Source organism: Streptomyces sp. ISL-66, from assembly GCF_018614135.1.
Lineage (GTDB): Bacteria > Actinomycetota > Actinomycetes > Streptomycetales > Streptomycetaceae > Streptomyces.
On the sequence record NZ_JAGGOW010000131.1, the window covers coordinates 1 to 44312 of the forward strand.

The 44312-nt window shown below is 69.5% G+C and carries 35 protein-coding genes, 1 tRNA gene and 6 pseudogenes; 26 read left to right on the forward strand and 16 right to left on the reverse strand.

Annotated elements, in window-relative coordinates; all coding sequences use genetic code 11:
- Window positions 1-105: 105 nt before the first annotated feature.
- Window positions 106-498 carry a DUF6188 family protein gene (locus J7E97_RS24505; RefSeq protein ID WP_215031136.1) on the reverse strand — a complete coding sequence of 131 codons (393 nt, stop codon included), beginning with the start codon at window positions 496-498 and terminating at the stop codon, window positions 106-108.
- Window positions 495-2306: a polymorphic toxin-type HINT domain-containing protein gene (locus J7E97_RS24510; protein WP_215031139.1), complete on the reverse strand. Its 1812-nt coding sequence runs from the start codon at window positions 2304-2306 to the stop codon at window positions 495-497. Before J7E97_RS24510 ends, J7E97_RS24505 begins: the two co-directional genes overlap by 4 nt.
- A gap of 132 nt (window positions 2307-2438) precedes the next feature.
- Between J7E97_RS24510 and J7E97_RS24515 the strand changes: the two are divergent.
- A pseudogene (locus tag J7E97_RS24515) lies at window positions 2439-2842 on the forward strand (hypothetical protein); the annotation flags it as partial.
- 815 nt (window positions 2843-3657) lie between these two features.
- Complete coding sequence (locus tag J7E97_RS24520; protein WP_215031142.1) at window positions 3658-4659, forward strand: hypothetical protein; 1002 nt, start codon at window positions 3658-3660, stop codon at window positions 4657-4659.
- Between the two features lie 64 nt (window positions 4660-4723).
- On the opposite strand, the pseudogene J7E97_RS36205 reads toward J7E97_RS24520, so the two are convergent.
- Both J7E97_RS36205 and J7E97_RS24525 read right to left on the reverse strand, forming a co-directional pair.
- Window positions 4724-4848, reverse strand: a pseudogene (locus J7E97_RS36205) (deaminase); the annotation flags it as partial.
- 375 nt (window positions 4849-5223) lie between these two features.
- On the reverse strand, window positions 5224-5502 hold the full coding sequence (locus J7E97_RS24525; protein WP_215031145.1) for a hypothetical protein: 279 nt from the start codon (window positions 5500-5502) through the stop codon (window positions 5224-5226).
- Between the two features lie 1782 nt (window positions 5503-7284).
- On the opposite strand from J7E97_RS24525, the pseudogene J7E97_RS24530 reads away from it, so the two are divergent.
- Window positions 7285-7473: pseudogene (locus J7E97_RS24530) on the forward strand (JmjC domain-containing protein); the annotation flags it as partial.
- 30 nt (window positions 7474-7503) lie between these two features.
- Here the strand turns inward: J7E97_RS24530 and J7E97_RS24535 are convergent.
- Together J7E97_RS24535 and J7E97_RS24540 are read right to left on the reverse strand one after the other, a co-directional pair.
- Window positions 7504-9000, reverse strand: coding sequence for a hypothetical protein (locus J7E97_RS24535; RefSeq protein WP_215031148.1), 1497 nt, complete (start codon window positions 8998-9000; stop codon window positions 7504-7506).
- A 356-nt stretch (window positions 9001-9356) separates the two neighbouring features.
- Window positions 9357-9427: transfer RNA gene (locus tag J7E97_RS24540), tRNA-Gly, on the reverse strand.
- A 533-nt stretch (window positions 9428-9960) separates the two neighbouring features.
- Between J7E97_RS24540 and dcd the strand changes: the two genes are divergently transcribed.
- Together dcd and J7E97_RS24550 are read left to right on the forward strand one after the other, a co-directional pair.
- Entirely contained in the window at window positions 9961-10548 is a 588-nt protein-coding gene (dcd, locus tag J7E97_RS24545) for a dCTP deaminase (RefSeq protein ID WP_215031151.1), read from the forward strand.
- Window positions 10545-11042, forward strand: a complete 498-nt coding sequence (locus J7E97_RS24550) for a phosphoribosyltransferase (RefSeq protein ID WP_215031154.1) — start codon at window positions 10545-10547, stop codon at window positions 11040-11042. Before dcd ends, J7E97_RS24550 begins: the two co-directional genes overlap by 4 nt.
- Before the next feature lie 133 nt (window positions 11043-11175).
- Here J7E97_RS24550 and J7E97_RS24555 read toward each other — a convergent pair whose 3' ends face one another.
- Window positions 11176-12105 carry a Yip1 family protein gene (locus J7E97_RS24555; RefSeq protein ID WP_215031157.1) on the reverse strand — a complete coding sequence of 310 codons (930 nt, stop codon included), beginning with the start codon at window positions 12103-12105 and terminating at the stop codon, window positions 11176-11178.
- 245 nt (window positions 12106-12350) lie between these two features.
- On the opposite strand from J7E97_RS24555, the gene J7E97_RS24560 reads away from it, so the two are divergent.
- Window positions 12351-13436 (forward strand): hypothetical protein, encoded by a 1086-nt coding sequence (locus tag J7E97_RS24560; RefSeq protein WP_215031159.1) that lies wholly within the window; start codon window positions 12351-12353, stop codon window positions 13434-13436.
- Between the two features lie 86 nt (window positions 13437-13522).
- Here J7E97_RS24560 and J7E97_RS24565 read toward each other — a convergent pair whose 3' ends face one another.
- Both J7E97_RS24565 and J7E97_RS24570 read right to left on the reverse strand, forming a co-directional pair.
- Window positions 13523-16072 carry a 4Fe-4S dicluster domain-containing protein gene (locus J7E97_RS24565; RefSeq protein WP_251055076.1) on the reverse strand — a complete coding sequence of 850 codons (2550 nt, stop codon included), beginning with the start codon at window positions 16070-16072 and terminating at the stop codon, window positions 13523-13525.
- A gap of 131 nt (window positions 16073-16203) precedes the next feature.
- The gene (locus J7E97_RS24570) at window positions 16204-16737 is read right to left on the reverse strand and encodes a sugar transferase (RefSeq protein WP_215031161.1); all 534 of its coding nucleotides are present in this window, start codon (window positions 16735-16737) and stop codon (window positions 16204-16206) included.
- Between the two features lie 217 nt (window positions 16738-16954).
- Here J7E97_RS24570 and dnaK point away from each other — a divergent pair, with 217 nt between their 5' ends.
- The 4 genes from dnaK to J7E97_RS24590 all read left to right on the forward strand — a co-directional run bounded on the left by dnaK (window position 16955) and on the right by J7E97_RS24590 (window position 21184).
- Window positions 16955-18805, forward strand: a complete 1851-nt coding sequence (gene dnaK, locus J7E97_RS24575; protein WP_215031163.1) for a molecular chaperone DnaK — start codon at window positions 16955-16957, stop codon at window positions 18803-18805.
- Window positions 18805-19470, forward strand: coding sequence for a nucleotide exchange factor GrpE (gene grpE / locus J7E97_RS24580; RefSeq protein ID WP_215031165.1), 666 nt, complete (start codon window positions 18805-18807; stop codon window positions 19468-19470). The genes dnaK and grpE overlap by 1 nt, the downstream gene beginning before the upstream one ends.
- Window positions 19471-19542: 72 nt before the next feature.
- On the forward strand, window positions 19543-20736 hold the full coding sequence (gene dnaJ / locus J7E97_RS24585) for a molecular chaperone DnaJ (RefSeq protein WP_215031167.1): 1194 nt from the start codon (window positions 19543-19545) through the stop codon (window positions 20734-20736).
- A 1-nt stretch (window position 20737) separates the two neighbouring features.
- The gene (locus J7E97_RS24590) at window positions 20738-21184 is read left to right on the forward strand and encodes a heat shock protein transcriptional repressor HspR (RefSeq protein WP_215031169.1); all 447 of its coding nucleotides are present in this window, start codon (window positions 20738-20740) and stop codon (window positions 21182-21184) included.
- A gap of 137 nt (window positions 21185-21321) precedes the next feature.
- Here the strand turns inward: J7E97_RS24590 and J7E97_RS24595 are convergent, their stop codons facing one another.
- A complete protein-coding gene (locus J7E97_RS24595) occupies window positions 21322-22362 on the reverse strand; it encodes a helix-turn-helix transcriptional regulator (RefSeq protein ID WP_215031171.1) in 1041 nt (346 codons plus the stop codon).
- 102 nt (window positions 22363-22464) lie between these two features.
- Here J7E97_RS24595 and J7E97_RS24600 point away from each other — a divergent pair, with 102 nt between their 5' ends.
- Both J7E97_RS24600 and J7E97_RS24605 read left to right on the forward strand, forming a co-directional pair.
- On the forward strand, window positions 22465-22656 hold the full coding sequence (locus tag J7E97_RS24600) for a hypothetical protein (RefSeq protein ID WP_215031173.1): 192 nt from the start codon (window positions 22465-22467) through the stop codon (window positions 22654-22656).
- Complete coding sequence (locus J7E97_RS24605) at window positions 22656-22967, forward strand: (2Fe-2S)-binding protein (RefSeq protein ID WP_215031176.1); 312 nt, start codon at window positions 22656-22658, stop codon at window positions 22965-22967. Before J7E97_RS24600 ends, J7E97_RS24605 begins: the two co-directional genes overlap by 1 nt.
- Window positions 22968-23197: 230 nt before the next feature.
- On the opposite strand, the gene J7E97_RS24610 is transcribed toward J7E97_RS24605, so the two are convergent.
- Entirely contained in the window at window positions 23198-23626 is a 429-nt protein-coding gene (locus J7E97_RS24610; RefSeq protein ID WP_215031179.1) for a pyridoxamine 5'-phosphate oxidase family protein, read from the reverse strand.
- Window positions 23627-23759: 133 nt separating this feature from the next.
- On the opposite strand from J7E97_RS24610, the gene clpB reads away from it, so the two are divergent.
- Both clpB and J7E97_RS24620 read left to right on the forward strand, forming a co-directional pair.
- Window positions 23760-26369, forward strand: coding sequence for an ATP-dependent chaperone ClpB (gene clpB / locus J7E97_RS24615; RefSeq protein ID WP_215031223.1), 2610 nt, complete (start codon window positions 23760-23762; stop codon window positions 26367-26369).
- Between the two features lie 191 nt (window positions 26370-26560).
- Window positions 26561-27112 (forward strand): YbjN domain-containing protein, encoded by a 552-nt coding sequence (locus J7E97_RS24620; protein ID WP_215031182.1) that lies wholly within the window; start codon window positions 26561-26563, stop codon window positions 27110-27112.
- Window positions 27113-27187: 75 nt separating this feature from the next.
- On the opposite strand, the gene J7E97_RS24625 is transcribed toward J7E97_RS24620, so the two are convergent.
- A complete protein-coding gene (locus J7E97_RS24625) occupies window positions 27188-28459 on the reverse strand; it encodes a mannosyltransferase family protein (RefSeq protein WP_215031185.1) in 1272 nt (423 codons plus the stop codon).
- Window positions 28460-29011: 552 nt separating this feature from the next.
- Window positions 29012-29329, reverse strand: a complete 318-nt coding sequence (locus J7E97_RS24630; protein ID WP_215031188.1) for a hypothetical protein — start codon at window positions 29327-29329, stop codon at window positions 29012-29014.
- Between the two features lie 105 nt (window positions 29330-29434).
- Between J7E97_RS24630 and J7E97_RS37105 the strand changes: the two are divergent.
- Window positions 29435-29874: pseudogene (locus J7E97_RS37105) on the forward strand (DUF4158 domain-containing protein); the annotation flags it as partial.
- A gap of 1130 nt (window positions 29875-31004) precedes the next feature.
- Window positions 31005-31145 (forward strand): hypothetical protein, encoded by a 141-nt coding sequence (locus tag J7E97_RS24640; protein WP_215031191.1) that lies wholly within the window; start codon window positions 31005-31007, stop codon window positions 31143-31145.
- Window positions 31146-31412: 267 nt separating this feature from the next.
- On the opposite strand, the gene J7E97_RS24645 is transcribed toward J7E97_RS24640, so the two are convergent.
- Window positions 31413-32300 carry a hypothetical protein gene (locus J7E97_RS24645; RefSeq protein WP_215031194.1) on the reverse strand — a complete coding sequence of 296 codons (888 nt, stop codon included), beginning with the start codon at window positions 32298-32300 and terminating at the stop codon, window positions 31413-31415.
- A 126-nt stretch (window positions 32301-32426) separates the two neighbouring features.
- On the opposite strand from J7E97_RS24645, the gene J7E97_RS24650 reads away from it, so the two are divergent.
- Window positions 32427-32912 carry a prevent-host-death family protein gene (locus J7E97_RS24650; RefSeq protein WP_251055078.1) on the forward strand — a complete coding sequence of 162 codons (486 nt, stop codon included), beginning with the start codon at window positions 32427-32429 and terminating at the stop codon, window positions 32910-32912.
- Window positions 32913-32949: 37 nt separating this feature from the next.
- On the opposite strand, the pseudogene J7E97_RS37110 reads toward J7E97_RS24650, so the two are convergent.
- Window positions 32950-33065: pseudogene (locus J7E97_RS37110) on the reverse strand (aminotransferase); the annotation flags it as partial.
- A gap of 255 nt (window positions 33066-33320) precedes the next feature.
- Between J7E97_RS37110 and J7E97_RS24655 the strand changes: the two are divergent.
- Entirely contained in the window at window positions 33321-33863 is a 543-nt protein-coding gene (locus tag J7E97_RS24655) for a Uma2 family endonuclease (protein WP_215031197.1), read from the forward strand.
- A 195-nt stretch (window positions 33864-34058) separates the two neighbouring features.
- Window positions 34059-36143: a hypothetical protein gene (locus J7E97_RS24660; protein WP_215031200.1), complete on the forward strand. Its 2085-nt coding sequence runs from the start codon at window positions 34059-34061 to the stop codon at window positions 36141-36143.
- Window positions 36144-36233: 90 nt separating this feature from the next.
- Here the strand turns inward: J7E97_RS24660 and J7E97_RS24665 are convergent, their stop codons facing one another.
- Window positions 36234-37436, reverse strand: a complete 1203-nt coding sequence (locus tag J7E97_RS24665) for a pyridoxal phosphate-dependent aminotransferase (protein ID WP_215031202.1) — start codon at window positions 37434-37436, stop codon at window positions 36234-36236.
- Window positions 37437-37573: 137 nt separating this feature from the next.
- Here J7E97_RS24665 and J7E97_RS24670 point away from each other — a divergent pair, with 137 nt between their 5' ends.
- From J7E97_RS24670 to fbaA, 7 genes and pseudogenes are all read left to right on the forward strand, one after another.
- Complete coding sequence (locus J7E97_RS24670; RefSeq protein WP_215031205.1) at window positions 37574-37801, forward strand: hypothetical protein; 228 nt, start codon at window positions 37574-37576, stop codon at window positions 37799-37801.
- A gap of 330 nt (window positions 37802-38131) precedes the next feature.
- Window positions 38132-38641: pseudogene (locus tag J7E97_RS24675) on the forward strand (DUF2617 family protein); the annotation flags it as partial.
- Between the two features lie 233 nt (window positions 38642-38874).
- Complete coding sequence (locus J7E97_RS24680; RefSeq protein ID WP_215031208.1) at window positions 38875-40521, forward strand: polyamine aminopropyltransferase; 1647 nt, start codon at window positions 38875-38877, stop codon at window positions 40519-40521.
- A gap of 92 nt (window positions 40522-40613) precedes the next feature.
- Window positions 40614-41600, forward strand: a complete 987-nt coding sequence (locus tag J7E97_RS24685) for an SRPBCC family protein (protein ID WP_215031211.1) — start codon at window positions 40614-40616, stop codon at window positions 41598-41600.
- 27 nt (window positions 41601-41627) lie between these two features.
- The gene (locus J7E97_RS24690) at window positions 41628-42416 is read left to right on the forward strand and encodes an aldose 1-epimerase (protein WP_215031214.1); all 789 of its coding nucleotides are present in this window, start codon (window positions 41628-41630) and stop codon (window positions 42414-42416) included.
- 21 nt (window positions 42417-42437) lie between these two features.
- A complete protein-coding gene (gene pyrE, locus J7E97_RS24695; protein WP_215031217.1) occupies window positions 42438-42977 on the forward strand; it encodes an orotate phosphoribosyltransferase in 540 nt (179 codons plus the stop codon).
- A 244-nt stretch (window positions 42978-43221) separates the two neighbouring features.
- Entirely contained in the window at window positions 43222-44244 is a 1023-nt protein-coding gene (fbaA, locus tag J7E97_RS24700) for a class II fructose-bisphosphate aldolase (RefSeq protein WP_215031220.1), read from the forward strand.
- The last annotated feature ends 68 nt before the right edge of the window (window positions 44245-44312 follow it).

Sequence of the window (44312 nt, forward strand, 5' to 3'; positions counted from 1 at the left end):
TCGACAAGACACCAGAGAGCTACGAGGCCGGCCTGCATCTGTGTGGTGCGATGCTCTGGCTCCGCAGCATCGCACCACACCCATGATCTGAACTCCAAACAGGACCTAGTCCTGCGCCCCGAGAGTCTCCATGGCGCTGACCCCCTGACGGCACGACCAGCAGAACACTCCGGGCTTCTGCAGAGACGCCTCCGTCCCGGGTTCCGCGCCCCGGACGTTCAGGTGGTGGCCCGTACTGAACACCAAGCGCAGCGCACCGGACTTGAACGCGACCGCCGACAGGACGGTGGAGCCGACGAGCCGGCCCCACCCGTCACCGGTGACCGCTGCGGCCCCCGGAGCGGTCACCGGCCCCTCCGTCAGGAGTGCGGGGCCGGCGACCGTGAGCACCACCTCGTCGGCGAACGTCACCGAGAGGGCCGCTTCCGTACGGCGGACGGCCAGCACCGGGGTGCCCCGCAGTCCGATGAGCCAGCGGTCGCCGAGGTCCTCGATCACGGCAGGTCCGGCAGGTGGTCGAAGATGTTGCCGATGCTGTCGCCCGGCGAGCCATCGGGCATCTGGGGGTGCACCTCTCCGGTCTTGGGGTCGATGAGCATGTCCGGGTTTTTGTTGCCGCCGATCCCGCGCCACGCTCCCTGGGCCTTCACCTTGTGGATCGCATCCTTGATCTGCTTCACCGAATAGCCGGTCGCCTTCGCGATGGCGGCCGGCCTGCTGCACAGTCCATTGGAATTGTGGACCAGGACCGGCGTGGCGCCGGCGAGCACGTAGTACGTGTGCAGGTTGTTGACCGTCAGGTTGTACGCGCCCTGGAGTTCCTTCCAGTGCGTGACCTTGTCGATCGCGACGGTGCTGCCCTCCGGCGTGCGGAGGGTGTCGCCGGAGTTGAGGTCGCCGGCGTCCGTCCACTGCCCGCGGTTCGCCACCCAGAACGGGTGGTGGTCGGTGGCGGTGAGGGCGCCCTGGTCCGTCCCCTGACCGACGGTGATGCCGGTGAAGTCACGGTCGCCGGGGGTGTAGATCGTGGCATCGACCCGGCGGGGGCCGCCGGCACCCGTCTCGGGATCGGCCGCGAGGACGGTGTCGCCGGCCTTGATCTGTTCGATGGGCCGGGTCGCCCCGTCACCCATCAGCACCGGCGTGCCGGCCGGGAAGCTGTTGAAGCATCCGGCGACCTTCTCCGTCCTGCGGGCGGCACGGATGGCCTCGGCGGTGAGCGTGCCACCGGTCTTGACCCAGCGCAGCACGACGAGCCCGCCCACGACCCGGTCGATGGTGCTGAGGCGCTCACCGGTCGCCAGGTCGTTCCCGGTGATGGCTTCCACGACGCCCTTGCCGTTGCTGATGCCGGGGAGCAGGTCGAGCACCATGCCCACCCTGCGGTTCTCGGCGGCGCGCTCCTCGGGCGACTGGGGGTGCGCACCGACCCGCTCGGCGACGTGGGAGAAGTCGAACTTGAGGTCCGGCACGGCGAGGATCTTGTCCGCGGCCTTGTTGAACCCGGCGACGGCTGTGTTCATCTGCCCCATGCCCTGGTTCATCTGGCCGACACCCTCGTTGAGCTGGGCCATCCCCCGGTTGGCCTGCTTCAGGCCCTCGTTCATGCCGTCGATGCTCTTGTTGACATCGACCATGATGCCGTTCATCTCGTCCAGAGCCTCGTTCGTCTCGTCGAGACCACGGTTGATCTGGTCCAGGGCGCCGAGGACGTCATCGATCCACCGGCCGAACGATCCGTCGGCAACGACCGGCGGCTGCTCCTCACCCGGCGGGAAGAACTGGACGGCGGTCAAGAAGGCGAGCATCTCGACCGAATCGCTCGCGGTCCCGCTGACGCGCGCGGCCAGCTCCAGCTTGGAGCGCAGCGAATCCACGGCCGGCTTGGCCGCCTTGAACGTCTTGACGAACTGCTCCAGCGCCTCCCGCCGCTTCTTCGGGTCCGTCTCCGCCGTCGGGTGGAGCAGGATTTCCGGCTGCAGCTTCTGGAGGGCGGCCACCTCCTTCGTGATCTCGGCGAACGCCGGCCGCTCTTCGTCCTCCATCGCGTCCTGGAACGTGTAGAGGACCACCCCCAGGGCGAGCCCGACCTTCATGGACTTGAGCGCGAACTCTTTGGCGCACTTGGGCCGCTCCAGCAGCGGCAGGTTCTTGCACTTCGCGTACTGCGATACCCGGGCGGCGATCTCCAACAGGGTGGGCGGGCGGTCGAGCGGATCGGCGGCCGCAGCCGTTCCGGCCGCCCCCACCGTCAGGCACATGACGGTGAGGAGTATGACGATCTTCTGTTTGACGTGCTGAAACATGCGTTCCCTACGACGCGGCCCCAGGGGCCGCGCTCCCCTCGGCGGCTGACGGCCGCCGTTGTTACTTGCGCGTAATGCGCTTGGTCGCGGCCCACGTTAAGACGTTACCGAAGGTCGTGATCATCACCGTGGGCTGACGAGCGGTCCGTGGCCACGGTCGAGCAGGTCTTTGCGCTCGCCGAAGCCATATGGATCCGCTGGCGATTGATGGTCCTGCTGGGAGCTTTCGCCTCGATGCGACCGGAGGAGCTGACCGAGCTGCGGCGCGCCGACGTCGATCTCGCCTCATGGTCCGGGCGGGGCAGTCCTCGGAGCGAGCTCAGCTGATCTACCAGCACTCCACCAAGGAGCACCAGCGCAGGCTCGCTGACGGCATGGACGCGACCGTCCGCCTCCAGCGGGTGCCTGCCGGCCGCGGGCATCAGGGTCACGCCGCAGCCGCCGTCCACAGCTTGTGTCACCGCTTCCGGCGCCGGCGCCAGGCCGGACCGCCCGGACGAGGTGATCGACGCAGGGGCCCGGGGGCAACAGCCTGATGCCCCAATAGGGCAGTTCTGATATGCGAATGGCGCGTGAGGCCGCGAGGTCTAGACAATAAACAAGCCCCAGATCGCTGACCTGGGGCTTTTCTATGGAGCGGATGACGGGAATCGAACCCGCGCTATAAGCTTGGGAATCTATGGCGCGGAAATTGTTCGTATGGGGTCTGACCTGTGTAAATCATCCCTGCCGAGCGTCTTCCGGAGCCTCTGCCCGCTCCGGTTCTGACCGCTGTTGACCGCTCCTAAGGGCACGGTTGGGGCACGCCCCCATGAGGGTGGCCACGAGCGGGCTGAGTCGCCCGGAATGCCTACGAGTCGGCGCCGCGGGTCGGCGGCTGTCGCCCCCGGATGGCTTCCGCAACCGGTCAGCCGCATGGGCTCGTCGACCGGGCCATGGGGTCCCAGCCTTCTTGGTCACCGAGTCCGCGCAGCCAGAAGGCCTGGCTGGGCTCGGCCTCCACCAGAAGCTGTGCGGGTCGCCTGTCGTCAAGTGAGGCCCACCAAAAGGTGCGCTGGCGAGGGTGCGGCGGCGGTCGAGGCCGTGGATGTCCATGGCGGGGCCGCCGGGGCAGGCGAAGGCCGCCGCCTCCGCCGCCTCCGCTGCCGTATCCGGTATCCGGTGGCGGCGGGTCGGCTCGGCCTGGACGCACCTACCGGGACCTGGTCCGTGCCAGTGCCTGTCATCCGTGGTCGGTCGTCATCCGCACTGTCAACTGCCCGTCATTACACCTGAGGTAATCGTTTTCTCTGGCGCCCTCGAAGAAGCTTGATCCATCGAAGCGATCAAGCGATCACGAACGGGGAACGACATGAACATGCGGCGGTACACGCGCACCGGAGTGTTCGCGGCGGCCACTCTCCTCGCAGGCCTCACCATCGGTGCCGCGCCGGCCACCGCCACCGCCGAGGGCGGCGAGTGCGCCGAGGTCCGAGAGAAGGTAGACCGGCTCGAAGGGCGGATCACCCCGAACGCCTGCGCCTTCATGAAGCGGCAGATCGTCTTCGGCGAGGCCCCCAGCCTCCAGACCTACCTGGACATCTTCGACGAGGAGGCCAGCCTCTGGGAGGCCGGCGGCAAGCCCCAGCGCGGCCACGAAGTGATCGGAGCCTCGATCAGCAACTCGCTCCGCCTTGCGCCGGACCTCCGCTTCCGCGGCACGAACGTGGTCGCCGACGGCGCCGTGATGATGTTCGGTCAGCAGAACACGGTCACCCTCAAGGGCCACAAGGTCAGCCACCCGCAGATCGCCCGCAACGTCCTCGGCGATGACGGCAAGACCATCCAGGCCCGCCGCTATTACGACCGCTACGAACTGTTCCAGGTCTTGCCCGAGTCTCAGCGGCCCCGCCCCCTCTTCGCCGGCATCGCCGACCCGACCGGCCCCGGCGCGCGCGGAGCGGCCCCCGACCGGTTCCACGCCCAGGAAATCCCCGCCCGCCTCGCCGCCTGGAACAGCGGGGACGCTGCCGCGCTGGCCGCCCGTACCGGCAACGCCAAGCTGGCCGGGCCCGGCCTGGACCGGTCGCTGACCACCCAGGAGGGCAAGACCGCCTATCTGCAGCGGCTGTTCGAGAACGCCGACGTCGAGTTCAAGGCGGGCCAGGTCGCCTTCGGCCGCACCACCACCTACATCGAGTGGCATGGCACGATGACCGACCCCAACGGCACCGACCCCAAGGGCACCGACATCCCCTTCGGGATCGTCGAGCGCATTGGCCCGAAGGGCGAGTGGGAGCTCTACTTCGACACCCTGCCGGTGATCGCGGACGAGGACGAGATCCGCGGCCTGTTCAAGGCGCTCGCGAGCTAGGTGCGGTCGTGCACCGGCCGCTCCCTGAGCTGGCCTCCGGCCCGCCGGAACAACTGCGGTTCCGTGTGAACGAAGGACGCCGGTGGTGGGTCATGACGAACACCGGGGAGTGCAACGGCGGCTCATCACCCCACCAGCCCTGCCACCCGTAGTCCTGCCAGGGCCGCACTGAGGCCCGAACTTGTTGCGTCACAGCGACTGTTGTGGGAATTCAGGACCCGGCGCAGCGACATCGCCACTGGTCTACGCCGTCACGCACGCGAAGCCATCCCCCGCCCACTCATCACCCTCGGCATGTTCACCGCTCTGAAGGCACGGATGGGGCACGCCCCCCGGGCGGTCGGCTGGAGTGTCACTCGAGTAGCCCTCGCCCGGACGGTGGCGTGCGCGCTGGGAGGCTGCGTTGTCCAGGCCGTCGAGGCCAGGGTGTCCGGGGTGGAATTCCAGCAGGCCGCCGTCGTCGGGGTGGGTGGGGATTCGAGAAGAGGACCAGGGCGAGGGGGGGTGGTCGTCGGTGTGGGCGCCAGGGGTGTCGCCCTCCAGGTGGAGGATGTTCAAGACATGTCACTCGACGGGGTCCCGCATCGCGCTGACCTCGCTGCCCAGCACGGTGGTGAGGAAGGCGAGCAGGGCGGGGTCCTGGTACAGGCTGCTGACCAGCGCGGATAAGCGCAGCCCGTGTGCGACGGCGGTGTCCTGCGGGCCGAGTCCGCCGGCGGTGAGGGCGGTGAGGGCCAGGCCGGTGGCCGTCGGGGCTGGAGTAGGGCTCGTCCGGGATACGGGGCCAGCCGCCGTCGGCCCGCTGGGAAGCCAGGCGTGCCGGGGTGGCGGTGCGGCTGGCACGGTACGGGGCAAGCGCCGACCCGGTCTCGGCGGCGCCGTAGGACGGCGGGAGGTACCAGTCGGAGAGGCCCGGTCCGCGCGGTCGGCTCCGGCCAGCGCGAGCAGGGTGTCGCCCGTGGTGTCGTTGTCGGATTCGAGTGGAGCAGTGCAGGCCCAGCCGACGTCCTGCTTCTGCGCCGAGGCGAGGAAGTCCAGAGCGGTGGGGAGGGCGGCCGCGTCGAAACGGGGTGCCTGCCTAACGCGCGGACGCCCTCCCCCGCGAAGCCAGCAGCGACTCGGCGAGTAATCTGGAGCGCCATCAGGGGTTATGGCACGCGAATGGCACGCGGGGCGGGAGAGGTCTAGACAACGAAGAGGGCCCAGGTCGGTGACCTGGGCCTTCTTGGAAGAGCGGATGACGGGAATCGAACCCGCGCTATAAGCTTGGGAATCACTGCCGTCTGCGGCGCCTATAGGGCCTTTGACCTGGGAAAGCACCTGTGCATCCAGGCCTCCGCAGGGCCTCGGCCGCACCCGTGATAACCACTGTTTACGGCCCCTAAGGGCACGGCTGGGGCACGCCCCCCTGCACGTGCTTAGGCGGTGGGACAAACTGACTCGGTCACACAGGTAGCTCGGGATCCGACGGCGGCGAACTCCCGGCGACCTTGCAGGCGCAATCAGGCTGCTGCCGTCAGCCAGTGCTGGGCGAGGTGCCGGAGGGCGGCGGCTGGGCCCGAGCCGTGTCGGTGTCGGGATACGTGCAGTCCTGCAGCACGTCCGAACCCAGTGCCACAACTTGATGGCATGTGGACGGCATGTGGGACTGGCGGGCTCGTAGGATCGTTGGATGGTTGACCGGAGCGAGATTGGCCTTCCAGTTCTGAGCCGGTGGATGGACGGAGTCCCGACCCACCCACTGCGTTGGTACTTCGAGGCGGAGCGTCCGAACCGCTTTCGGGGCGTCGTCCACGCGTGGTGGCGAAGCCCCATCCTGACTGCGATCGAAGAGACCCTGGCCATTCTTGAGCGGGTCCGGCCTGACGGGCTCGAAGCGAAGCGGCAAGACTTCCGGCGGTTCTGGGATCAGAGCGCGGAAGGCATGGAGTTCTTCCTTACGCACCGAGCCGAACTTACGGTTGCTTCGCACCTTGCGGAGAGCGGTGTGCCGTTCGGGTTCAACAGAGCCGAGGGGCCCGACCTGCTTCTCGACGCGAGCGCGATGCGTTTCGGCATCGAGATCAGCTCGCGTCGACCGAAGAGCTTGGACAGCCTGACCCGCGAGTTGCGTGCGGGGCTCCGGGCGCGAGGTCTGCCGGCGGTAGTGACCACATCCACTGAACCCATCCCTCCCGTAGCGATCCGGGACAAGGTGCGCAGGGAGATCATCGAAGCCTTCCTGCTGCCCGGCGGAGGGTCAGGGGTCACATCCATGAGGGTGGAGGCCGCGCCAGCCAGACCTGAGGACGGGATACCTGCCGCGTGGGTGACCATCCGGATCACGCCGAACGAGGGCCGCAGCACGATGGCGGCCCCGTACAACAGCCCTCACATGATCGCGACGGCACAGGAAGTCGCGCGCAACGTAATGCGGGAGAAGCGGAAGGTGAGGCAGTCGAAACTCACGCCGACCATCTTGGTCGTGGATGTCAGCGGGACCGATCTGCCGGATCTCAGGTGCTGGAGCGAGGTGTTCAGCACCATGTGGGAGCCGACGGACGAGTTCGTCGCGCTTGCGGCGATGACCATGACGAGGCCGAGTCGTGAGCCGAAACTGAGCTTCTCCATCAACCCCTTCGCTGGGTCCTCCAACTCGAAGGCTCCAAGCGGTGGAAGATCTACGGCCCCACCCGGCAGGCCCCGGCATGGCGGGACGTCGAAGCCCCTGAGGCCCCGACGGGCGAGCCGATCGAGGACATCGTCCTGACGGCCGGTGACTCGCTCTATCTACCGCGCGGCTGGTGGCACGCGGTGAGCGCCGACCAGGGCACTCCGCAGTCGCTGGCGGGGTCTCGGTCGACGTTATGGCTTCTCGGCGGCCTGGCGAAGCAGGGCAACCGGTTGGTCGACTGCCGTCGATCTGGTCTTCATCCCGTAGGGCTCCTGCTCGTCCTCGCTGAGCACTTCGCGGCTGTCCGGGTCGCGGGCGATGTGGACCTGCATGTAGGGGATGGTGTCTCCCGGAGCGAAGAGGTCACCCTCGCGCCATTTCGGGATGACCCACCACATGGCCGCCCAGTCGGGAGCCTGGGTCATGTTCATGATCGCGCTGCTGCGGTAGATCCTGGACGTGTAGCGGAAGAAGTCGTCGCCCGGGTCCGCGAGCCACGGTGGGGCGTCCCAGAGGTGCTTGCGATCGGCGGAGTCCGTGTCCCAGGAGTATGCGATCGACTGCGGGTAGCTGTTGGCGAGCTTGCAGCGATCGGCCCGGATGAACGAGATCGTCGCGGCCAGCTGGACGCGCCCCTGACCGGATTCCTTCAGCGGCACTTCGATGACGGCCTCCTTCGAGAAGTCGTCACCGGGGTCGAGGCGGCTTCCCGCGGAGGTGATCTGTCCTGCCGCGAGCAGGCGGGCCGGGGCATCGAAGTCCTCGTGGCGGTTGGTGTCCCAGCCGCTTCCCAGTTCGTCCCGCCACCTCGTCAGCCCGGTGCCCTTCTCCCGGAAGGTGCTCGGCCAGATCGTGGCCGACCACTGGGTTCCGACGACGAAGATGCTGATGGATCCCTCGTTGCGGAACGTGAGGTGCGCCGGTACGTACAGGCTGGTGCGGGCGGCGTTCAGGGTCGGCTTCCCGAAGGAGACCATGAAGGGGACCTTGGGCGGGGCGACGTACGGCGTGTACATGGCGGAGTACGCCACGCTCGCGGAACCGATGAGAGCCGAAAGGGCGACGCCGGTCGCAAAGCTCTTCGGGTGCGGAATCCCCCGCCAGACCTTGTGCCGGCTCACTTCCCACAGTGCCCAGACGGACCACACCACCAGGGAGACCCAGAGCCAGAACAACCCGGCGTGATAGCCGCCTTCCCACTGCAGGATCAGGAACATCAGACTGGTGACGGCCACGATGACGACCCCCAGCAGGACGCATTGCCCCGCATACCGGGTGGTTCGCTTGTCCCAGTAGTCGAAGACCGCCGCAGCCGCGACCGTCTCCACCACCGCGCCGGCCAGGAACACCACACCCATGACCCGCCCGCCGAAGGTCAGTGCTTTGAGGGTGTCCGTCAGCCCCACCCGGAAGAGCACGGCGGCGGATGCAAGGAGCCCGAGGATCATGAGACAGGCTTGGATGCGCCTCCACCAGGGACGGTCCGGCCACAGGTTCGGGTCGGCCCGCCATCGGACCTGCCCGGGATGGCCGAGGTCGACCTCCGCGGGCACCCCCGCTCGCCGCAACACCCGCCGGAGGTCCCGGGGTGACCACGCCCGACCCACGGTCCTGCCCGCGACGCCGACCTCGCGCAGCCCTCGGCTGTCCGGTGCGTGCACGATGACCTGCGGTCCGCTGGACGTCATGCCCTCAGGATCGGCGTGATGCGAGAGGGCCGCAGCCGACATGGGCATCCGGGTGACCCTGCGGCTGTGGCAGTAGGGCGACGCCAGGACCGTTGCGGTCAGAGCAGATGGCGGGGGAGCGACAACTGCCGCTTTGGCAGCGCAAATTCACACCCAAGCATCGCGAAGTGGCGCGGGACACATGAAATGCGTCTCGCGGTTCGAGGCGGCGGCCTGTCCGTGTGGTGCACGTGGTGCGTCGAGCGGCCTCCGGCCAGGGCGATCAAGGCAGTTGGGGCACGCGGGGGGCACGGCAGGGGCTGAGAGGTCTAGACAATGAAGAAGGCCCAGGTCGCTGACCTGGGCCTTCGTTCAAGAGCGGATGACGGGAATCGAACCCGCGCTATAAGCTTGGGAAGCTCATGTTCTACCATTAAACTACATCCGCACGGTGGTCCGGTTGTCTGGAGCCGTATCGTTTCTCAGCCTACCCCATGATCGCTCCCCGGTGAATTCGCCCGCCCGAGTGGTCACGCGTGTGTGGTGCACGGGGGGTCGTGGGGGCGGGAGTTGGGGCGTACCTTGTGCGTGCGGAGCGGCGGCTGGAGTGGGTCGTCTTCATCCCCTAATGTGGCGATTCGTCGCAGTACAGCTGGTTGGGGAAAGGGACTCGATGGAGCACACCGTCGTCCGTTGTGCCGAAGGGCACGTATTCAGCACCGCTTCGTTTCCGCTGCAGCACCTCGGTGCCGGCCGGATCGGGCCGGGACGGCTGTTGCGGTGCCCGCGCTGCGCGCGGTTGCGCCATGCCGTGCCCGTGGGTGCGGCGGCGAAGCGGTAGGCGGTAGGCGGTAGGTCGTTTCTTTCGGATCTTGTCGGCCGGGCCCGCGGTCGCCCGGACCGGAAGAGACGGTTTGGGCGTCGGCGCGCGGGGGGCCGCCTCGATTGGGGTGGTCCGCGCGCTCTGCGTATCCTCGGGACGTGCTTCTCTCTGACAAAGACATCCGGGCCGAGATCGACTGCGGACGGGTTCGCATCGACCCATTCGACGAGTCGATGGTGCAGCCCTCCAGCATCGATGTACGTCTCGACCGGTTCTTCCGGGTGTTCGAGAATCACCGCTACGCCCACATCGACCCCGCCACCGAGCAGCCGGATCTGACCCGGATGGTCGAGCCGGAGGGGGACGAGGCGTTCATCCTCCACCCGGGTGAGTTCGTGCTGGCCTCGACGTACGAGGTCATCTCGTTGCCCGATGACATCGCCTCCAGGCTGGAGGGGAAGTCCAGCCTGGGCCGCCTCGGCCTGGTGACGCACTCGACCGCTGGTTTCATCGACCCCGGGTTCTCCGGGCACGTGACCCTCGAGCTGTCGAACCTCGCCACGCTGCCCATCAAGCTCTGGCCGGGCATGAAGATCGGACAGCTGTGCCTGTTCCGGCTCAGCTCGCCCGCGGAGTTCCCGTACGGGAGCGAGCGCTACGAGTCGCGGTACCAGGGCCAGCGCGGTCCGACGGCCTCGCGGTCCTTCCAGAACTTCCACCGCACCCAGGTGAGGCACGAGGCATGAGCGACGTACGCGAGAACCTGGACTACGACGGGTTCGGGCGGGCGGTGCGCGAGCTGGCGCAGACCATCGCCGACGACGGCTACGAGCCCGACATCATCCTCAGCATCGCCCGTGGCGGCGTCTTCGTCGCCGGCGGTCTGGCGTACGCGCTGGACTGCAAGAACATCCACCTGGTGAACGTCGAGTTCTACACCGGTGTGGGGACCACGTTGGAAATGCCGGTCATGCTGGCGCCCGTCCCCGAGGCGATCGACTTCACCAACAAGAAGGTCCTGATCGCCGACGACGTCGCCGACACCGGCAAGACGCTGAAGCTGGTCCACGACTTCTGCCTCGGCCACGTCGCCGAGGTCCGCTCGGCCGTGATCTACGAGAAGTCGCACTCGCTCGTGAAGTGCGAGTACGTGTGGAAGAAGACCGACGAGTGGATCAACTTCCCCTGGTCGGTCGAACCGCCCGTGGTGAAGCGTGAGGGACAGGTCCTCGACGCCTGAGCAGCCCTGAGCAGCGCAGCCCAGCGCAGCGCAGCGCCGTGCAGACGGACGAAGACGAGAGGGGCCCGCCGCGGTTTCGCGCGGCGGGCCCCTTTTCGTTTCCTGCGTGCGGACGCAGGCGTACGTGCGTGCGCTAGATCGTGCCCAGCTTGATGATCGACAGCAGGGCGACCAGCTGGATCGCCGACGCGCCCAGGGCCTTCGGCCACGCCAGGTCGTGCGATGCGGCGATCAGTGAGGTGAGGAGCGCGCCGGCCGCCACCCAGGTGGCCCAGCCCAGCACCTGTACGAGCATGTTGTCGCCGCCGAGGAACATCGCGAACAGCAGGCGCGGCACGTCGGTGAGGGTCATGACGAGCATCGACAGTCCGACGGTCGGCTGCCAGGACCCGTCGCCGCCCAGTTGGCGGGCCAGGGTGTGCGTGACGGCGCCGAGGATCAGGCCGCAGATCACGAAGGCCACGCCCGCCGACAGCACGATCGGGACGGCCTTCGAGAGGGTCGCGTTGATGACGTCCTTGCGGGCGTCGTCGAGGCCGAAGACCGCGAGCAGGCCGTAGAGGAAGGTCACGATCAGCGCCGGACCCCAGACGGCGTAGTCGCGCATCTGGAGGAAGGTCGGCCCAGGCCGCGTCACGATGCCGCGCAGCAGTTCCTTCCACGGCAGCCGCGGGCCGGCGGGAACGGCGGCCTGGGCCGCGCCCGCCTGGTACATGGCGCCCTGGTTGTACGGGTACGGGTCCTCGCCGATGGCGAAGGCCTGGGTGTACCCGGGGGCGTCGCTCGGGTTCCCGGCGCCGGGACCCGGCCCGTATCCCGGACCTTGCCCCTGTCCGTGCCCGTGCCCTTGCCCGCCGTGCGGGTCGAAGTATTCGGGCTCGCCCTGGCCCCCGGCGGCGGCCTGCTGGGGCCACTGCTGGGGAGCGTAGGGCTGCTGGCCGTACGGTGCGGGCGCCTGAGGCGCCTGGTGGGGCGCCTGCTGCTGACCGTACGGCTGCTGCCGCGGGGGTTGTTGCGGGGTGCGGTTGTTGTCCCGGCCGCGTCCGATCCTGAATCCAGCCACGTGATCGAAAGTACCCGCTCCGGAGGGGCCCGGTGGCCGGGGTGCCGGAAGAAGCCCCCTTTGCGGCTGACCTGTGACATCCCCTAGGGGGTACCCGGGGGGTGCGTAGGGGGCCTTCTGAGGGTGGTTTACGTGGCCGCGCGACAGTCTGCGGCCCGCCGTTACACGGCCGAGGGAAAACGGACATAACGGGCCCGTAGCTTCGTGGACGTCGCCGCCACGCACCACGAGAAAGAGTCCCTGACATGCGCAGCCCCCGCCGCCGGACCACCCTCCGTACCGCCGCAGTCGTCGCCGGTGCGGCCGTCGTCCTGGCCCTCCCCGTCGGTTCCGCCTTCGCGGACTCCCCGGCCGTTCCGGAGCCCCAGGTCCTGCCCGGCATCGACCAGCCGTCCGTGGACCCGACGGTCGACCCGCAGGTGGATCCGCAGGTGGATCCGCAGGTCGACCCGAGGGTCCCGCCGACCACGCCGCCGACCACCCCGCCCGCCGAGCCGTCCAAGCCGTCGGTACGGGCCTACGTCACCACCGTGAAGCTGGCCGACGGGTCGGTCGCCAAGGTCTACAAGCTCGGCGCCGACCACTTCGAGGCCGATGTCTTCTCCGGCGACGTCGAGTTGGACACCCTGGTCAGCAAGGGCGGCGCGGCTGCCTACGGCCAGAACAACGGGCTGCACGTCGTCCTCCAGCCGAACGGCACGGTGACCTCGTGGATCGAGGGCGCGCCGAAGCCGGTCGAGAAGCCCAAGCCGGTCGAGAAGCCCAAGCCGGTGGAGAAGCCCAAGCCGGTCGAGAAGAAGGTGTCGTCGGTACGGGTGACCATGCCCGACGGGCGGATCGCGAAGCTGATCGACGGCCCGGACGGCAAGCGCGCCGTCATCTCGACGCCGAACGGGAACGACCTCGGCACCATCGACCTGAAGCGCCCGAGTGTGATGAACGGCGGCTGGACGTACAAGCTGGTCCGGGACGGGAACCGCGTGAAGTTCGTCGTCATCGACGGCAAGAACGGCGGGAACAGCTGGGTGTACGACTTCGGCAGCGGCAAGCTGATCGAGCGGTACGAGGTCGAAGCCGGCAAGGGCGTGACGAAGGACGCGAAGCTCGACGCCAAGAAGGACGCTGAGAAGGACGCGAAGCCGGACGTGAAGAAGTCGGGCGAGCGGGTCGTGCCGAAGGGCGGCGTGAAGGCCGGTGCGGAGGGCGTCGCGCCGGTGTCGGACGGCACGGACACCCCGCTGCTGCTGGCGGCCGGCGGGGGCATGGCCGCGGTGGGCGCGGCGGGCCTCGGCTTCGCGGTGCTGCGTCGCAGCCGGGGCGATCGGGCCTGACCGGGTCCGCCTGACCTAGGTGGTCCCGAACGCCGGAACGCCCGCCCCCTGTGGGGGCGGGCGTTCCGGCGTTCGCGCAGCGCGGGTTACTTCGCCTCGGCCTCGGTCTCCGGCTCCGCCGGGACCTCCGCCTTCGGCTCGGCTTCGGCCGGAGCCTCTTCCGCCTTCGGCTCGGCTTCCGCCGGAGCCTCTTCCGCCTTCGGCTCGGCTTCCGCCGGAGCCACAGCCGGAGCCGGAGCCGGAGCCGGAGTCTCGGCCTTCGCAGCCTCCGCCTTCGGAGCCTCGGCCTCACCAGGCTTCGCCTCCGCCTTCGGAGCCTCAACCACCGCAGCCGCAGCCGCAGCCTTCGGAGCCTCAGCCACCGGTTCCTCCGCCGGCTCCGGCTCCACCACCGGCTCCTCGACCGGCTCCGGCTCCACCACCACCTCCGGCGTCTTCACCGACTCCAGCAGCAGCTGCGCCACGTCCACCACCTGGACGTGTTCCTTCGCCTGGCCGTCGTTCTTCTTGCCGTTGACCGAGTCGGTCAGCATCACCAGGCAGAACGGGCAGGCCGTCGAGACGATGTCCGGGTTCAGGGACAGGGCCTCGTCGACGCGCTCGTTGTTGATGCGCTTGCCGATCCGCTCCTCCATCCACATCCGCGCGCCACCGGCGCCACAGCAGAAGCCCCGCTCCTTGTGGCGGTGCATCTCCTGCTGCCGCAGGCCCGGCACGGCCGACATGATCTCGCGCGGCGGCGAGTAGACCTTGTTGTGGCGGCCGAGGTAGCACGGGTCGTGGTACGTGATCAGCCCGTCGACCGGGGTGACCGGGGTGAGCCGGCCCTCGTCGATCAGGTGCTGGAGCAGCTGCGTGTGGTGGATGACCTCGTACTCGCCACCCAGCTGCGGGTACTCGTTGGCGATCGTGTTGAAGCAGTGCGGGCAGGTCGAGACGATCCGCTTCGCCGACTTCGGCTTCTTCGTCGACGGGTCCTCGCCGTCCTCGCCGAACGCCATGTTCAGCATGGCCACGTTCTCCTGGCCGAGCTGCTGGAACAGCGGCTCGTTGCCCAGGCGGCGCGGCGAGTCACCGGTGCACTTCTCGTCGCCGCCCATGATCGCGAACTTGACGCCCGCGATGTTCAGCAGCTCCGCGAAGGCCTTGGTGGTCTTCTTCGCCCGGTCCTCCAGCGCGCCGGCGCAGCCGACCCAGTAGAGGTAGTCGAACTCCGAGAGGTCCTCCGCGTCCTTGCCGATGATCGGGACCTCGAAGTCCACCTCCTTGGTCCACTCCACCCGCTGCTTCTTCGCGAGGCCCCAGGGGTTGCCCTTCTTCTCCAGGTTCTTGAGCATCGTGCCCGCCTCGGACGGGAACGCGCTCTCGATCATCACCTGGTAGCGCCGCATGTCGACGATGTGGTCGATGTGCTCGATGTCCACGGGGCACTGCTCGACGCACGCACCGCAGCTCGTGCACGACCACAGGACGTCCGGGTCGATGACGCCGTTCTCCTCGGCGGTGCCGATCAGGGGGCGCTCGGCCTCCGCGAGGGCCGAGGCGGGCACGTTGGCCAACTGCTCGGGCGTGGCCTTCTCGTTGCCCTCCATGTCCTTGCCGCCGCCCGCGAGCAGGTACGGGGCCTTGGCGTGCGCGTGGTCGCGCAGGGACATGATCAGCAGCTTCGGGGACAGCGGCTTGCCGGTGTTCCAGGCCGGGCACTGCGACTGGCAGCGGCCGCACTCGGTGCACGTGGAGAAGTCGAGGATGCCCTTCCAAGAGAACTGCTCGACCTGGGAGACGCCGAAGACGTCGTCCTCGCCCGGGTCTTCGAAGTCGATGACCTTGCCGCCGCTGGTCATGGGCTGGAGCGCGCCGAGCGCGACCGCGCCGTCAGCGTTCCGCTTGAACCAGATGTTCGGGAAGCCGAGGAAGCGGTGCCAGGCGACACCCATGTTGGTGTTGAGCGAGACTACGATCATCCAGATCAGCGAGGTGCCGATCTTGATCATCGCGGTGAAGTAGATGGCGTTCTGCAGCGTGCCCGCCGCGAGCCCCTTGAAGGCCAGGACCAGCGGGTACGAGACGAAGTACGCAGGCTCGTACGCGTCCACGTGGTGGATCGCACCCTCGAGGCCGCGCAGGCACAGGATGGCGAGGCCGATGGTGAGGATGATGTACTCGACGAAGTACGCCTGCCAGGCCTTCGAGCCGGTGAAGCGCGACTTGCGGCCGGCCCGCGAGGGCAGCGACGCCAGGCGGATGCCCATCAGGATGACGATGCCGAGCACCGTCATCAGGCCGATGAACTCGATGTAGAGCTCGAACGGCAGGAAGCCGCCGATGATCGGCAGCACCCAGTCGGCCTCGAAGAGCTGCCCGTACGCCTGGACCAGGGTGGGCGGCAGGGTGAGGAAGCCGATGGCGACGAACCAGTGCGCGAAGCCGACGAGGCCCCAGCGGTTCATCCGGCTGTGGCCGAGGAACTCCCGGACCAGGGTGAGCGTTCGTGCTTTCGGATCGTCCGTACGGCTGCCGGCCGGTACGGGCGTTCCGAGCTTCACGAAGCGGTAGATCTGCGCCACGGCTCGGGCGAGCAGCGCGACGCCGACCACGGTCAGGACCAGCGACACGATGATCGCGGCGAGTTGCATGGGAAGGCTCCTCGGGCGGCACTTACTAAGCGGTAACTTATCCAGTCAAGGCTTGAGGTTACCCAGTCCCGACGCCGCAATGTAGCCGAGCGCGCGGTGATCTGCGTCGCTCGCCCGTGCCGCGGTCCGCCTCACGGCCGCCTGTGCCGCCAGGCCGCCCGCGGCGTCTGCGCGAGGATCGCCAGGTCCATCCCCAGCCAGTGGTTCTCCACATAGTGTCGGTCCAGCAGGTCCATCTCCTCCCACGGTAGGTCCGAACGCGCGCTCACCTGCCACAGCCCGGTCATCCCGGGGCGTACGAGGAGCCGCTCGGGCCGGTCGGCCCGGGGCTCCGGACGCGGCCCGACCAGCGACATCTCCCCCCGCGCCACATTGAGCAGCTGCGGGAGCCCGTCCAGCGCGCACCGCTCGAGGGCCTCCCCGGCCCGACCCTTGCCGACCCGGAACCGCCAGGCCCGGTACGGCCGCCCGTCGGCCCCCGCCGCCTCTTCGCGTACGAGGACCCGCCCGCCCTGGGCCGCGTACAGCAGGCCGGCGATCAGCAGCAGCGGTACGAGGAGCGCCCCGAGCAGGAGCACCGATCCCACCAGGTCGAGGACCCGCTTGGCCGGTGGTGCGGCCGGCCGTAGACCCGGCCGGGCGGGGAGGCGGAGCAGCAGAGGCATGCCAGCACCGTGCCGTACGCCCCGGGCGGTGGTGCGGTGGCGCGCGGCCACGGTGCCCCGTTCGGCTGTGGCCGCGCGGGGGCCGGCGGCGGGTCCCGGCTAGTTGCGCGTAAGCGCAGCCTAAAGGTTGAGCCCCCTCGGCTCACCTCTGTTGACGTCGGCGAAGCGATCCGGCATCCTTGAGTCTGTTCCACTCAAGTCAGCTGGAGGAATCAAAATGGCACGTGCGGTCGGCATCGACCTGGGCACCACTAACTCCGTCGTCAGCGTTCTGGAAGGCGGCGAGCCCACCGTCATCACCAACGCCGAGGGCGCCAGGACCACGCCGTCCGTCGTCGCCTTCGCCAAGAACGGCGAGGTCCTCGTCGGCGAGGTGGCCAAGCGCCAGGCGGTCACGAACGTGGACCGGACCATCCGCTCCGTCAAGCGCCACATGGGCACTGACTGGAAGATCAACCTGGATGGCAAGGACTTCAACCCGCAGCAGATGAGCGCCTTCATCCTGCAGAAGCTGAAGCGCGACGCCGAGGCGTACCTGGGCGAGAAGGTCACGGACGCGGTCATCACCGTCCCGGCCTACTTCAACGACTCCGAGCGTCAGGCGACGAAGGAAGCCGGTGAGATCGCGGGCCTCAACGTCCTGCGCATCGTCAACGAGCCGACCGCCGCCGCCCTGGCCTACGGCCTCGACAAGGACGACCAGACCATTCTCGTCTTCGACCTCGGTGGCGGCACCTTCGACGTGTCGCTCCTCGAGATCGGTGACGGCGTCGTCGAGGTCAAGGCCACCAACGGTGACAACCACCTCGGTGGCGACGACTGGGACCAGCGCGTCGTCGACTACCTCGTGAAGCAGTTCCAGAACGGCCACGGCGTCGACCTGGCCAAGGACAAGATGGCGCTCCAGCGTCTGCGCGAGGCCGCCGAGAAGGCGAAGATCGAGCTGTCCTCCTCCACGGAGACCTCGATCAACCTGCCCTACATCACGGCGTCCGCCGAGGGCCCGCTGCACCTGGACGAGAAGCTCACGCGCTCGCAGTTCCAGCAGCTGACCGCGGACCTGCTGGACCGCTGCAAGACGCCGTTCCACAACGTCATCAAGGACGCGGGCATCAACCTGTCCGAGATCGACCACGTGGTCCTGGTCGGCGGCTCCACCCGCATGCCGGCCGTCGCCGAGCTCGTCAAGGAGCTCACCGGCGGTCAGGACGCCAACAAGGGCGTCAACCCGGACGAGGTCGTCGCCATCGGCGCGACCCTCCAGGCGGGCGTGCTCAAGGGTGAGGTCAAGGACGTCCTGCTCCTCGACGTGACCCCGCTGTCCCTCGGTATCGAAACCAAGGGCGGCATCATGACCAAGCTCATCGAGCGCAACACCACGATCCCGACCAAGCGGTCCGAGATCTTCACGACGGCCGAGGACAACCAGCCGTCCGTGCAGATCCAGGTCTACCAGGGCGAGCGCGAGATCGCGGCGTACAACAAGAAGCTCGGCATGTTCGAGCTGACCGGCCTGCCGCCGGCCCCGCGTGGCGTCCCGCAGATCGAGGTCTCCTTCGACATCGACGCGAACGGCATCATGCACGTGACCGCCAAGGACCTCGGCACGGGCAAGGAGCAGAAGATGACCGTCACCGGCGGCTCTTCGCTCGGCAAGGACGAGGTCGACCGCATGCGCCAGGAGGCGGAGCAGTACGCGGACGAGGACCTGCGCCGCAAGGAGGCGGCCGAGTCCCGCAACCAGGGCGAGCAGCTCGTCTACCAGACGGAGAAGTTCGTCAAGGACAACGAGGACAAGGTCCCGGCCGAGGTCAAGGACGAGGTGGAGGCCTCCATCGCCGAGCTGAAGGAAAAGCTCAAGGGCGAGGACACCGCCGAGATCCGCACCGCGACCGAGAAGCTCGCTGCCGTCAGCCAGAAGCTCGGCCAGGCGATCTACGCCGACGCCCAGGCCGCTCAGGCCGCCGGCGGCGCGCCGACCGGTGACGCGGGCCACGCCGACGCCAACGACGACGTCGTCGACGCCGAGATCGTCGACGACGAGAAGCCGAAGGGCGGCGCTGCCTGATGTCGGAGGAGACCCCGGGTTTCGAGGAGAAGCCCGAAGTCCCCGCCGACGCCGCGCCTGACGACGCCGCCGAGCCGAAGGCCGCAGCTTCCTCCACGGAGGAGGCCGCGGCCCCGGCCGGGGACTCCGCAGCAGCACCGGACGTAGCTCTCCTGGCCCAGCTGGACCAGGCCCGTACCGCGCTCGGCGAGCGCACCGCGGACCTCCAGCGGCTCCAGGCGGAGTACCAGAACTACCGCCGCCGGGTGGAGCGGGACCGGATCGCCGTCAAGGAGATCGCGGTCGCGTCCCTCCTGACGGAGCTCCTCCCGACCCTGGACGACATCGGCCGGGCGCGGGAGCATGGCGAACTGGTCGGCGGCTTCAAGTCGGTGGCCGAATCGCTGGAGACCGCCGCGGCCAAGATGGGCCTGCAGCAGTTCGGCAAGGAGGGCGAGCCCTTCGACCCGACGATCCACGAGGCCCTGATGCACTCGTACGCGCCGGACGTCACTGAGGACACCTGCGTGGCGATCCTGCAGCCGGGTTACCGGATCGGCGAGCGTACGATCCGTCCCGCGCGGGTCGCGGTGGCCGAGCCCCAGCCGGGCACGGCGCCGAAGTCCGAGGCGGCGGAAGCCGAGGCCCCGTCGGACAAGGACGCGGATGCCCCCGACGAGGGCTGACGCTGAACACGTAGCAGCAGAAGTACGAGAAGTACGAGAAGTGCCAGAAGTGCGAGAGGAGGGACACCGGGGATGAGCACGAAGGACTTCGTCGAGAAGGACTACTACAAGGTTCTCGGTGTCCCGAAGGACGCCACCGAGGCCGAGATCAAGAAGGCGTACCGGAAGCTCGCCCGCGAGTTCCACCCGGACGCCAACAAGGGCGACGCCTCGGCCGAGGCGCGCTTCAAGGAGATCTCCGAGGCGAACGACATCCTCGGCGACGCGAAGAAGCGCAAGGAGTACGACGAGGCCCGCGCCCTGTTCGGCAACGGAGGCTTCCGCCCCGGGCCGGGCGGGGGCGGCGGTTCGTTCAACTTCGACCTCGGTGACCTCTTCGGGGGCACCCACCCGGGCGCCGGAGGCGGTGCGGGCGGCGGCTTCGGCGGCGGCCTGGGCGATGTCTTCGGCGGCCTGTTCAACCGCGGCGGAGCCGGCGCCGGTACGGGGACCCGTATCCAGCCGCGCCGCGGCCAGGACATCGAATCGGAGGTCACCCTCTCCTTCACGGAGGCGGTGGACGGGGCCACGGTCCCGCTCCGGATGTCCTCGCAGGCGCCCTGCAAGGCCTGTTCGGGCACCGGCGACAAGAACGGCACGCCCCGCGTGTGCCCGACCTGCGTCGGCACCGGCCAGGTATCCCGGGGCAGCGGCGGCGGCTTCTCGCTGACGGACCCCTGCGCCGACTGCAAGGGCCGCGGCCTGATCGCCGAGACCCCCTGCGACATCTGCAAGGGCAGCGGCCGGGCCCGAAGTTCCCGCACCATGCAGGTCCGGATCCCGGCGGGGGTCGCCGACTCCCAGCGGATCCGGCTGCGCGGCAAGGGCGCTCCGGGCGAGCGCGGCGGCCCCGCCGGGGACCTGTACGTCGTCGTCCACGTCGACGCCCACCCGGTCTTCGGCCGCAAGGACGACAACCTCACGGTGACCGTTCCGGTGACCTTCGCCGAGGCGGCGCTGGGAGCCGACATCAAGGTCCCGACCTTGAACGGCCCCCCGGTGACGCTGAAGCTGCCTCCGGGCACCCCGGGCGGCCGCACGATGCGGGCCCGCGGCAAGGGCGCGGTCCGCAAGGACGGCACCCGCGGCGATCTGCTCGTGACGGTGGAGGTCGCGGTCCCGACCGAGCTGAACGACAAGGCCCGCGAGGCCCTGGAGCTGTTCCGCGAGGCGACGGAGTCCGAGGACCCGCGCTCCGCGCTGTTCGAGTCCGCGAAGGGAGCATGACATGGACGGCCGCCGTAGGAGCCATTACCAGCTCACCGACGACACCCCGGTCTACGTGATCTCGGTGGCCGCCCAGCTCTCGGGCCTGCACCCGCAGACCCTGCGCCAGTACGACCGCCTCGGCCTGGTCTCCCCGGACCGTACGGCCGGGCGCGGCCGGCGCTACTCGGCCCGCGACATCGAACTGCTCCGCACGGTGCAGGCGCTGTCCCAGGACGAGGGCATCAACCTGGCGGGCATCAAGCGGATCATCGAGCTGGAGAACCAGGTCGCCGCGCTCCAGCAGCGCGTGGCCGAGCTCTCCGCCGCGGTCGACGGCGCCGCCGCCGTCCTCCAGCAGCGCGAGGCCCAGGTACACGCCTCGTACCGGCGGGACCTGGTCCCGTACCAGCCGCCGGTGCCGGGCAACGCGCTGGTCGTCTGGCGCCCCAAGCGCCCCCTGGACTGACGTCGGTTCGGCGTGAAGCCCGAAGGCCCCGCTCGCCGTGCGAGCGGGGCCTTCGGGCTTCACGGTGTCTCCGCGTCCGTCGGCGCCCGCCCGGGCCTCCGTACGCCCCTTCGTACGCCTTTCCCTACGCCTTTTCCCTACGCCTCATCCGCGTGCGGTGCGGCCAGCCGCCCGGTTTCCTTGAGGATCCCCGACTCGGCGATGAGGAAGCCGAGCTGCGCGCGGCTGCCGCTGCCCAGCGCGGTCGCCAGCTTGGCGATGTGGGCGCGGCAGGTCCGTACGTTCATCCCGAGCCGGCGCGCGATCGCCTCGTCCACGTGCCCCTCGATGAGGAGTTGGGCGATGGAGCGCTGCACGCCGGAGATACCATCCGGCTTGTGGGTGTACGTCACCTCTTCGCGCAACGGCACCGCACGGCGCCACAGTTGTTCGAACACCTTGATGAGATAGGCCACCAGCCCGGGGTGGCGCAGCTCCAGTGCCACGCGCCGGTCGTCGCTGGCGGGGATGAACGCCACGGTACGGTCGAAGACGATGAGGCGCTCGATGAGTTCTTCCAGCGTGCGCACCTCCACCTTGCCCGTGGAGATGCGGTCGACGTACGCGAGGATGCCCTGGCTGTGCCGCGCGGTGTGCTGGTAGAGGGTGCGGATGCTCACCCCGCGGTCGATGAGCGGCGCGTCCCGCTCCAGGGCCTCCGTGAGGACGAAGGAGGACCGGCCCCCGCCGGGCTGGACCGTCAGCATCTCCGTGTGACACTCGGCAGTGGCCAGATCGAGGGCGGCGTTGATCTGTTCCAGGCCCTCCAGCACGGTGATGGCGTGGGTGTTTGCCGGACTCTGCGCGCTGATGGTGAGGAACGGCTCGAATGCATCGGTGAGGTCCACGGCGACGCGCCGCCGGTCCTGGATCTCACGTTCGAGCGGATGGAGACGTTGTGCGAGTGCGACGGACGGGGGAACCGCGCGAAGCTGGTTGACGTCATCCGGGTCGGGCTGGAGCAGAGCGAATTCGAGCAGGCAGGGGGCGTGCTCGATCTCGGCGCGGGCCACCCGGCCGGTGCTCAGGGCGACGGCGTAGAGCCGCGCTCCCTCGTCGCACATCGACGTGACGGGGTGGGGATGTGTCTGATTTGTGTCGTTTCTTGGCAAATCTCCACCCCCCAGGGTCCTGAACATGTAAGAACATGATGCATCGTCCCTGTGGCACTGACGTGCCTGAATGAGCCATCGTCTGTCACGCGGGGGAGAGGATTCCATCAAGTGAGGACGAAGCCGACCATGTACAAGAAAATGCTTCGCTCGGCGCTTGCCGTTGTTTTCTCCGCCGTTGCGGTCTTTGGGGCAGTAAGCGCCGCGGGCGGGGACACGGGGAGCAAGCAGGCGGACAGCGGCTGGGATCGCGTGGCCGTGAAGCCGCCGACCGGTCCGGCGGACAGCGGTTGGGACATCGCGCCCATGAAGGTTTCCTGATGACCCCCGACGACCGCGGCTTCCGTCGCGAAATGGCCTCCGCCTACCGCTCCGGCTGGCAGTTCATCGATCTGACCAGTGCCATTCCTTATGCCGGTGATTCTCTGAAGGTCACCCTCTTCGGTCAGCCGATCGTCGTGGTCCGCGAGGAGGACGAAGACGTCCGCGCCTACAGGTGCCTGCGTCGCCCGCGAGGCGCGCCGCAGCCCGTTCGTTGCGAAATCCGCTACGGAATGGTCTTCGTCAATCTGGATCAGCGTGATCACCAGCTTTTCGAAACCGAAACCAGTGCCACCCCCCGCAGTGCCTGACGCGATTCCCCCGTCGTCCCAGATCGCTCAGGCGCTACCCCCACACAACGGCGCCATCGTGGACCTGACCACGATGGCGCCGTTGTGATGTGCCTGTCCAGTGGTTGAACCGGACAGTTCGAACCGGCCGTCCGCGTCCGCCTTCTGCGGCTTCCGCCCGCGCTTTCCGCCCGCGTCTTCGTGCGCGTCTTGCGCGCCGACCGGGCGCGTCCCTCGGCCCGGCCCTGCGCTCAGGCCCGTCCCATGGCCCGGTCCAGGGTGATCTCCATGACCACCCGGTCCGGGTTCGGCGAGGGCATCCGGCCGTAGCGCTCCGCGTAGCGCCGTACCGCCTCCGCGACGGAGGCCTCGTCCGTGCGGATCACCGCGCGGCCCTCCAGCGTCGCCCAGCGGCGCCCCTCCATCTGGCACACCGCCACCCGGGGCCCGCCGTGCGGGCCGGCCTGCGCCGCCAGGACGTTGCGGATCTTCTTGCTGTTCTTGTTGCTGATCACCCGCGCCAGCCCGGCCTCCGGGTCGTACGTCACGCCCACCGGCACCACGTGCGGGCTGCCGTCGGGGCGCGGGGTGGTCAGTGTGCAGACGTGCCGCTCCCGCCAGAAGGCGAGGTACTCGGACGTCGGGTTGAGTACGTCATGAACTGTGCTGGTAACCGACATGCGCGAAGGGTACGTCCCGCCACCTTGAGTGGAATAGACTCAACTTTATGCAGGTTGTGCATGTAAAGCGCAACGACCATGCGAGCAGGCACAAGAGCCGTAGCCGATGCCGTACGGAAGGGAGAAGCAGCCCGTGGATGCCGAGCTGACCAACAGGAGCCGGGACGCGCTCAACGCGGCCACCAGCAGGGCCGTCAAGGACGGGCACGCGGACCTGACCCCCGCGCACCTGCTGCTGGCCCTGCTCGCCGGCGAGGACAACGAGAACATCACCGACCTGCTGGCCGCGACCGAAGCCGACCAGGCGGCCGTCCGCACCGGCGCGGACCGGCTGCTGGCCGCCCTGCCCAGCGTCACGGGCTCCACGGTCGCGCCCCCGCAGCCCACGCGCGAGCTGCTCGCCGTACTGGCCGAGGCGGACGCCCAGGCCGGGAAGCTCGGCGACGAGTACCTCTCCACCGAACACCTGCTCATCGCCATCGCCGCCAAGGGCGGCGCGGCCGGAGAGCTCCTTTCCGCCCAGGGTGCGACCGCGAAGAAGCTGCTGTCCGCATTCGAGACCTCAAGAGGAGGGCGGCGGGTGACCTCCCCCGACCCCGAGGGCCAGTACAAGGCCCTGGAGAAGTTCGGCACCGACTTCACGGCGGCCGCCCGCGAGGGCAAGCTCGACCCGGTCATCGGCCGGGACCAGGAGATCCGGCGCGTCGTCCAGGTGCTCTCGCGCCGCACGAAGAACAACCCGGTGCTCATCGGCGAGCCCGGCGTCGGCAAGACCGCCGTCGTCGAGGGCCTGGCCCAGCGCATCGTCAAGGGCGACGTACCCGAGTCCCTGAAGAACAAGCGCCTCGTCTCGCTCGACCTCGGCGCGATGGTCGCGGGCGCCAAGTACCGCGGCGAGTTCGAGGAGCGGCTCAAGACCGTCCTCGCGGAGATCAAGGCCAGCGACGGCCAGATCGTCACCTTCATCGACGAGCTGCACACGGTCGTCGGCGCGGGCGCCGGCGGGGACTCCTCCATGGACGCGGGCAACATGCTCAAGCCCATGCTGGCCCGCGGCGAGCTGCGGATGGTCGGCGCGACGACGCTCGACGAGTACCGGGAGCGGATCGAGAAGGACCCGGCGCTGGAGCGGCGCTTCCAGCAGGTGCTGGTCGCCGAGCCGAGCGTCGAGGACACCATCGCGATCCTGCGCGGTCTCAAGGGCCGCTACGAGGCCCACCACAAGGTCGTCATCAACGACAGCGCCCTGGTGGCCGCGGCGACCCTCTCCGACCGCTACATCACCTCCCGCTTCCTCCCGGACAAGGCCATCGACCTCGTCGACGAGGCGGCCTCCCGGCTGCGCATGGAGATCGACTCCTCCCCGCTGGAGATCGACGAGCTCCAGCGCGCGGTGGACCGCCTGCGGATGGAGGAGCTGGCGCTGAAGAACGAGTCCGACCCGGCCTCGCTCGAACGCCTGGACAAGCTCCGCAAGGACCTGGCGGACAAGGAGGAGGACCTGCGGGGCCTCACCGCCCGCTGGGAGAAGGAGAAGCAGTCCCTCAACCGCGTCGGCGAGCTCAAGGAGCGCCTGGACGACCTGCGCGGCCAGGCCGAGCGGGCCCAGCGCGACGGAGACTTCGACACGGCCTCCAAGCTGCTCTACGGGGAGATCCCGGCCCTGGAGCGCGAGCTCGCGGAGGCCACCGAGGAGGAGGCCGTCAAGGCGGGCGCGAAGACGGGCGCCGCCTCGAAGGACAGCATGGTCCGGGACGAGGTGGGCCCGGACGACATCGCGGACGTGGTCGGCGCCTGGACGGGCATTCCGGCCGGCCGCCTGCTGGAGGGCGAGACCCACAAGCTCCTGCGGATGGAGGAGGAGCTGGGCCGCCGTCTGATCGGCCAGGGCGAGGCCGTACGGGCCGTCTCGGACGCCGTGCGCCGCACCCGCGCCGGCATCGCGGACCCGGACCGGCCGACCGGCTCGTTCCTCTTCCTCGGCCCGACGGGCGTGGGCAAGACGGAGCTGGCCAAGGCCCTCGCGGACTTCCTCTTCGACGACGAGCGGGCCATGATCCGCATCGACATGTCGGAGTACGGCGAGAAGCACAGCGTCGCCCGGCTCGTCGGCGCCCCGCCCGGGTACGTGGGCTACGAGGAGGGCGGTCAGCTGACCGAGGCCGTCCGCCGGCGCCCGTACTCCGTGGTGCTCCTGGACGAGGTGGAGAAGGCCCATCCCGAGGTCTTCGACATCCTGCTCCAGGTCCTCGACGACGGGCGCCTCACGGACGGCCAGGGCCGCACGGTGGACTTCCGCAACACGATCCTGGTCCTGACCTCGAACCTGGGCAGCCAGTTCCTGATGGACCCGTCCACGGGGGCGGACGAGAAGAAGGCCCGGGTCATGGACGTGGTCAGGGCCTCCTTCAAGCCGGAGTTCCTGAACCGCCTCGACGACCTCGTGGTCTTCTCCGCCCTCAGCGAGTCGGAGCTGGCCCACATCGCCGAGCTCCAGATCGGCCGCCTCGCCAAGCGGCTGGCGGACCGCCGCCTCACCCTGGACGTCACGCCCGAGGCCCTGGCCTGGCTGGCGGACAAGGGCAACGACCCCGCGTACGGTGCCCGGCCGCTGCGCCGCCTGATCCAGACGGCGATCGGCGACCGCCTGGCCAAGGAGATCCTCTCCGGCGAGGTCAAGGACGGCGACACGGTCCGCGTCGCGGTGGCGGGCGACGGCCTGCTGGTCGGAAAGGCGCTCTAGACGCGCCCCGGCGCGCCCGCACCGGCTGCGCGGGCCGGGGCGGGCGCTCCCGTATCCGCCCTTGCGCGGCCATCCGTCCCGCTTACCGGAGTCCTACTCCTGTCCGCCCGGAGCGGATCGCCCCTGCGGGGTGGACACGGGATGGGCGTGATGGGGGAGGATGGCCGTATCCGCACGAAGGGAAGTACACGGTGAGCATCGACCCGGCCTCGATTCCGAACTTCGGAGGGCAGCAGCCCGATCCGCAGGCCACAGGACCGGCGGGCCCCGTCGTCCCCGATCAGGATCTGGTCAAGCAGCTCCTGGAGCAGATGGAGCTCAAGTACGTCGTCGACGACGAGGGCGACCTCGCGGCGCCGTGGGAGGAATTCCGCACGTACTTCATGTTCCGCGGCGAAGACGAGCAGCAGGTCTTCTCCGTGCGGACCTTCTACGACCGCCCGCACAAGATCGACGAGAAGCCGCAGCTCCTCGAGTCGATCGACGACTGGAACCGCCGCACGCTGTGGCCGAAGGTCTACAGCCACACGCACGATGACGGTTCCGTCCGCCTGATCGGCGAGGCGCAGATGCTGATCGGCACCGGCGTCAACCTGGAGCACTTCGTGTCCTCCACGGTCAGCTGGGTCCGCGCGTCGATCGAGTTCGACAAGTGGCTCGTCGAGCAGCTCGGCCTGGAGGCGGAGGTCGACTCCGCCGACAAGGGCGAGGACGGCGAGGACGGCGGCGGCGAGACCAACTAGGTCCCGCACCGCCCCCACGGCACCACGGCGCCGCCCCTCATGGCGCCGCGGCGCCGCCCTGTGGCACCACAGCGCCTACGGCGCCACACCGGATCCGAGCAGCAGGTACGGCCCGTATCCGTAGGAGAGCCCGGCCAGCACCACGGTCACCACGACCGCGGTGCGCGGCCGGGCTTTCGCCATGACGGCCACCAGCGGCAGCAGCAGCGGGAACGCGGGCAGCAGGAAGCGCGGCTTCGACTCGAAGAAGCCCGCCCCGCCGTAGGTCATCGCCAGCAGGACGCCGGTGTACACGAGCAGCGGCAGCGGCGCCGTCCGGCCCGCCGCGAGCAGGCCCGCGAGCAGCAGGGCGGCCGCCAGCAGGACCACCGTCACCGTGGTGGCGAGCTCCACGTCCCCGGTGAGCGCGTGCCGGGCCGAGCGCAGCGCCGCCGCGCCGAAGTCGAAGCGCGAGCCCCAGCCGCTCTGGACCGCGAAGTAGCCGCCGAGCGGATCACCCCGGCGCACGCCCACGAGCAAGACGTACGAGGCCCAGCCCGCGGGCGCGGCCAGCGCGGCGGCCCACACCGTCGCGGGCGCGCGGCCCCGCTGCCGGAAGATCTCCGAGGCGGCGCCCACCACGACCGCGGCGGCCACCGCGATGCCGGTGGGCCGGGTCAGCCCGGCCAGCACCGCCAGCCCGGCGGCCCACCCCCAGCGGCCGCGCAGCAGGGCGTACAGGGCCCAGGCGGCGAAGGCGGCCAGCAGGGCCTCGGTGTAGGCGAGGGTCAGCATGAGGGCGTGCGGCAGCACGGCCCACAGCGCGACGAGCAGCAGCCCGCCGCGGGCCCCGAGGAGCCGCTCCCCGACCCGGTACACCCCGATCGCCGCGGCCCCAGCGGCGATCCAGGCGACGACGAGGGCGGCCGCCGCCAGGGAGCCGGGCAGGACGGCGGCGGCGCAGCGGATGAGGACGGGGTAGAGCGGGAAGAAGGCGGAGTCGCTCTGGAGGGAGCCCATGTCGGGGTACATCTGGGTCCGCCCGTAGCCGTGCTCGGCGATCCGCAGGTACCAGACCGAGTCCCAGGACTCCCCGAGCAGCTTCACGGGGCTGCGCCCGGTCCACCAGGCCGCGAGGGCGACCACGAGCACCCCGAGCCCGCGCACGGCGGCGAACACCCCGAGCGCGACGAGGGCACCCGGAGCCGGGACCCGGGCGGCCCGCACGCCGCCGCCCGGAGTGGCCGGCACGCCGCCCGGACCGGCCCGCCCGGCGCCGTCCGGCGCCCGGACCGTCGCATCGTCCGGCGCCCGGACCGTCGCGTCGTCCGTCGCGCCGCCCGGCGTGCCGCTCGACACGGTGGCCATGTATCCCGACTTCCCTCGTGTGACGTGAGTCCGTGTGACGTGAGTACGGAGGAACACTACGAGGGCGGGGCCGGCCTCGGGACTGGTAAGCCCGCATGTTGATGTGTCGCGTATTCGTCAGCCGAGACGGGTTCACGGCCTGACGGAGTGACGGACAGTGAGGTTCGGGAGTCGACCGGGTCGCGACGCTGGTTGCACGCGGGGTTCGCGGTCGTCGCGGCGGGCGCGGCCACCGACACGTTGCTGTGCGCGATCAAGGACGGAGATCAGGGACGCACCCCCCGACCGTCACCGCGGTGTGGCACGGCCGGGTATACGGCCGTGGAGCAGGCGGTCCTGCCGTTCTGGGGGCGAGAACCGGCGCCGACATACCCATCGAGCCAAAGGCCGCGCCGCTTCTCGTCAACGAATACGTCGGGCCCGTGCTCGATGACAACCACCTGTTCAGCTACCCGGCCGACGGCTGAACGGTCCCTCCGGCCGGCTCTGTACGAGCCCGCCGCGCATGGGCATGCAGCCGAGGCACGGGCGGCCCGGGCAGCGAGGTCGCCGTCACGGCCCAATCCTGTAGCGGAGGTCGTAGTGCGAACCGTCGCCCGACAGCGTTATCCCATGCTCGCCCTGGTCTTCGGAGGTGACGACGAACATTCCGATCTCGTCATCACCGCTCCCCGAATCCGCTTCTTTCACCCATACCTTTTCGGAGGCTAGGAATTGTCTGGATTCCACTAGCTCCCACTCATCCCCCTCCCCCATGTCGTTATCGAAGAACATCAAATCATCAAAACCGAAGATGATTCGCACCTGGTCGGCCCCGAATCCGTCCGTGGTTTCCCAGCACTTTAGCCCTAGCAATTGGAACGTAGCCATGCTCTAGCCTTCCCTTCCGCCTGGTTTTCAGATCGAATATCTCCAGCAGGTTCGCGGGTTCCTGGGTACGCCAGTGTTATCCGAAATCCGGACGGATGCTCACATGGGAGCCCCGCCCAGCTGACGACGGTGCGCTACCTCGGATTGTTCCGGGACGACCCGACCGACGTCCCGGTGGAGGTCGCCCACCTGGCCGAGCAGTTGGACATCGAGGACGCCTCGGTGCTGAAGGCGTACGGCGAGCGGGAGAACACCCGCCTCGACCACGTCCGCGAGCTGCGGCGGCTGCTGGAGTACCGGGATTCGCCGAGGGGGGGCCGGAGCTGCGGGGGTGGGTGGACGCGCGGGCCTGGACTACCGGGGAGGGGCCGAAGGCGCTGTTCGACGCGGCGGTGGGGTGGCTGCGCGAGCGGCGGGTGCTGCTGCCGGGGGTGACGACGCTGGCCCGGCTGGTGGCCGGGGTGCGGGAGGCGGCGAACCAGCGGCTGTGGGAGACCCTGTACGGCCTGCTGTCGCCTGGTCAGCGGGCGGCGCTGGACGAGCTGGAGCGGTTCTCCTTCCTGGACGACGTGGACCGGGACCTGATCGCCCTGTGCCGTCGGCGTTCAGGCCGTACGGCCACAGACTGCTGAGTGGCTTCGCCAGCCCTCTCCCTGTGTTCAGGACGATGGCGCTGCCCTGGTCGGCGGCCTGCCGGAGAAGGCTCTCGGCTCCTGCTCCAGCAACCAGGGCGGATCCACCTCATTGCGTTAGCCGTTGTTATGGCCAGAGGTTATGGGTGATCGTCATACCCGTAGAGGCCTTATCGCTTGAGAGGAACTTATCGCTGGTCACGGTGAAGTTCCAGAGTAGCCTGCCTCTGCCTCCGCCCAAAGTTGCCGGCGAAGGGGACTTCGAGCCGGCAAGGTCGATCATTTCGCACCAGGGTGGCCCATCATATAGTGCTAGGTTTGGCTGCACGGTAACCGTTTCGTCGCCATTAAGGGTCGCGTGCAATTTCAGTACGGCAGTGGCACCGTCTGCGCAAACCCGGAATGTGACGCTAGTCTTTGGTTTGTTGTGCGTAAGGGTGATGTTTGTCTTACGCTGGATTGACTTCAGATCCTGGTCTGGCGGCCCATCCCAGGCGAGTAGGAATACATCGGCGCTGACAATGTGGACGGGCGCCGCCGCAGCGGGATCCGTCATACCTGCGAATGAGAGAGGGGTCAGCAGCACTGCGGCTGCTATGGCTTTTCCAAGTTCCATCTTCACACCTCGCGGACCTTGGCTTGCTAGGTAGTCCAGGTGCGGTGGTATGTAGAATGAGCTTCTCAGTAGTGGTGTCCATCTTGGGTCGAGCGCCTCACGGATTGGCGCCAACCAATCTCAGCTAACCATCGTCTTGATGGGACAGCAGCCGCACATGCCGACCTCTGACACTCCCTTTCTTACTCAGAGTGCCGGGATGGAGACCCTGCGGGCTCGCGCCCATTACTTGCTGGATTTTCACCAGAGGTCGTATGACGGGGAATTACTGGGTATGTTTCGGCGGTGTTCTGGCGTTCAGTCATTTCCTTCTCAAGCTGCGGGACTCTGCCGCAGCCGACCGCTGGACCTGGGTTGGCTTGGCCGCACACGCCCAACTCCGTCAGCGCTGACGCTGAAGTGCAACAACACCGCCTATCGGCCGGTGATGGACGCGATCGATCTGCTCCAGCGGTACCTGGAGCAGCCGTTGAAGGAAGGCGCGTTCTTCGATCCGGCGGAGACGGTGCCGCTGGATGGTGTGGTGCTCGACCAGTGCGGCCTCGGGACTGGTGGGCTCGCATGTTGAGGTGTCGCGTCTTCCTGGTTGAGGCCGGTCCTGGTGTCACCGTGTGTGGTCGCCGGGGGCGTATCGGCTCCAGGTTCCTCCGGCTTCGGTGACCAGGCGGGTGGCCGTCTTGTCGTGGTAGCCGAGCGCCTTCGCGATGACGGGGTCCGGGGCTTGGAGTACGAGTTGGCGGATCGCGGCCGCAGCCGGGCCACCGCCTCTTCCAGGACGTCGGTGCGCTTGCAGAAGGGCGAGGTGCGAGCATCTGCGGGCGACCCACATGCTGGCTCATCGTCGGCACGAGCGTTCGACTTCGAGGGCGAGAATTTCCTGGCCCCGGCCGATCTGGCTGGTCAACTGCACCTGTACGGCCGTTTTGCGGATCACCGTTGAGGTTGCGCAGTCGTAGAGCACGTGAACCCCGGCGGCCTGGCCGAGGTAGAGCATCGGCCCGTCGGCGGGTTCCGCGTTGCCCACCGTCTCGGCAAAGTCCGCTCGAACGATCTGGGGGCGGATTCCCAGCAGGTACGCCAGGCCGCTCGGTCGCGCCGATTCTGCAGTCTGCATGCCGCGTTTCTCCATTGCATCACCCAGACAGGTCAGGCAGAGGCCGGTCAGGAGGAAAGCGACGAGGCACATGCGCAGGAGCGGGCCTAGCGTCCGATGCTTGCCGGCCAGGTGCAGCGCGGGCGCGGCGATGAGAGTCCCAGCCACCCACATCATGGCCCAGAGGCCTTCGTGCAGCAGGGCGCCGGGTCCATCTAGCGCAGCCACTGCTGTCCAGCCCAAGCCCACTAGCGCTGCCAGCGCGAGCGTGCGGAGCCCGGGGCGGCGCCGGAACTCCCGCAGCACGAATCGCGACGCGCGGCTTCGGTTCGATCTTTCAGCCATACCCACGGTGAACATGCCCGGCCAGAAGAGCAACAGCGGGACGATCAAGAAGCCTAGAAAGGCCAGCGCTGTGGCGGCTCGGGTCAATAGGACCGCTGTGTCCAGCCCGACTTCCTCCGGCGTGACGCCGAACTGGGCGAGGTACCGATCCACGGCCCAGTACTGGATGCCGGTCAACAGGACTCCCCCGAGTCCTAACAGGGTGACGATCGCTTGAAGCGCGTCCTTCTTGGCCGGGACGCGGGTACGCGCTGTTTCCGCTGGCGGGGCAGTGGTTGTCTGCATAGCGGGATGATGCGCTGGTTACCCCACCTGCAGACCGGACTTGATCGGCTTCTGAGCTCGGCCCTGCGCAGGGGCCCGGCTGTGGGAACGCTGGCAATCAGAACGTAATCTGAGTACAGTCTGAGTATGAGCCTTACCTATCTGGGAGCCGACCCTGAATCGGTCTCGTTCACCGATCTGTCCCGAAACCCGAAGGCCGTGGCCGCCCGCGCCGCTGCCCTTGGCGCTCTCCGTGTCACGCACCGTGATGCGCCAGACATGGTCCTGACGACTGCTGTGCACGCGGAGCGCACGGAGGAGAACCTCACGACGGCGTCGCGGCTCTTCCTTGCCCTCATGAAGCACGATGACGGCGCCCGGTCATTGCTGATGGCACTGCCGGAGGTCTTTCCGTGGGTGCGGCATCTGGATGACGAAGAGATGCGCGCCTTCACCGTGGAGTTGCTCGAAGCGCTGTCCGACGCGGCTGAGCTGGGAGCCAGAGAGGCTGTGCATCGGACCCTCGTGTCCTGGCGGGCGACCGCGCGCATCAACGCGGACCCGGAACAGCTTCGGGAAGCTCTTCGGCCCCTCGCGGGTGATGATCTGGGCCCGGTAGAGGTGCGTGGGTGAGTCCGAAGAAGGGCGATCGCGTCAGCGCCCCACCCTTCAGGACCAGCGCCTCGGCAATCGCGTACTGGAAGGGGCCCGAGGACACGTACGTCAGGAACTGCTTCGCCGAGCGGACCCCGTGACCAGCTCCGGCGTGCCCGTGACCCAGCCGACTCCGCGTTCGTACGCCTATTCGTGCTTCCTGCTCCAAGCCTCATCAAGGGGGGCGTCCCGTGACGCCGGTGAGCCGACTGCGGCTCGTGCCCCATGACGTATGTCCGAGGGCATCCGCGCTTCCGTCGGGCTCTCCCGTTGGACGACGGAGCCTGGGCGGGCGCCTGTCCGGACCGAGCGCGGAGCCGTACGGCCGCGGGCCCGGTGACAGGGCGCTGTGCGTCGTATCCTGACCACACACGGAAGGAGCCGTCCATGAGTGTCGACGCGATCGTGCACACCGAGTTCCCCAAGGGGTACACGGTCCTGTTCGGGGCCGACGGGAAAGTGATCATGACCCCGCAGAGCTTCGAGCACTCCAGCACGATCAAGTCGATGCAATACGACACGGTCGTGTCCCTCGGACGCCACGCGAAGACCGCCTCCGATGTCTACATCGACTTCCCCGCCGACGAGAACTCCGCCCCCGATCTGGTGATCCTTCGCGAGGACGCCCGCCGGGAGGGCAAGCGCTACAGCTTCGAAGACGTCCTGCTGATCTCCGAGGTCGTCTCGACCTCCTCCGCACGCAAGGACTACGACGACTGCACCGCGAAGTACGGCCGCTACGGCATTCCGATCTACCTGGTGGTGGACCCCTACGCCCAGGAAGTCGTCCTCCACACCCAGCCGACCGGCACCGGTTACATCGCGGCGCACACCCACAAGTACGGCACGGGCAAGCTCCCCATCCCCCTGGCCGACGGCCGCACTTTCACCCTCGACCTCGACGAACTCCCGCGTCCGGAGCCCGAGTAGTCGAACGCCCGCTGACGAAGGACTCCCGGTGTGGTGGTGCCTCCGGCACCGCCGTCATCGGGAGCGGTCGTTCCTGGTCGCCGCGTGCCGCCCTTGATCAGGTGAGATCGTCCTCGACCGATTCGACGGCCGTGGTTCGGCGGTAGCGTGCCACCGTAAGGACTGCTGCGGACAGGTTGGACGAGTTGCATGCGGATGAGGTTCGAAGTCGAGGCCGAGGAGGAGTTCGAGGCCGCGCGCGGGCTGCTGGTCGACCGGCTGGTCCGGTGGGGCGGGGAACAGGGCCTGCCGGTGGACGGATTCACTGCCGAGACGGTGCTGGACTACCGGCACCGGGCGACGGCCGACGGCCGACTGGGGCTGTGGGAGCCACGCCATGTGGAGGAGCTGCTGCTCTCCTGGCTGCCCCAGAACGTCACCGAGCTTCCCGGGGAGGAACGCGCCGAAGCCCCGGACACACTGCGCACGCTGCTGCGCTATCTGCACGCCGCACAGTTGGCGGACCCACGCGGCCCCTCACTCCATGATTCCCTCGCCGCGGTCGACAAGGTCGCGGAACAGTATCCGGCGGCGATGGCGGACCGCACTCGCTGGGGTCTGGCGAAGTTCTGGGCGATGACGGCCGCCGAGCAGGGCGTGGACGTCCTGGACGGAGCTGCGTTGCAGCGCTTCGCGGACCGGGCGCGGCGCGAAGAGGCCGCCTACGATCGGCGGGCCCTCGACGCGATCATGGAACGGCGGCTGACGGGCCGCGCGCTGTCCGGCTCGGCCCGGGCCGAGCCACAGCTGCCCGTGGCGCTTCCCCAGGACGACGACCTGCGCCGACCGGCCGAGGCGTCGACGACGGTGGCGCAGTTGCGCGGACTCACCGAGTGGGCGGGACAGGACGGCCGCCCCCTGACGGCGACGGGACGGCTGCGGATGGCAGATGCCCGTGAGTTGGCGGACCGGCTCGGCACTCGGGACGAGACCGATGGGGTGCGCTCTTCGGCCGACCTGCCGCGGCTGGGACTGCTGGTGGAGTGGGCGAAGAAGGCGCGGCTGGTCCGGGTGGTCAAGGGGCGTTTGTACGCGGTGGCCAAGGCCCGGCCGCTGCTGGCCGACCCGCTTCAGCTGTGGCTGCGCGCCTTCGACGCGTGCTTCGAGCTGCGGCAGGCCCTGCTCGGGGTGCGCAACGGCTGGCACGTCGAGTCGATGCTCTTCGATGTCTACGAGGACGTCCTGCAGGATGTGCTGAACACGCTCTACAGCCTGCCGTACCCGATGCCCTGGCCGCGGCTGCGCGACACAGTGCACCTGGCCTATCGGTCATTCTTCCAGTTCGACGACGGGTCGGACCTCCAGCACCGGATGTGGTTCGAGCACGCAGACCGGGACCTGCGCAAGGCACTCGACCTGCTGGACGACCTGGGCGCGATCGAGCGTGACCGTGGGATGGCCGATCCGGTGTTCCTCGATGTCGACCTCTCCGATGCCGGTCCCGAGCTGCTCGCGGACATGCCGCCGGAGCTCGCGGAGCTGTTGGGCGTCGCGGCAACCCCCGACTCGGCGGCGCGGGAGCGGGCCGATCAGCGGCGGGAGGAGCTGACCACCGGGCCTGTCGAACTCATCCGTCTCACCGAGCTCGGTACCCGGGCCGTACGGCAGCGGCTGCTGGCGGTCGGCCGGGACGCGCCGCTGATCGGTGAACTGGCCGGGGCGCCGGCGGCCGGCCTGCTGGGCGCACTGGCTGAGGAATACCCGCCGGATGCCGCCCAGGCGGAGCTGGCCGGCTGGATCACGGCCCGCGGCGAGAGGGCGGACGCACTGCGGGAACTGACCGACGCCGTGCGGACCACACCTTTCCGTACGCGTGCGCAGGCGATGCTCGGCGTGCTGCTGGCGGCGTTGCCGGACGATGAGGGCGTGCGGCTGGTGCGCACGCTGCGTCACGACCCCCAGCTGGCGCCGCTGGCGTTGAACGCGCTGGCGCAGAGTGAGCTGCTGTCTCCCGAGGGCATGATCGACGCCGAGCATCTGCTGGTTCTCGCCGAGAACCTGCTCCAGCTCGTGGAGCTGGCGGGCGGCTCGGGCGGCGCCGAGGAGGCGCTCCGCGCCCAGGGCCCCGATGTCAGGGACGCGATCGCCGCCGCATTGGACTCCGCGCACCCTGACCGGGCTGGCCTGGAGGGGCTCAGGCAGCTGGCGGCCGGGGCGCTGCGCGCTCCCTCCGCCCGTCCCGGCCGCGCCCACAAGCGCCGGCACCCTATCGGCAGGAACGGCCGCAAGCGGCGCGGCTGACCAGCGGCGAAACCGCCGGACTCCCACCGGCCGCCGCTGCTCTTGCCGACGAGGACGCGTGCCCGGGGCGAGGCCGAGGGCGGCGTGAGTTCAGGACATGAGGCGTCGGAGGCGGCTGGTGGCCTCGGCAAGAACGTCGTCCTTCTTGCAGAAGGTGAAGCGGACCTGGCTGCGGCCGGCGTCCTTGTCGTCGTAGAAGACGGAGTTGGGGATGGCGACCACGCCGCAGCGCTCGGGGAGGGCGCGGCAGAAGGCGTAGGCGTCCTTCTCACCGAGGGGGGTGATGTCGGCGGTGATGAAGTACGTGCCCTGCGGCTGGTAGACCTCGAACCCGGCCGCGCGCAAGCCGTCGCCGAGCAGGTCGCGCTTGCGTTGCAGGTCGGCGCGGAAACCGTCGAAGTACGCGTCCGGCAGGCGGAGCGCCTCAGCGATCGCGTACTGGAACGGGCCCGAGGACACGTACGTCAGGAACTGCTTGGCGGTACGGACGGCGCTCACGAGTTCCTGGGTCCCCGTGACCCAGCCGACCTTCCAGCCCGTGAAGGAGAAGGTCTTGCCGGCGGAAGAGATCGTGACCGTGCGCTCGCGCATGCCCGGCAAGCCCGCCAGAGGTGTGTGGGAGCCCTCGAAGACCAGGTGCTCGTACACCTCGTCCGTGATGACCAGCAGGTCGCGGGAGACGGCCAGCTCCGCGACGGCGGCCAGTTCGGCGGGCGTGAGCACCGTGCCCGTCGGATTGTGCGGGGTGTTCAGGAGCAGCAGCCGGGTCCGCGGGGTCACCGCGGCGCGCAGCGCGTCCACGTCGAGGCGGAAGTCGGGCGCGCGCAGGGTGAGCGGGACGCGGACCGCGCCGGCCATCGCGATGCAGGCGGCGTACGAGTCGTAGAACGGCTCCAGGGCGATGACCTCGTCGCCGGGCTCCAGGAGGGCGAGGAGGGCGGCCGCGATGGCCTCCGTGGCGCCCGCGGTGACGAGGACCTCGGTGTCCGGGTCGTAGGTCAGGCCGTAGAAGCGCTGCTGGTGGGCGGCGATCGCCTGGCGCAGTTCGGGGACGCCGGGGCCCGGCGGGTACTGGTTGCCCTTGCCGTCGCGGATCGCGCGGGCCGCGGCTTCGGCGATCTCGGCGGGGCCGTCGGTGTCGGGGAAACCCTGGCCGAGGTTGATCGATCCGGTGGTGGTGGCCAGTGCGGACATCTCCGCGAAGATCGTCGTGCCGAAGGCGGCGAGCCGGCGGTTCAGGAAGGGCCGGACGGGGCCGTTGCTGCTTGCGGGTGCGGTCACGGGAGCGCTCATGGCCGCCATCCTGCGCGGAAGCTCTGGACTTGCTCAAGTGTGCTTTGGGCCGCGGGGGCCGCGGGAATCCCCCCTGCACGCGGGACATCGAGATCCCGCACCCCGGGGGACCGGGGCGCAGAGAGGGGGCCGAGGAGATGGTTTTCGGAGCAGTGATCTTCGTGATCGTCGTCGTGGGGATGGTCTTGGCGGTCATCAAGGCCGGCGGCGGGGGCGGCAGCGGCAGCGGCAGCAGCGGCGGCGACAGCAGCAGCAGCTGGTGGGTGGGTGGCGGTGGCGACGGCGGCGGCGGGTCCTCCTGCGGCTCTTCCTCATCCTGCGGCTCTTCCTCGTCGTGCGGCGGCGGAGGATGCGGTTCGAGCTGATACGGGGCAGCATGGATGCGTGGGCGTGAAGCGCCCGCCGGGGACAACTTCCTTCGGGCGTCTTCTTGTTCGGGCGTTTTCCCACCGCGCATTACGGCGTACGGGCGGCATGTGGTTGAACACGTGAACCGGGTAGCCCCCGAGGGGATGTAAACCCCTTCAAGTTGGGTAAAAACGCTGTGAGTGCCGTGCCTTTCATGATTCCCTCGGTTGAGTAGACCAGTCCCCGGACCTCCCGGGACTTCCTGTGGACCCGTGCCGGTCCCCCCACCCGTTGACCACCGCTGGCGGGCCCGGCCCATCTCCCTCGCGCGTTTGCGGAGCCGACTCATGCTCACGACCCTCCAGACCACCTATACCGACACGCGTGCCGCCGACCTCGCCTGGGCCCTGGGGAGGGAGCGGCTGCCCGCCCTGGCCGTACTGAACCTCGAACTGATGGGCGCAAAAGTTGAGTTGCGCCTGCTCGGGGCCTCTCATCAGGTGCTCCTGGAAGAGGGCGACGTGCTCTGTTCGGAGACCGTCGCCTGCATGCCCGGGAGCAGCACACCGCTGCCGCTGGGCGTGGCGAAACGGGTCGGCGACTGGGAGTACGAGTTCGCCGCGCGGGTCGAGACCCTCTCGCGCGGCTCCTTCGCCGGGCGGGCGCAGGAGCTGCTCGCCCTGGTCGCCGATCACCCGAACGGCCTCGCCGGGACCTTCCCCGGCAGCCCGCACGCCTTCACCGCGATGCTCGCGCAGCGTTACGAGGGCCAGGTGCGGTGGCGGACCTGGCACGCGTACCCGCAGGAAGGACAGCTGGTGGCCACGCGCACCCGCGTCGGCGTACGGATGGCCGCGGCCGGCGGGGCGGGCGCGGCGGCACCCGGCGACGCCGAGGTCCGGGCCGACGGCCGGGTCGACGGAGGAGCCGAGGTCCGGGCCGACGGAGGAGCCGGAGTCCCCGCCGGCGGTTCACCGGCGCTCATCTAGGCCGAGTTGCCGAGCCGTTACGCCAACTGCCCGAACCAGTGCGCCACTTACACCCATATGGGTGACTGGATGCGGGCAGGCGGTGACGTACGGTTCGCTTCATGATCGACCGTTCCGCCCCGCGCGGGGTGCTCCCGGCTCCGCAACCGCGCGGCGTGGGCCGCGTCCCGGCCACCCTGCCCGTACGGGCGCGGACCGGCCGGCTCCTCGTCCTGGCCACCGTGTTCGTCTGCGCCGCCTGCGGGCTCGTGTACGAACTGGAGCTGCTCGCCCTCGGCTCGTACCTCATCGGCGACTCCGTCACGCAGGCGTCGGTCGTGCTGTCCGTCATGGTCTTCGCCATGGGCGTCGGCTCCCTCCTCGCCAAGGCGCTGCGCGAGCGCCCGGCCTTCGGCTTCGCCGCCATCGAGTCGGCGCTCGCGCTCCTCGGCGGGCTCTCCGCCATGGCGCTCTACGCGAGCTTCGCCTGGCTGGGCGGGTCCCGGACCGCGCTCGTCGCCTTCTCCTTCGCCATCGGCGTGCTCATCGGCGCGGAGATCCCGCTCCTCATGGTGCTCATCCAGCGCATCCGCAGACAGGACGCTGGCGGCGCCGTCGCCGACCTGTTCGCCGCCGACTACGTCGGCGCCCTCGTCGGCGGCCTCGCCTTCCCGTTCCTGCTCCTGCCCGTCCTCGGCCAGCTCACCGGAGCCGTGCTCACCGGCACCGTCAACGCCGTCGTGGGCGGCGGGCTCGTCCTGTGGCTCTTCCGCCGCGACCTGAGCCGCCGCGCCCGCTGGCTGCTCGTCACCGCCAACATCACCGTCCTCGCCGTCCTCGCCTGCGCCACCGTCCTGGCCGACGACTTCGAACGCGTCGCACGCCGCGCCGTCTACGGGGGCGAGGTCCGCGTCGCCCTCCAGACCGGAGTCCAGGAGCTCGTCCTGACCGGGCCCGCGACCGGCTCCCCGCGCGACCTCGAGTTCTTCCTCGACGGCCGCCTGCGGGTCAGCGGCTACGACGAGTACCGCTACCACGAGGCCCTCGTCCACCCCGCCATGACCGGCCCGCACACCCGGGTCCTGGTCCTGGGCGGCGGCGACGGCCTCGCCGCCCGGGAGGTCCTGCGCTACCGCGACGTCTCCTCCGTCACCGTCATCGAGCTCGATCCCGAAGTCGTGCGGCTCGCCCGCACCGACCCGATGCTCTCCGCGCTCAACGCCCGGGCGTACGAGGACCCGCGCCTCGGAGTCGTCACCGAGGACGCCTTCCGCTGGCTGCGCGGACCCGCCGCCCAGCGCCGCTTCGACGTCATCGTCTCCGACCTGCCCGACCCCGGGATCACGCCCAGCACGAAGCTGTACTCACAGGAGTTCTACGGGCTGGCTGCGCGGGCCCTGCGCCCCGGCGGCCGGCTCGCCGTCCACGCGGGACCGCCGACCGCCCGGGCCCGCTCGTACTGGACCGTCGAGGCCACCCTGCGCGCCGCCGGCCTGCGCACCGCCCCCTACAGCGCGGGCGGCCGCCTCTCCGGCCACGCCGCCGGCCCCGACCGGGTGCTTGGCGGTGGCGCCGGGGCCGTGCCCCCGCAGGACTGGGGCTTCGTCCTCGCCGCCCGCGAACGCGTCCCCGCGCTGCGCGTGGACCGGGACACGCCCGCCCTGCGCTCGCTGTCCACGCAGTCCCTGGGCGACGCCGCCCGCGACGCGGAACGCACTCGCGTCCCCGGCCTCCCGCCGTCGACGCTGCCGCACCCGAGGTACTCCTGAGGGCCGTCCCGTAGGCCGCGGCGGCAGGACCCGGCGGATACGGCTCCGCCGCCTCACTGACGGGAAGCGGCCGCGTCGGTAGGCTCGACCGCATGGAGCATCAGGTGTTCGTTCCGGTCCCCGCCGTCGACGTCCGCGCCGTGCTGCGCGACCCCGCCCGGGTGGCGCGCTGCGTGCCGGGGCTCCAGCAGGACGCGGACACCGGCGCCGGGCCGCTGTCCGGCCGGCTCAAGGTACGCGTCGGCGGGCACACCGTGACCTACCGGGGGTCCCTGTCCGTCACCGAGCGGGACCCCGACCACTTCGTGGTCGACGGGGAGGGGACGGAGGTGCGGGGCAGCGGCGGCGTGAAGCTCACCCTCGCGCTCCGGCTGACCGAGGCGGACGGCGGCACCCGCCTGGAGTTCACCGGGGAGGGCGCCGCCGACGGCCGCGCCGCCGCCTTCGCCCCCGAGGCCGCGGCCACCACCGCGCACCGCCTCCTGGACCGGGCGGCCGGGCACCTCGCGGCGCTGTCGGCCGACGACGGGACGGCCGGCGACGGGAAGGTTGGCGACGGGAAGGTTGGCGACGGGAAGGTTGGCGACGGGAAGGTTGGCGGCGAGGCGGCGGGCGACGACACGGCGGGCGACCGCGCGATCGGCGACGGGACGCAAGGTCCGGCCGCGGCCGACGAGGTGACCGTCAGCGACGTCGTGTCCGAGTCCGAGGAGGAGCCCGAGGGCCCGGACACCGAAGGGCCCGACGGGATCACCGAGATCACCGCGTCCGTGTTCGAGACGGAGGTCCCGCCGCCTTCGCTGGACCCCTTCCTGGAGGGCGCCATCGAAGGCATGGCCGACCTCGGTGACCTCGGCGCCCCGCCGCGCCCGCCCGCCGAGGCCGCGCACGCCCGCCGCACGATGATCGGCCGTAGCGCGGAGGAGGTCGACCACGCGCCCCCGCGCGGCCGCTACGCCCCGGTCCCCGCCCCCTCCTCGGCCGCCGCGAACGCGAACCTCCGCTGGCTCGCCCCGGCCGCCGCCGTCGCCGTGGCCTCGGCGGTCCTCCTGGGCCGGGCCCTTCGCCGCCGCCGCTGAGCCGCCGGGCTCTACTAAGGTCAAGGCATGAGTACGCAACTGCGCGCCGGCGGCGCCGAGGTGACCATCGACCAGGAGAACGGCTGCCGGATCAGCAGTCTGCGCGTCGACGGGACGGAACTGCTGCGGCAAGGGGCCCACTACGGCTCCTTCCCGATGGTCCCGTGGTGCGGCCGCACCAGGAACGGGCAGTTCCAGGACGGGGCGACCCTCCACCAGCTGCCGCTCAACTCCCCGCCGCACGCCATCCACGGCTTCGGCCGCGATGCCCCCTGGCGGCTCGCCCGCGCCTGCGCCACCGAGGCCGCGTTCACGTACCGGCTCACCGATCCGTGGCCCTACGAGGGCGTCGTCACCCAGCTCTTCGAGCTCGGCGAGAACGGGCTGACCCTGACCCTGGGGATCGAGACGTACGAGGACTCCTTCCCCGCGCAAGCCGGCTGGCACCCCTGGTTCCGGCGCAACCTCGGCGCCGGCGGGGCCGACGTCCGCATCGACTTCGAAGCGGCCTGGCAGGAGGAGCGCGGCGCCGACCACCTCCCCACCGGCAACCGGATCGACCCCAAACCCGGCCCGTGGGACGACTGCTTCGGCATGCCGTACGGGGTCGACGTCACCCTGACGTGGCCCGACGCGCTGGAGCTGAAGGTCACCAGCCGCTCCGAATGGGTGGTCGTCTACGACGAGCAGCCCGAAGCCGTCTGCGTGGAGCCGCAGTCCGGGCCGCCGAACGGCCTGAACACCCTGCCGCACCTGGTGACCCCGGTGGACCCGCTGGAGATCTCCACGACGTGGAGCTGGCGACGTCTCGGATAGCACCCAATTAAGCTCATGCCCATGAGTGACGTACGCGATGAGCTTCTGCAGCAGATCAAGGACAAGGCCGTCGTGCACGGCAAGGTGATCCTCTCCTCCGGCCGTGAGGCCGACTACTACATCGACCTCCGCCGGATCACCCTGGACGGCGAGGCGGCCCCGCTGGTCGGGCAGGTCATGCTCGACCTCACCGCCGACCTGGAGTTCGACTGCGTCGGCGGCCTGACCCTGGGCGCCGACCCGGTCGCCACCTCGATGCTGCACGCCTCCGCCGCGCGCGGCGCGCGCCTGGACGCCTTCGTCGTCCGCAAGGCGCAGAAGGCGCACGGCATGCAGCGCCGCATCGAGGGAACCGACGTGAAGGGCAAGCGCTGCCTGGTGGTCGAGGACACCTCGACCACCGGCGGCTCCCCGCTGACCGCCGTCGAGGCCGTCCGCGAGGCCGGCGGCGAGGTCGTCGCCGTCGCCACGATCGTGGACCGCGGCGCGGCCGACGCCATCGCCGCGGCGGGCCTGCCGTACCTCACGGGCTACCAGCTGGACGATCTCGGCCTCTCCTAGTCGCCGGACGCGCCTTCGCGCGACGGGTGACTAAGGACCCGGGAGTCCGGAGCAGGCCCTGACCTGGGCTTTTCCGGTGGGGCGGAATGTTTCACGTGAAACATTCCGCCCTGTTCGCGCCGCGTGGTGCCGCCGCGGAGGTGGAGTGGGACCGGGAGTCTGGAAAGATAGCCACGACGGCAACGTCGCCCCCAGGTCAGGGCCCGCAATAAGCACACTCCCCGCACATCCAAGGAGCGGACAGATGCCCATCGCAACCCCCGAGGTCTACAACGAGATGCTCGACCGGGCGAAGGCAGGCAAGTTTGCCTACCCGGCGATCAACGTGACCTCGACCCAGACCCTGCACGCTGCACTGCGCGGCTTCGCGGAGGCCGAGAGCGACGGCATCATTCAGATCTCCACCGGTGGTGCGGAGTTCCTGGGTGGCCAGTACAACAAGGACATGGTCACCGGCGCCGCCGCCCTGGCCGAGTTCGCGCACATCGTGGCCGCCAAGTACGACATCACCGTCGCGCTGCACACGGACCACTGCCCCAAGGACAAGCTGGACGGCTACGTCCGCCCGCTGCTCGACATCTCCGCCGAGCGCGTGGCCCGCGGCCTGAACCCGCTCTTCCAGTCGCACATGTGGGACGGCTCCGCCGAGACCCTGGCCGACAACCTGGCCATCGGCCAGGAGCTGCTCGCCAAGGCCGCCGCCGCGAAGATCATCCTTGAGGTCGAGATCACCCCGACCGGTGGCGAGGAGGACGGCGTCAGCCACGAGATCAACGACGAGCTGTACACCACCGTCGACGACGCGCTGCGCACCGCCGAGGCCCTGGGCCTGGGCGAGAAGGGCCGCTACCTGCTGGCCGCCTCCTTCGGCAACGTGCACGGCGTCTACAAGCCGGGCAACGTCGTCCTGCGCCCCGAGCTCCTCAAGGACCTCCAGGCCGGCGTCGGCGAGAAGTACGGCAAGTCCTCGCCGTTCGACTTCGTCTTCCACGGCGGCTCGGGTTCCACGGCCGAGGAGATCGCCACCGCGCTGGAGAACGGCGTCGTGAAGATGAACCTCGACACCGACACCCAGTACGCCTTCACCCGCCCGGTCGTGGACCACATGTTCCGCAACTACGACGCGGTCCTGAAGGTCGACGGCGAGGTCGGCACCAAGTCGAAGTACGACCCCCGCACGTGGGGCAAGGCCGCCGAGGCCGGCATGGCCGCGCGCGTCACCGAGGCCTGCGCGAACCTGCGCTCCACGGGCACCAAGCTCAAGTAGCCGCCCGCCCCAGCCTTGAGGAAGGGCCCGGCCCCACCGTCCGCGGCTTGGGTTCTAGTAGTCGTCGC

Bases quoted from the DNA above. Each gene is read 5' to 3' on its own strand.
- J7E97_RS24510 (WP_215031139.1), bottom strand. From the start codon at position 2,306: ATGTTTCAGCACGTCAAACAGAAGATCGTCATACTCCTCACCGTCATG.
- J7E97_RS24520 (WP_215031142.1), top strand. From the start codon at position 3,658: ATGAACATGCGGCGGTACACGCGCACCGGAGTGTTCGCGGCGGCCACT.
- J7E97_RS24535 (WP_215031148.1), bottom strand. From the start codon at position 9,000: ATGACGTCCAGCGGACCGCAGGTCATCGTGCACGCACCGGACAGCCGA.
- J7E97_RS24550 (WP_215031154.1), top strand. From the start codon at position 10,545: ATGAGCGACGTACGCGAGAACCTGGACTACGACGGGTTCGGGCGGGCG.
- J7E97_RS24560 (WP_215031159.1), top strand. From the start codon at position 12,351: ATGCGCAGCCCCCGCCGCCGGACCACCCTCCGTACCGCCGCAGTCGTC.
- J7E97_RS24565 (WP_251055076.1), bottom strand. From the start codon at position 16,072: ATGCAACTCGCCGCGATCATCGTGTCGCTGGTCCTGACCGTGGTCGGC.
- J7E97_RS24570 (WP_215031161.1), bottom strand. From the start codon at position 16,737: ATGCCTCTGCTGCTCCGCCTCCCCGCCCGGCCGGGTCTACGGCCGGCC.
- dnaK (WP_215031163.1), top strand. From the start codon at position 16,955: ATGGCACGTGCGGTCGGCATCGACCTGGGCACCACTAACTCCGTCGTC.
- grpE (WP_215031165.1), top strand. From the start codon at position 18,805: ATGTCGGAGGAGACCCCGGGTTTCGAGGAGAAGCCCGAAGTCCCCGCC.
- dnaJ (WP_215031167.1), top strand. From the start codon at position 19,543: ATGAGCACGAAGGACTTCGTCGAGAAGGACTACTACAAGGTTCTCGGT.
- J7E97_RS24590 (WP_215031169.1), top strand. From the start codon at position 20,738: ATGGACGGCCGCCGTAGGAGCCATTACCAGCTCACCGACGACACCCCG.
- J7E97_RS24595 (WP_215031171.1), bottom strand. From the start codon at position 22,362: ATGTTCAGGACCCTGGGGGGTGGAGATTTGCCAAGAAACGACACAAAT.
- J7E97_RS24600 (WP_215031173.1), top strand. From the start codon at position 22,465: ATGTACAAGAAAATGCTTCGCTCGGCGCTTGCCGTTGTTTTCTCCGCC.
- J7E97_RS24605 (WP_215031176.1), top strand. From the start codon at position 22,656: ATGACCCCCGACGACCGCGGCTTCCGTCGCGAAATGGCCTCCGCCTAC.
- J7E97_RS24610 (WP_215031179.1), bottom strand. From the start codon at position 23,626: ATGTCGGTTACCAGCACAGTTCATGACGTACTCAACCCGACGTCCGAG.
- J7E97_RS24625 (WP_215031185.1), bottom strand. From the start codon at position 28,459: ATGGCCACCGTGTCGAGCGGCACGCCGGGCGGCGCGACGGACGACGCG.
- J7E97_RS24630 (WP_215031188.1), bottom strand. From the start codon at position 29,329: ATGGCTACGTTCCAATTGCTAGGGCTAAAGTGCTGGGAAACCACGGAC.
- J7E97_RS24640 (WP_215031191.1), top strand. From the start codon at position 31,005: ATGGACGCGATCGATCTGCTCCAGCGGTACCTGGAGCAGCCGTTGAAG.
- J7E97_RS24645 (WP_215031194.1), bottom strand. From the start codon at position 32,300: ATGCAGACAACCACTGCCCCGCCAGCGGAAACAGCGCGTACCCGCGTC.
- J7E97_RS24650 (WP_251055078.1), top strand. From the start codon at position 32,427: ATGAGCCTTACCTATCTGGGAGCCGACCCTGAATCGGTCTCGTTCACC.
- J7E97_RS24655 (WP_215031197.1), top strand. From the start codon at position 33,321: ATGAGTGTCGACGCGATCGTGCACACCGAGTTCCCCAAGGGGTACACG.
- J7E97_RS24660 (WP_215031200.1), top strand. From the start codon at position 34,059: ATGAGGTTCGAAGTCGAGGCCGAGGAGGAGTTCGAGGCCGCGCGCGGG.
- J7E97_RS24665 (WP_215031202.1), bottom strand. From the start codon at position 37,436: ATGAGCGCTCCCGTGACCGCACCCGCAAGCAGCAACGGCCCCGTCCGG.
- J7E97_RS24670 (WP_215031205.1), top strand. From the start codon at position 37,574: ATGGTTTTCGGAGCAGTGATCTTCGTGATCGTCGTCGTGGGGATGGTC.
- J7E97_RS24680 (WP_215031208.1), top strand. From the start codon at position 38,875: ATGATCGACCGTTCCGCCCCGCGCGGGGTGCTCCCGGCTCCGCAACCG.
- J7E97_RS24685 (WP_215031211.1), top strand. From the start codon at position 40,614: ATGGAGCATCAGGTGTTCGTTCCGGTCCCCGCCGTCGACGTCCGCGCC.
- J7E97_RS24690 (WP_215031214.1), top strand. From the start codon at position 41,628: ATGAGTACGCAACTGCGCGCCGGCGGCGCCGAGGTGACCATCGACCAG.
- pyrE (WP_215031217.1), top strand. From the start codon at position 42,438: ATGAGTGACGTACGCGATGAGCTTCTGCAGCAGATCAAGGACAAGGCC.
- fbaA (WP_215031220.1), top strand. From the start codon at position 43,222: ATGCCCATCGCAACCCCCGAGGTCTACAACGAGATGCTCGACCGGGCG.